The 54,166-nt window shown below is 69.5% G+C and carries 57 protein-coding genes and 6 pseudogenes (2 of these 63 cut by a window edge); 23 read left to right on the forward strand and 40 right to left on the reverse strand.

Annotated features, from left to right (window positions below; translation table 11 throughout):
• Both StrepF001_RS18760 and StrepF001_RS18765 read right to left on the reverse strand, forming a co-directional pair.
• Window positions 1–1,454: the 5' portion of a serine/threonine-protein kinase gene (locus StrepF001_RS18760; RefSeq protein WP_129799393.1), read on the reverse strand. The gene continues 169 nt to the left of window position 1, outside the view; the window shows 1,454 of its 1,623 coding nt (coding positions 1–1,454); it begins with the start codon at window positions 1,452–1,454; the stop codon falls past the left edge of the window.
• Between the two features lie 92 nt (window positions 1,455–1,546).
• Window positions 1,547–2,395 carry a menaquinone biosynthesis protein gene (locus StrepF001_RS18765; protein WP_129799394.1) on the reverse strand — a complete coding sequence of 283 codons (849 nt, stop codon included), beginning with the start codon at window positions 2,393–2,395 and terminating at the stop codon, window positions 1,547–1,549.
• Window positions 2,396–2,703: 308 nt separating this feature from the next.
• Between StrepF001_RS18765 and StrepF001_RS18770 the strand changes: the two genes are divergently transcribed.
• From StrepF001_RS18770 to StrepF001_RS18785, 4 genes are all read left to right on the forward strand, one after another.
• Complete coding sequence (locus StrepF001_RS18770; RefSeq protein WP_003992177.1) at window positions 2,704–2,907, forward strand: cold-shock protein; 204 nt, start codon at window positions 2,704–2,706, stop codon at window positions 2,905–2,907.
• Window positions 2,908–3,127: 220 nt separating this feature from the next.
• The gene (locus StrepF001_RS18775; RefSeq protein ID WP_129799395.1) at window positions 3,128–3,802 is read left to right on the forward strand and encodes a class I SAM-dependent methyltransferase; all 675 of its coding nucleotides are present in this window, start codon (window positions 3,128–3,130) and stop codon (window positions 3,800–3,802) included.
• Window positions 3,803–3,922: 120 nt separating this feature from the next.
• Window positions 3,923–4,273, forward strand: coding sequence for a hypothetical protein (locus tag StrepF001_RS18780; RefSeq protein WP_129799396.1), 351 nt, complete (start codon window positions 3,923–3,925; stop codon window positions 4,271–4,273).
• On the forward strand, window positions 4,270–4,578 hold the full coding sequence (locus tag StrepF001_RS18785; RefSeq protein WP_129799397.1) for a DnaJ C-terminal domain-containing protein: 309 nt from the start codon (window positions 4,270–4,272) through the stop codon (window positions 4,576–4,578). Before StrepF001_RS18780 ends, StrepF001_RS18785 begins: the two co-directional genes overlap by 4 nt.
• Here StrepF001_RS18785 and StrepF001_RS18790 read toward each other — a convergent pair.
• Window positions 4,575–5,114 (reverse strand): DUF6817 domain-containing protein, encoded by a 540-nt coding sequence (locus StrepF001_RS18790; protein WP_129799398.1) that lies wholly within the window; start codon window positions 5,112–5,114, stop codon window positions 4,575–4,577. The two genes, StrepF001_RS18785 and StrepF001_RS18790, sit on opposite strands and share 4 nt — an antisense overlap.
• 188 nt (window positions 5,115–5,302) lie before the next feature.
• Between StrepF001_RS18790 and StrepF001_RS18795 the strand changes: the two genes are divergently transcribed.
• Window positions 5,303–6,196, forward strand: a complete 894-nt coding sequence (locus StrepF001_RS18795) for a LysR family transcriptional regulator (protein WP_129799399.1) — start codon at window positions 5,303–5,305, stop codon at window positions 6,194–6,196.
• Here the strand turns inward: StrepF001_RS18795 and StrepF001_RS48050 are convergent.
• Window positions 6,117–6,398, reverse strand: a pseudogene (locus StrepF001_RS48050) (ATP-binding protein); the annotation flags it as partial. The gene StrepF001_RS18795 and the pseudogene StrepF001_RS48050 overlap by 80 nt on opposite strands.
• Here StrepF001_RS48050 and StrepF001_RS48055 point away from each other — a divergent pair.
• Window positions 6,393–6,518 (forward strand): annotated as a pseudogene (locus tag StrepF001_RS48055) (DUF397 domain-containing protein); the annotation flags it as partial. The pseudogenes StrepF001_RS48050 and StrepF001_RS48055 sit on opposite strands and share 6 nt — an antisense overlap.
• On the opposite strand, the gene StrepF001_RS18810 reads toward StrepF001_RS48055, so the two are convergent.
• On the reverse strand, window positions 6,515–8,476 hold the full coding sequence (locus StrepF001_RS18810; RefSeq protein ID WP_129799400.1) for an AMP-dependent synthetase/ligase: 1,962 nt from the start codon (window positions 8,474–8,476) through the stop codon (window positions 6,515–6,517). The pseudogene StrepF001_RS48055 and the gene StrepF001_RS18810 sit on opposite strands and share 4 nt — an antisense overlap.
• A 275-nt stretch (window positions 8,477–8,751) precedes the next feature.
• Between StrepF001_RS18810 and StrepF001_RS18815 the strand changes: the two genes are divergently transcribed.
• The gene (locus StrepF001_RS18815; RefSeq protein WP_129799401.1) at window positions 8,752–9,609 is read left to right on the forward strand and encodes a MaoC/PaaZ C-terminal domain-containing protein; all 858 of its coding nucleotides are present in this window, start codon (window positions 8,752–8,754) and stop codon (window positions 9,607–9,609) included.
• Here the strand turns inward: StrepF001_RS18815 and StrepF001_RS18820 are convergent.
• Window positions 9,592–10,236: a TetR/AcrR family transcriptional regulator gene (locus StrepF001_RS18820; protein WP_129799402.1), complete on the reverse strand. Its 645-nt coding sequence runs from the start codon at window positions 10,234–10,236 to the stop codon at window positions 9,592–9,594. The genes StrepF001_RS18815 and StrepF001_RS18820 overlap by 18 nt on opposite strands.
• Window positions 10,237–10,436: 200 nt before the next feature.
• On the opposite strand from StrepF001_RS18820, the gene StrepF001_RS18825 reads away from it, so the two are divergent.
• The 6 genes and pseudogenes from StrepF001_RS18825 to StrepF001_RS46445 all read left to right on the forward strand — a co-directional run.
• Window positions 10,437–10,742 (forward strand): transposase, encoded by a 306-nt coding sequence (locus tag StrepF001_RS18825; protein WP_129799403.1) that lies wholly within the window; start codon window positions 10,437–10,439, stop codon window positions 10,740–10,742.
• Window positions 10,739–11,632 (forward strand): IS3 family transposase, encoded by an 894-nt coding sequence (locus StrepF001_RS18830; protein WP_129799404.1) that lies wholly within the window; start codon window positions 10,739–10,741, stop codon window positions 11,630–11,632. Before StrepF001_RS18825 ends, StrepF001_RS18830 begins: the two co-directional genes overlap by 4 nt.
• 155 nt (window positions 11,633–11,787) lie before the next feature.
• Complete coding sequence (locus tag StrepF001_RS18835; protein ID WP_165396301.1) at window positions 11,788–12,660, forward strand: transposase domain-containing protein; 873 nt, start codon at window positions 11,788–11,790, stop codon at window positions 12,658–12,660.
• Window positions 12,657–13,430: a hypothetical protein gene (locus StrepF001_RS18840; RefSeq protein WP_129799406.1), complete on the forward strand. Its 774-nt coding sequence runs from the start codon at window positions 12,657–12,659 to the stop codon at window positions 13,428–13,430. Before StrepF001_RS18835 ends, StrepF001_RS18840 begins: the two co-directional genes overlap by 4 nt.
• Before the next feature lie 21 nt (window positions 13,431–13,451).
• Window positions 13,452–14,717 (forward strand): annotated as a pseudogene (locus tag StrepF001_RS18845) (restriction endonuclease); the annotation flags it as partial.
• 106 nt (window positions 14,718–14,823) lie between these two features.
• Window positions 14,824–14,910 (forward strand): annotated as a pseudogene (locus tag StrepF001_RS46445) (IS5/IS1182 family transposase); the annotation flags it as partial.
• A gap of 242 nt (window positions 14,911–15,152) precedes the next feature.
• On the opposite strand, the gene StrepF001_RS18860 reads toward StrepF001_RS46445, so the two are convergent.
• Complete coding sequence (locus StrepF001_RS18860; RefSeq protein ID WP_129799407.1) at window positions 15,153–15,668, reverse strand: hypothetical protein; 516 nt, start codon at window positions 15,666–15,668, stop codon at window positions 15,153–15,155.
• A 310-nt stretch (window positions 15,669–15,978) separates the two neighbouring features.
• On the reverse strand, window positions 15,979–18,051 hold the full coding sequence (locus StrepF001_RS18865) for a PA14 domain-containing protein (RefSeq protein ID WP_129799408.1): 2,073 nt from the start codon (window positions 18,049–18,051) through the stop codon (window positions 15,979–15,981).
• A gap of 255 nt (window positions 18,052–18,306) precedes the next feature.
• Here StrepF001_RS18865 and StrepF001_RS18870 point away from each other — a divergent pair, with 255 nt between their 5' ends.
• Entirely contained in the window at window positions 18,307–18,510 is a 204-nt protein-coding gene (locus tag StrepF001_RS18870) for a hypothetical protein (protein WP_240797575.1), read from the forward strand.
• A gap of 86 nt (window positions 18,511–18,596) precedes the next feature.
• Here StrepF001_RS18870 and StrepF001_RS18875 read toward each other — a convergent pair whose 3' ends face one another.
• The 10 genes from StrepF001_RS18875 to StrepF001_RS18915 all read right to left on the reverse strand — a co-directional run bounded on the left by StrepF001_RS18875 (window position 18,597) and on the right by StrepF001_RS18915 (window position 26,961).
• Window positions 18,597–19,895 carry a dicarboxylate/amino acid:cation symporter gene (locus StrepF001_RS18875; protein WP_129799409.1) on the reverse strand — a complete coding sequence of 433 codons (1,299 nt, stop codon included), beginning with the start codon at window positions 19,893–19,895 and terminating at the stop codon, window positions 18,597–18,599.
• Between the two features lie 67 nt (window positions 19,896–19,962).
• Entirely contained in the window at window positions 19,963–20,064 is a 102-nt protein-coding gene (locus tag StrepF001_RS50100; protein ID WP_346656957.1) for a putative leader peptide, read from the reverse strand.
• 140 nt (window positions 20,065–20,204) lie between these two features.
• The gene (locus StrepF001_RS18880) at window positions 20,205–20,504 is read right to left on the reverse strand and encodes a DUF4229 domain-containing protein (protein WP_129799410.1); all 300 of its coding nucleotides are present in this window, start codon (window positions 20,502–20,504) and stop codon (window positions 20,205–20,207) included.
• A 91-nt stretch (window positions 20,505–20,595) separates the two neighbouring features.
• The gene (locus tag StrepF001_RS18885) at window positions 20,596–21,120 is read right to left on the reverse strand and encodes a GNAT family N-acetyltransferase (protein ID WP_129799411.1); all 525 of its coding nucleotides are present in this window, start codon (window positions 21,118–21,120) and stop codon (window positions 20,596–20,598) included.
• 16 nt (window positions 21,121–21,136) lie between these two features.
• Entirely contained in the window at window positions 21,137–21,796 is a 660-nt protein-coding gene (locus tag StrepF001_RS18890) for a UdgX family uracil-DNA binding protein (RefSeq protein WP_129799412.1), read from the reverse strand.
• Between the two features lie 232 nt (window positions 21,797–22,028).
• On the reverse strand, window positions 22,029–23,192 hold the full coding sequence (mqnE, locus tag StrepF001_RS18895) for an aminofutalosine synthase MqnE (RefSeq protein ID WP_129799413.1): 1,164 nt from the start codon (window positions 23,190–23,192) through the stop codon (window positions 22,029–22,031).
• 39 nt (window positions 23,193–23,231) lie between these two features.
• Entirely contained in the window at window positions 23,232–23,687 is a 456-nt protein-coding gene (locus StrepF001_RS18900; protein WP_129799414.1) for an Lrp/AsnC family transcriptional regulator, read from the reverse strand.
• A gap of 54 nt (window positions 23,688–23,741) precedes the next feature.
• The gene (locus tag StrepF001_RS18905; protein WP_240797576.1) at window positions 23,742–24,416 is read right to left on the reverse strand and encodes a UbiX family flavin prenyltransferase; all 675 of its coding nucleotides are present in this window, start codon (window positions 24,414–24,416) and stop codon (window positions 23,742–23,744) included.
• 87 nt (window positions 24,417–24,503) lie between these two features.
• The gene (gene mqnP / locus StrepF001_RS18910) at window positions 24,504–25,406 is read right to left on the reverse strand and encodes a menaquinone biosynthesis prenyltransferase MqnP (RefSeq protein WP_129799415.1); all 903 of its coding nucleotides are present in this window, start codon (window positions 25,404–25,406) and stop codon (window positions 24,504–24,506) included.
• A gap of 97 nt (window positions 25,407–25,503) precedes the next feature.
• Entirely contained in the window at window positions 25,504–26,961 is a 1,458-nt protein-coding gene (locus StrepF001_RS18915) for a menaquinone biosynthesis decarboxylase (RefSeq protein WP_129799416.1), read from the reverse strand.
• Window positions 26,962–27,050: 89 nt separating this feature from the next.
• Between StrepF001_RS18915 and StrepF001_RS18920 the strand changes: the two genes are divergently transcribed.
• On the forward strand, window positions 27,051–27,398 hold the full coding sequence (locus tag StrepF001_RS18920) for a PLD nuclease N-terminal domain-containing protein (RefSeq protein ID WP_129799417.1): 348 nt from the start codon (window positions 27,051–27,053) through the stop codon (window positions 27,396–27,398).
• A 9-nt stretch (window positions 27,399–27,407) separates the two neighbouring features.
• Here StrepF001_RS18920 and StrepF001_RS18925 read toward each other — a convergent pair whose 3' ends face one another.
• Together StrepF001_RS18925 and StrepF001_RS18930 are read right to left on the reverse strand one after the other, a co-directional pair.
• The gene (locus StrepF001_RS18925) at window positions 27,408–27,908 is read right to left on the reverse strand and encodes a hypothetical protein (protein WP_240797577.1); all 501 of its coding nucleotides are present in this window, start codon (window positions 27,906–27,908) and stop codon (window positions 27,408–27,410) included.
• A gap of 134 nt (window positions 27,909–28,042) precedes the next feature.
• A complete protein-coding gene (locus StrepF001_RS18930; RefSeq protein ID WP_129799418.1) occupies window positions 28,043–29,839 on the reverse strand; it encodes a serine/threonine protein kinase in 1,797 nt (598 codons plus the stop codon).
• Between the two features lie 170 nt (window positions 29,840–30,009).
• Between StrepF001_RS18930 and StrepF001_RS18935 the strand changes: the two genes are divergently transcribed.
• A complete protein-coding gene (locus StrepF001_RS18935) occupies window positions 30,010–30,609 on the forward strand; it encodes a TetR/AcrR family transcriptional regulator (protein ID WP_129799419.1) in 600 nt (199 codons plus the stop codon).
• Here the strand turns inward: StrepF001_RS18935 and StrepF001_RS18940 are convergent.
• Entirely contained in the window at window positions 30,590–30,790 is a 201-nt protein-coding gene (locus tag StrepF001_RS18940) for a DUF397 domain-containing protein (protein WP_165396313.1), read from the reverse strand. The two genes, StrepF001_RS18935 and StrepF001_RS18940, sit on opposite strands and share 20 nt — an antisense overlap.
• On the opposite strand from StrepF001_RS18940, the gene StrepF001_RS18945 reads away from it, so the two are divergent.
• Complete coding sequence (locus tag StrepF001_RS18945) at window positions 30,789–31,238, forward strand: nucleoside deaminase (protein ID WP_129799420.1); 450 nt, start codon at window positions 30,789–30,791, stop codon at window positions 31,236–31,238. The genes StrepF001_RS18940 and StrepF001_RS18945 overlap by 2 nt on opposite strands.
• 96 nt (window positions 31,239–31,334) lie before the next feature.
• Here StrepF001_RS18945 and StrepF001_RS18950 read toward each other — a convergent pair whose 3' ends face one another.
• The 9 genes from StrepF001_RS18950 to hemL form a co-directional block, all read right to left on the reverse strand.
• The gene (locus StrepF001_RS18950; protein ID WP_129799421.1) at window positions 31,335–31,742 is read right to left on the reverse strand and encodes an SRPBCC domain-containing protein; all 408 of its coding nucleotides are present in this window, start codon (window positions 31,740–31,742) and stop codon (window positions 31,335–31,337) included.
• Entirely contained in the window at window positions 31,739–33,124 is a 1,386-nt protein-coding gene (locus tag StrepF001_RS18955; protein WP_240797578.1) for a transposase, read from the reverse strand. The genes StrepF001_RS18950 and StrepF001_RS18955 overlap by 4 nt, the downstream gene beginning before the upstream one ends.
• 176 nt (window positions 33,125–33,300) lie before the next feature.
• Complete coding sequence (gene ccsB, locus StrepF001_RS18960) at window positions 33,301–34,383, reverse strand: c-type cytochrome biogenesis protein CcsB (RefSeq protein ID WP_129799422.1); 1,083 nt, start codon at window positions 34,381–34,383, stop codon at window positions 33,301–33,303.
• Window positions 34,380–36,110, reverse strand: coding sequence for a cytochrome c biogenesis protein ResB (locus StrepF001_RS18965; protein ID WP_129799423.1), 1,731 nt, complete (start codon window positions 36,108–36,110; stop codon window positions 34,380–34,382). The genes ccsB and StrepF001_RS18965 overlap by 4 nt, the downstream gene beginning before the upstream one ends.
• A 3-nt stretch (window positions 36,111–36,113) precedes the next feature.
• Window positions 36,114–36,884, reverse strand: coding sequence for a cytochrome c biogenesis protein CcdA (locus StrepF001_RS18970; protein WP_165396302.1), 771 nt, complete (start codon window positions 36,882–36,884; stop codon window positions 36,114–36,116).
• A 1-nt stretch (window position 36,885) separates the two neighbouring features.
• Window positions 36,886–37,518, reverse strand: coding sequence for a TlpA disulfide reductase family protein (locus StrepF001_RS18975; RefSeq protein WP_129799424.1), 633 nt, complete (start codon window positions 37,516–37,518; stop codon window positions 36,886–36,888).
• 77 nt (window positions 37,519–37,595) lie between these two features.
• Complete coding sequence (locus StrepF001_RS18980; protein ID WP_129799425.1) at window positions 37,596–38,825, reverse strand: hypothetical protein; 1,230 nt, start codon at window positions 38,823–38,825, stop codon at window positions 37,596–37,598.
• 496 nt (window positions 38,826–39,321) lie between these two features.
• Window positions 39,322–40,005, reverse strand: coding sequence for a histidine phosphatase family protein (locus StrepF001_RS18985; protein ID WP_129799426.1), 684 nt, complete (start codon window positions 40,003–40,005; stop codon window positions 39,322–39,324).
• Window positions 40,002–41,318, reverse strand: coding sequence for a glutamate-1-semialdehyde 2,1-aminomutase (gene hemL, locus StrepF001_RS18990; protein ID WP_129799427.1), 1,317 nt, complete (start codon window positions 41,316–41,318; stop codon window positions 40,002–40,004). The genes StrepF001_RS18985 and hemL overlap by 4 nt, the downstream gene beginning before the upstream one ends.
• 307 nt (window positions 41,319–41,625) lie before the next feature.
• On the opposite strand from hemL, the gene StrepF001_RS19000 reads away from it, so the two are divergent.
• Window positions 41,626–42,282 (forward strand): hypothetical protein, encoded by a 657-nt coding sequence (locus StrepF001_RS19000; protein ID WP_206306890.1) that lies wholly within the window; start codon window positions 41,626–41,628, stop codon window positions 42,280–42,282.
• Between the two features lie 310 nt (window positions 42,283–42,592).
• Here the strand turns inward: StrepF001_RS19000 and StrepF001_RS19005 are convergent, their stop codons facing one another.
• The 9 genes and pseudogenes from StrepF001_RS19005 to StrepF001_RS19045 all read right to left on the reverse strand — a co-directional run bounded on the left by StrepF001_RS19005 (window position 42,593) and on the right by StrepF001_RS19045 (window position 49,960).
• On the reverse strand, window positions 42,593–43,069 hold the full coding sequence (locus StrepF001_RS19005; protein WP_129799429.1) for an NUDIX hydrolase: 477 nt from the start codon (window positions 43,067–43,069) through the stop codon (window positions 42,593–42,595).
• 123 nt (window positions 43,070–43,192) lie between these two features.
• Window positions 43,193–43,345, reverse strand: coding sequence for a hypothetical protein (locus StrepF001_RS45675; RefSeq protein WP_165396294.1), 153 nt, complete (start codon window positions 43,343–43,345; stop codon window positions 43,193–43,195).
• A 960-nt stretch (window positions 43,346–44,305) separates the two neighbouring features.
• The gene (locus StrepF001_RS19010; protein ID WP_129799430.1) at window positions 44,306–44,758 is read right to left on the reverse strand and encodes a pyridoxamine 5'-phosphate oxidase family protein; all 453 of its coding nucleotides are present in this window, start codon (window positions 44,756–44,758) and stop codon (window positions 44,306–44,308) included.
• Window positions 44,755–44,907 (reverse strand): annotated as a pseudogene (locus StrepF001_RS19015) (VOC family protein); the annotation flags it as partial. The pseudogene StrepF001_RS19015 and the gene StrepF001_RS19010, both read right to left, overlap by 4 nt.
• A gap of 357 nt (window positions 44,908–45,264) precedes the next feature.
• A pseudogene (locus tag StrepF001_RS19025) lies at window positions 45,265–46,658 on the reverse strand (HAMP domain-containing sensor histidine kinase); the annotation flags it as partial.
• A 3-nt stretch (window positions 46,659–46,661) separates the two neighbouring features.
• Window positions 46,662–47,360: a response regulator transcription factor gene (locus StrepF001_RS19030; protein ID WP_129799619.1), complete on the reverse strand. Its 699-nt coding sequence runs from the start codon at window positions 47,358–47,360 to the stop codon at window positions 46,662–46,664.
• Window positions 47,361–47,693: 333 nt separating this feature from the next.
• Window positions 47,694–48,293: an FMN reductase gene (locus tag StrepF001_RS19035; protein ID WP_129799431.1), complete on the reverse strand. Its 600-nt coding sequence runs from the start codon at window positions 48,291–48,293 to the stop codon at window positions 47,694–47,696.
• Window positions 48,290–49,381: an LLM class flavin-dependent oxidoreductase gene (locus StrepF001_RS19040; protein WP_129799432.1), complete on the reverse strand. Its 1,092-nt coding sequence runs from the start codon at window positions 49,379–49,381 to the stop codon at window positions 48,290–48,292. Before StrepF001_RS19040 ends, StrepF001_RS19035 begins: the two co-directional genes overlap by 4 nt.
• Window positions 49,382–49,489: 108 nt before the next feature.
• Entirely contained in the window at window positions 49,490–49,960 is a 471-nt protein-coding gene (locus StrepF001_RS19045) for a hypothetical protein (protein ID WP_129799433.1), read from the reverse strand.
• A gap of 164 nt (window positions 49,961–50,124) precedes the next feature.
• On the opposite strand from StrepF001_RS19045, the gene StrepF001_RS19050 reads away from it, so the two are divergent.
• The 3 genes from StrepF001_RS19050 (at window position 50,125) to StrepF001_RS45680 (ending at window position 51,517) form a co-directional block, all read left to right on the forward strand.
• Window positions 50,125–50,460 carry a YnfA family protein gene (locus StrepF001_RS19050; protein ID WP_129799434.1) on the forward strand — a complete coding sequence of 112 codons (336 nt, stop codon included), beginning with the start codon at window positions 50,125–50,127 and terminating at the stop codon, window positions 50,458–50,460.
• Between the two features lie 131 nt (window positions 50,461–50,591).
• Window positions 50,592–51,365 (forward strand): SDR family NAD(P)-dependent oxidoreductase, encoded by a 774-nt coding sequence (locus tag StrepF001_RS19055; protein ID WP_129799435.1) that lies wholly within the window; start codon window positions 50,592–50,594, stop codon window positions 51,363–51,365.
• On the forward strand, window positions 51,362–51,517 hold the full coding sequence (locus StrepF001_RS45680; RefSeq protein WP_165396303.1) for a hypothetical protein: 156 nt from the start codon (window positions 51,362–51,364) through the stop codon (window positions 51,515–51,517). Before StrepF001_RS19055 ends, StrepF001_RS45680 begins: the two co-directional genes overlap by 4 nt.
• A 24-nt stretch (window positions 51,518–51,541) precedes the next feature.
• Here the strand turns inward: StrepF001_RS45680 and StrepF001_RS19060 are convergent, their stop codons facing one another.
• Window positions 51,542–52,735, reverse strand: a complete 1,194-nt coding sequence (locus tag StrepF001_RS19060) for an RtcB family protein (RefSeq protein WP_129799436.1) — start codon at window positions 52,733–52,735, stop codon at window positions 51,542–51,544.
• Window positions 52,736–52,948: 213 nt separating this feature from the next.
• On the opposite strand from StrepF001_RS19060, the gene StrepF001_RS19065 reads away from it, so the two are divergent.
• A complete protein-coding gene (locus tag StrepF001_RS19065) occupies window positions 52,949–53,806 on the forward strand; it encodes a DUF3558 domain-containing protein (RefSeq protein ID WP_129799437.1) in 858 nt (285 codons plus the stop codon).
• A 139-nt stretch (window positions 53,807–53,945) separates the two neighbouring features.
• A protein-coding gene (locus StrepF001_RS19070) for a DUF3558 family protein (protein ID WP_240797579.1) crosses the window boundary here: on the forward strand, window positions 53,946–54,166 show its 5' portion. 634 nt of this gene lie beyond the right edge of the window; 221 of the gene's 855 nt are visible here — the first part of the coding sequence; it begins with the start codon at window positions 53,946–53,948; its stop codon lies beyond the right edge, outside the window.

Consider the following 54,166-nt stretch of genomic DNA (forward strand, 5'->3'; position numbering starts at 1 on the left):
GCCTGCTTCAGGGTCAGTACGTCGACACAGACGCCGCCCAGCTGGTCGGTCTGCCGGAGCCGCCCCAGCTCCTCGCCGACCTCCGCGTCCCGGACGGTGATACGGAACGTGCCCAGGGGCAGGTTGCCGTCGAGGGCGGTGCCCTGACCCTCCCAGGTGCCGAGGTAGCGGGCGGGGACGGCGGAGGCGGTGGCCGGGGCGGAGTCGCCCGGCGTTGCGGACTGGGACGGGGCGGCCCCATCCGCACTGTCCCGACGGTCGTCCGGCAGCAGGTCGAACACGAACACCGACCCCACCGTCACCGCCGCCAGCGCCCCGGCGACCGCGAGCGCGACCGTGCAGCTCAGCCAGCGGCCCCGCCCACCGGCCTCCGGTGCCGCCGTCGCGGCGAACGTGACGGAGAGCTTGCCGGGCCGTCTGCCCGACGTCGGGTCCGGGTCCTCCGGCTCCGCCTGGCGCGGCTCGGGCACGACGCCCGGCATCACAGGAGGCGGCCCGAACTCCCCCACGGCCGGCTCGCTGAATTCCACCGGCCCCGAAGGAGCCGCCTCCGTCGCCGTCTCCAGATTCAGCAGCTCCACGGCAGTACGGCTGACCTGCTCCACCAGCATCCCCGGCAGCCACCCGCCCGCGACCAGCCGCGCCGCCCCCTCGGGCGCCAGCCGCCGGGCCACCTCCGCCGGGGTCGGCCGCCCACTCGGCTCCTTCGCCAGGCATGCCTCGACGATCTCCCGCAACAGCCCGCCCTCCAGGGCGTCGAGCTGCGGCTCCTCGTGGACGACCTTGTAGAGCAGCGCGGCCGAGGAGTCCCCGGGGAAGGGCGGCTCGCCGGTTGCCGCGTACGCCAGTACCGCGCCCAGTGAGAAGACGTCGGCGGCTCCGGTGACCCCTTTGCCCAGGATCTGCTCGGGTGCCATGTAGCCGGGCGAGCCGACCGAGACTCCGGTGGAGGTCAGGGAGGCCGTGCCGTCCGTGGCGCGGGCGATGCCGAAGTCGATCAGCAGGGGGCCGTCCAGCGTCAGCAGGACGTTGGACGGTTTCACGTCCCGGTGCACCAGGCCCAGTTCGTGCACCGCCGCGAGCGCCTCGGCGAGGCCCGCACCCAGTACTCGTACGGAATGCGTGGGCAGCGGACCGCCGTCCGTGACCGCCGCGGTCAACGACGGGCCCACCGCGTACGCCGTGGCGACCCATGGCACCGGCGCCTCCGGGTCCGCGTCGAGCACCGGCGCGGTCCAGGCGCCGCCCACCCGCCGCGCGGCCTCGACCTCGCGGCGGAACCGGGCGCGGAACTCCTCGTCGAGCGCGAAGTGCGGGTGCACGACCTTCACCGCGACGGTACGGCCCCCTGCGCTGCGGCCGAGATACACCCGGCCCATTCCGCCCGCACCGAGCCGGCCGAGCAGCCGGTAGGGCCCGATGCTCGTGGGCTCGTCGACTCCGAGCGGCTGCATGGCGTGCGCCCCCTTCCCCCCGTACGCCTCCACTGTCCCGCAGCGTATAGTCCCGCCGCTCGCGCGAGATCCCTACGGCTGGAGCAGATCCTCTACGGCTGGAGCAGATCGACCTTCACGTCCGCCGGGAAGCCGGTCGTCGGGCCGACCCTCCGCGCGAACTCCGCGACCGCCGCCAGCTGGGGCTCGCCGAGGCGGAAGTCGAGGGTGGTGAAGTACTGCTCCAGGACCTGCTCGTCGAAGGCCTCCCAGCGGGCGGCCTGCTCGGCGACCTTGCCGACCTCCTCCAGGGAGAGGTTGCGGGAGGCGAGGAAGGCCTCGTGCACCTTGCGGGTGATCACGGGCTCGCGTTCCAGGTAGTCGCGGCGGGCCGCCCAGACGGCGAAGACGAACGGCAGTCCGGTCCACTCCTTCCACAACGCACCGAGGTCGTGCACCTCCAGCCCGAAGCGCGGCCCGTCGAGCAGGTTGGCCCGCAGCGCCGCGTCCCCGATCAGCACCGCCGCCTCCGCCTCCTGCATCATCAGGCTGAGGTCGGGCGGACACGTGTAGTAGTCGGGCCGTACGCCGAAACGGTCCGCGAGCAGCAGCTGCGCGAGGCGTACGGAGGTGCGGGAGGTGGAGCCGAGGGCGACCCGGGCTCCGTCCAGCCGCTCCAGCGGGACCTGCGAGACGATCACGCAGGACATCACCGGCCCGTCGCAGCCGACCGCGATGTCGGGGAAGGCGACCAGGTCGTCGGCGTTGCGCAGGAACTCGACGAGGGTGATCGGCCCGATGTCGAGGTCGCCCTGCACCAGCTGCTCGCTGAGCTTCTCCGGGGTGTCCTTGGTCAGCTCGAAGTCGAGGAGCGTGCCCGTTCTCGCGAGCCCCCAGTACAGGGGCAGGCAGTTCAGGAACTGGATGTGGCCGACGCGCGGCCGGGTGCGAGGAATGTCCACATCCGGAGGCTAGCGTCCGCCGGGCGGGCGCTGACCCTGTGGGGTGACGTGCGAGTCTGGGCCCCACCGTCATCTGGAGTAGTGGATGTCAAACGTTCGGGTGACGTGATCTTGACCTCTATTGCTTTCGGCTTCCCGCGTGCTAGGCTCGCCGCAAGTTGCAGTTTGGTTTCCCTTGCAGTACAGAGCCTGCGGAGCATGTGACCGCGGGCTCTCGTCGTTCTCAGACGGGTGCAGTTGTGCAGAATCTCGATCTTCACACTTGCTGGTTCTGGAGCAGGGCAACCCTTTGAGCCCAAGGAGGGCTTATGGCTACCGGAACCGTGAAGTGGTTCAACGCCGAAAAGGGCTTTGGTTTCATCGCCCAGGAAGGCGGCGGCCCCGACGTCTTCGTCCACTACTCCGCGATCAACGCGAGCGGCTTCCGCTCTCTTGAGGAGAACCAGCAGGTGTCCTTCGACGTCACCCAGGGCCCGAAGGGCCCGCAGGCGGAGAACGTCACCCCGGTCTGATCTGATGATCTGATCCTCCGATCCGGATCGAGCGCAGTACCCAAGGAGCCCCGCGCCTTCGGCGATGGGGCTCCTGCCTTTTCCCGAGTAGCCCGAGCCTCCCGAGCAGCCAGAGCATCCCGAGGTGAATTCTCCGAGAATTCCTTCCCCCCTCTCCTTTGACGGCAGTGGCCTCAGGCGCGCGGCCGGTTGTCAGTGGGAGTGGATAAGGTCGCCGACCATGACTGACAGCGACTTCCTGACCACCACCCGGGACTTCTACGACGCCGTTGCCGAGGACTACGCCGACCGGTTCCAGGACGGGCTGGCGGCCAGGCCGATGGACCGGGCCGTGCTGGCCGCGTACGCGGAACTCGTGGGCGATGGCGGTGAGGTGGCCGACCTGGGGTGCGGACCGGGGCAGGTGACGGCGTACCTCGCCTCGCTCGGCCTGTCGGTGTTCGGGCTCGATCTGTCGGCGTCGATGCTCGCCATCGCCCGGCGTGAGAATCCCGGCCTGCGCTTCGAGCAGGGTTCGATGCTGGACCTGGACCTGCCCGACGGTCACCTCGCAGGCGTCGTGTCCTACTACTCCTCCATCCACACCCCTGTGGACCGGCTGCCCGGCCTTTTTGCGGAGTTCGCCCGTGTCCTGGCTCCGGCTGGCCATCTGTTCCTCGCCTTCCAAGTCGGCGACCGCCCACGCCGCCTCGACCGGCCCTTCGGGCACCCCGTCTCCCTGGATTTCGAACGCCGACAGCCGGATCGGATCGCCGAGCTGCTGGTCGGGGCCGGTTTCGAGATGCGGGCGCGGACGGTGCGGGAGGCGGAAGAGGAGCTCGGGGAGTCGACCGCGCAGGCGTATCTCATCGCCCGCAAGCCCGGCCTCCGGGGCACCGGCATGGACGCCTGCTGATCCACAACTTCCCTGATCCCAGGGCTACTTCATCGATACCCTGGTGGTTCGGGTGGAGGGTGACACAGGAGGGGGCCTGACGAGCGAGGATCTGCGTCTGACCGTTTCGGGTGGGCGGATGTGGACGCGGAGGAACTGGACGCCCTGACCGGTCGGCTGCGACAGCTCCTTCTCGAACTCGACGTGGACGACGTACGACCCGTCCGAGACGGCGGTGAGGCGCCGGCCGGTGCCAAGCCGGGCGAACTGCTCGCGGTCGGCGCCCTCGCCGTCGGCCTCGCGCCCGCCCTGCTCCGGCCTGTGCTGCGTCTGGTCGAGACGTGGATGCAGACCCGCCCCGTCCGCACCGTCAAGGTGGAGCTGAACGGGCATTCCGTCGAACTCGGCAACGCCACGCCCGAACAGCAACAGCGCCTGGTCGACGCCTTCCTGGCCGCCGCGGACGACTCCGCCCGAGGGCAGGACGGATGAATGACCCCACGAGAGGTGCGGGCCGACGGGACGCGCTGCTGATCGCCACCGGCGCCTACGAGAACTCGGCACTCGGGACGCTGCGCTCGCCGCGCCAGGACTGCGCCGGACTCGCTGCCGTACTGCTGGACGGCCGAAAGCCCATCCGCGTTCCCGCGGGCATCCGCAGCGGGCAGAGGCTCCGCCTACCGGGACTGGGTGTACCACGCTCCCAAGCCGACGGCCGCGGGGACCTGCTCGTGCACGTCGACGTACACGTCGTACGGCCCCCACGCCCCGGCCGCCGTGCCGACTCCGCCGGCTAGGGCCTGCCCCCGAGCACCGCAACGCAGTCGTCCCAGGCCGCCCCGCTCAGCAGCGGCCGGAAGCGGGTGAAGAGGGCGAGGAGGTCGGCGCCGTAACGGGTGCGGAATTCCGGGTCGTGGGCGGCGAGGTCGAGTTCGTTCGCTGCAGTGAGCTCCGCGAAGTCACGAAGCACGGCGAGCGAAGGGGTACGGGAGGCCTCCGTGAAGCGGTCGTGGAACGGGCCGTCGGGCAGGACCGGGTAAGTGGCCTGCCGATCGCAGCTCGCGTAGAGATACACGAGCCCCTCGGCCTCGGAACCGAGGGCGGCGGCGACCGCGGTACGGCGATGCAGCGGAAGCAGGGCTTGGGGGAAGCCGTCCGTGCCGTAGAGCGCGTGGCAGAACCCGGCGAGTTGGAGGGCGGGTCGGGCCTGCCAGCCGGCGAGCCGGATGCGGACGCGGTCGAGGTGCGTGAGGAGCGTGCCGCCGGGATGGGGCACGGACTCGGCGCCGAGTTGCTGTAGCAGCGCCGTGGCTCGGTCGTGGGAAGACGGCACGGGGGCGTCCTTTCGCGACGAGGGCTGGGGGCGGGTCGGCACCCGCTGCCCCTGCCTCCCCGGATCCGGACGCCGGTGGACGTGGGGAGCGGGTTGCCGCCCTGGGCCCTGATGAAGATCGTCGTACAGCCCGCAGGGCCAGTCAATCCTTGGGATTGCTGCCAAAACCCAAGTGTTAGCTTGGAGTTGTGACCCTTGAAGACCTGCGTGTGTTCGTGGCGGTGTGCCGGGCCGGCAGTCTCAGTGCGGTGGCGCGGGAGCTGGGGTGCACTCAGTCGGCCGTGAGCCAGCACGTGAAGCGGCTGGAGCGGGAGACCGGGGTCGGTCTGCTGGAGCGGCAGCCGCGTGGAGTGACGGTGACGCAGGCCGGGCGGGTGCTCGAAGCCGCGGCCACGGAAGGGCTCGCCGGGCTGGATCTCGCGCTGCGGCGGCTGCGGGAGCTGGCCGACGGTGAGCGCGGCTCGGTCCGGGTGGCCACCGGGGCGACGACCGTACGGCACTTCATGGCCGACGCGGTGGTCGCCTTCCGCCGGCGCCATCCCGAGGTCAACCTGGAGTTCCGTACGGAGAGTTCGAGCCGCGCCTGCTTCGACGCACTCACCGACAGCGAGCTGGACCTCGCCTGGGTGACCCTCGGCCCTCCGGTGCGCGGCATCGAGCAGCGGCCGGTGGTCGACCTGCCGTGGGTGCTGGCGGTACGGGCCGACGACTCGCTGGCCGACCGCCCGTACGCGGACGTCCAGGACCTGACCGGCCTCCGCCTGATCCGCCTCCCCCCGAACTCGACGTCCGCCGCCCACCTGGACGCCTGCTGCGCCGAGCTGGGCATCCGTCTCGGCTTCGACACGAGTGTCGCCGACTGGGACACGGCGTTGCTGCTGGCGGAACTGGGGCTGGGCAGGGCGGTGGTCCCGGCACTGCCCGGCCTGCGGATCAACGGCCCCGGCAGCCCTGCAGCCAACGGTGACTTGCGCCTGATCCCCCTCCCAGCCCTCCGCCCCCTCACCGTCGGCTGGGCAGTCCGCCGCTGGGACGCGCTGAGCTCTCTGGCACGGGCGTTCGCGGAGACCGTGGCTCCTTGAGAGACAGCTCGGCCCAGACCGTCTTGCTGACGTCGCGTTCACTGACGCCCCAGGCGAGCGAGAGCAGGGTTACGAGGACCAGGCCCCGTCCTGACTCGGCGTCCGGATCCGTCACGAACCTCAGTCTGCGGTCACCTCGCGCGTCGCTCACCTCGATCCGCAGGGTGTCCTCGGGGAGGAGCAGAAGGCGGAGTTCGAAGTCGCCTACACCTGACGCAAGTCGAGCTACAGCAGCGGCGAAGGCGTAGAGGTCGCCATCTGCCCCCACGCCATCCACATCCACGACTCCAAGAACCCGGCAGGGCCGAGGCTCGCCCGCTAGCTTTCGTACAGCGCCTCCACCTCCCCGGCGAAGTCCCGCAGGATCGCCTCCCGGCGCAGCTTCATCGACGGGGTCAGATGACCGGCGGCCTCGGTGAAGTCCACGGGGAGGACGGCGAAGCGGCGGATGGACTCCGGGCGCGACACCAGCTTGTTGGCCTCGTCCACCGCACGCTGCAACACCGTGTGCAACTCGTCGTCGGTCACGAGGAGTTCCGGCGGTACGGGGTGCTTGCCGTTCATCTGGCGCCAGTGGGTGATGCCGTCGGTGTCGAGGGTGATCAGGGCGGTGATGTAGGGGCGGCGCTCGCCCAGGACGATGCACTGGGAGATCAGGGGGTGCGAGCGCAGCCAGTTCTCCAGCGGGGCCGGGGCCACGTTCTTGCCGCCTGCCGTGATCAGGATCTCCTTCTTCCGGCCGGTGATGGTGAGGTAGCCCTCGTCGTCCAGCCGGCCGATGTCGCCGGTCGGGAACCAGCCGTCGGGCGTTGCCGGGACGACGCCGCCTGCATACGGGTCCCAGTAGCCGCGGAAGACCTGGCCGCCGGCGAGCAGTATCTCGCCGTCCGCTGCGATGCGGATGCGCGTGCCGGGCAGGGGCCAGCCGACGGTGCCGAGGCGGGGTTTGAGCGGCGGTGTCACGGTCGCCGCGCCGGTCGTCTCGGTGAGGCCGTAGCCGTCGTAGACGTCGATGCCCGCGCCCGCGTAGAACGCGGCCAGGTCGCGGCCCAGGGGCGAGCCTCCGCAGATGACGTAACGGACCCTGCCGCCCAGCGCGTTGCGGATCCGGCGGTAGACGAGGGTGTCGTAGAGGGCGCGGGCCGCCTTGAGAGAGGCGCCGGGGCCGGGGCCGGTGCCGCTCGCCCTGGCCTCCGCCGCCTCGCCGTAGCGGCGTGCCACCTTCGCCGCACGGTCGAAGGCCGCTGCCTTGCCGCCGCGTTCGGCTGTCGCGCGGGCGCTGTTGAAGATCTTCTCCAGCATGTACGGGATGGCGATGAGGAAGGTCGGCCGGAAGCTCGCCAGGTCGGCCACCAGGTCCTCCGACTTCAGGCTGGGCGCGTGGCCGATCCGCACTCGCGCGCGGACGCAGGCCACCGACACCATGCGGCCGAAGACGTGCGAGAGGGGGAGGAAGAGGAGGGTGGAGGGCTCCGCGTCGGTGCGGGCCTTGAAGACGGGGTAGAGGAGTTCGATCGCGTTGTCGACCTCCGCCAGGAAGTTGCCGTGCGTGAGCGCGCAGCCCTTGGGACGGCCGGTGGTGCCCGAGGTGTAGACGAGGGTGGCCAGGGTGTCCGGGCCCAGCATGCCGCGCCGTACGTCCACTTCGGTGTCCGGCACGGACTGGCCGAGCTCCGCCAGGCGGTCCACATGGCCCTTCTCGATGACCCACATGTGCTTCAGATCGGTCAGATGCTCCCGCTCGGGGCCGAGCGCGGCCGCCTGGCCGACCGTCTCCGCGGCCAGCGCCACCGCGCCGGAGTCCTGGAGGATCCAGCGGGTCTGGAAGACCGACGAGGTGGGGTACACCGGGACGGTCACCAGGCCGGCCGCCCAGGCGGCGAAGTCGAGGAGCGTCCACTCGTACGACGTGCGCGCCATGACCGCGATCCGGTCGCCCGGCATCAGCCCCTCGGCGATCATCCCCTTCGCCACGGCCAGCACCTGCGCGGCGAACTGAGCCGCGGTCACGTCCGCCCAACTCCCGTCCTCGGTGCGGCGGCTGAGCACCGGATGTCCGGGCGCCGCGTCCGCGTTCTCGAACGGCAGGTCGGCCAGCGAACCGTGCGACACCGGCGGCACCAGCGGCGGTACGGCCACTTCCCGCACCTCCCCGTCCAGCCGCCGTATCTCAGGCTCCACAAGGACCGGCCCGCCGTCGGGGTCGTACTCGAGCGACGCGGCCGTGTACGGGTCGGACGACTCCGGCGGTAAAGGGGCAGACGAGTACGAGATGGGCATGGGCAGCTCCTGGGGCCTGCAGCGACGACTTCGGCACTGCTCGCTGCATGAGGTACGCGTGGTGCGCACGAAGGCGTTCACCGGCGGCGGCGCGGCTCGTCCGTCGGCCGCCGGTGGGCGGAGATCCTACGGGGCCCGCGTGGGGAGATTGCGCGGGTTCGGGGGTGCTTCCGAGGTGGTCCGGGGACGGGGGTGTGCAGCTCGGGGCCGGACAGGGCTTGGACTTACCTGCGGTAACCTTACTCCAGAGTAAACAGTGAGGACAGGGGGTACCCATGGCCGACCGCCACCTGAGCTGTACCGGCACCGCATCCGGCCAGGTCCGCTCCCTCGCGCGGGGCGCGCTGCTCTCCCCCTTCAAACAGCCCCGCCCGGGCGCCGGCTTCCCCCGTACCCGCCTCGTCCTGTCCGGCGTACGCGTCGACCTGGCCCGGCTCGCCGCCTACGAGCGGGTGTGCGGCTTCCCGACCGGGGAGGACGCCCTGCCCCTCACGTATCCGCACGTCCTGGGCTTCCCGCTCGCCATGCGCCTGATGAGCGACCGGCACTTCCCGCTGCCGCTGCTCGGCCTGGTCCACACCTCGGTGGAGATCAGCCGCCATGCCGCGCTCCCGGCCACCGGGGCGTACGAACTCGCCGTGTGCGTCGACGGACTGGCTCCGCACCGGCGCGGAACGGAGGCGACGGTCGTGACCGAGGCGCGGGCCGGCGGGGAGGTCGTATGGGAGTCGAGGAGCACCTATCTCGCGCGGCACCGCACCGATGCCCGGCCCTCGACCGGGACCGAGCGCGCCCCGCTGCCGGTCCGCGCCGAGTGGCGGCTCGGCAGTGACATCGGGCGGCGGTACGGTGCCGTCTCCGGCGACCGCAACCCGATCCACCTGTATCCGCTCACCGCCCGCCTGTTCGGCTTCCGCCGGCCCCTCGCGCACGGCATGTGGACGGTGGCCCGCTGCCTCGCCGCGCACGGGACGCCCGAGGCGGTGCTGGTGCGGGCGCAGTTCCGGGCGCCGGTGCTGCTGCCGGGGACGGTGACGTACGCGGCGGACGGCGGGCGGTTCGAGCTCCGGAGCGGGGAACGCCGGTGTGTGACCGGCGAGGTGCTCCCGCTCACCTCACGCGGGCGGCGGTGACCAGGCCCGCCCCGCCATCAGGTCGCCCAGCCCCGCCCAGGCGAAGTTCATCAGGGTCGCCGCCGCCTGCCGGGCCGTGACGCCGGGAGTGGCGTTGGCCCAGGTGGCCAGCGACTCGGCGGCGCCGACCAGGGCCTCGGCCAGCCCGGCGACCTCCTTGTCGGGCAGATCCGGGTCCCGGTGGGCCTCGCGGGCGGCGTCGGCGATCAGCTGCGTCACGAACGTGACGATCTCCGTACGCATCGCGGTGACCTCGGCGGCGAAGGTCTCGCCGTGGGTGCGGGCCTGGAGGTGCAGTACCGACCAGCCGTCGGGGTGGCGGGCGGTGTGGGTGAAGAACGCCAGCAGGCCTTCCCAGAGCTGGCGGTCGGCGGGCAGTTCGGGGTGCACGCCGGCCCGGACGGCGGCGGTGAGCGCCTTGGCCTCGCGGCGGATGCAGGCCGTGAAGAGGTCGTCCTTGGAGTTGAGGTAGAGGTACACCAACGGCTTGGACACGCCCGCGAGTTCGGCGATGTCGTCCATCGACGCGGCCATGTACCCCCGCTGTCCGAAGGTCTGCACGGCGGCATCCAGCATCTGCTGCTCACGGACCGCACGCGGCATCCGCTTGGTCTTCACGGCACCCATGGGGATCAGCGTACGGTCCGCGCAGCACCGGCGGCGCCCGGTCAGGCGGCGACCGTCACCTGCTGAGCCTCCTCCACCGGGGAACTCGCCGCCTTGTCATAGGCGTTGCGGTCGAGCAGGCCCTCACGGGCGGTGAAGCTTCCCCTTGATCACGGACACCTGGAGACTGGGACGTGAGGTTCCAGAGGAAGTAGCACCAGGTGGGAAGCAAGAGCAACCGCAGCAGGCGGTACACGGAGGAGTTCAAACGGGACGCGGTCGCGCTCGTGCGCTCCTCCGGGAAGACCGTCACCGAGGTGGCCCGGGAGCTCGGGGTCAGCGCTGAGGGACTGCGGAACTGGGTCAAGCAGGACACGATCGACCGCGGGCAGGGGGCGCCGGGAGAGCTGACGACGGCCGAGCGCGAAGAGCTGCGCCGGCTGCGGAGGTTGGCCGCCGAGCAGGCGGAGACGATCGAGGTGCTGCGAAAAGCGGCGGTCTTCTTCGCGAAGGAGAGCGATCGATGAGCGATGTGTACGCGTTCATCGAGGCGGAGAAGACCATCCATGGCGTCGCTCTTCTGTGCCGGCTGCTGAAGGTGGCCCGCTCCTCCTTCTACGCGTGGCTGGCCGGCGAGAAGACCCGGCGGGCGAAGCAGGCTGCCGACGACGCCCTGGCGCACGAGATCACCGTGCTGCACCTCGCCTCCCGCCGCGCCTACGGGGTGCCGCGGATCCATGCTGAGCTGCGCCGGCTCGGGCACCGGATCAACCGCAAGCGCATCGAGCGCGTCATGCGCGAGCGCGGCATCGCCGGCGTGACCCGCCGCAGGCGCCGGTCGCTGACCCGCCCGGCCAAGAGGGCCGTGCCCGCGGCGGACCTGCTCGGGCGGGACTTCACCGCCCCGGCACCCGGGATGAAGCTCGTCGGCGACATCACCTTCATCGCCACCGAGGAGGGCTGGCTCTACCTGGCGACCTGGCTCGATCTGGCGACCCGCGAGATCGTCGGCTACTCCATGGCCGACCACCACCGCGCCTCGCTGGTCGTCGACGCGCTGGTCATGGCTGCCGCACGCAGCCGGCTCCAGCCCGGCTGCATCGCGCATTCGGACCGCGGCAGCGAATACACCTCCGACGAACTCCGCCGCGAGATATGCCGGTTGGGGCTGCGGCAGAGCATGGGCCGCACCGGCTCGTGCTTCGACAACGCCGCCGCCGAGTCATTCTTCGCACTGCTGAAGGAAGAGATCGGCACCCGCTGCTGGCCGGACCGGGCGAGCGCCCGAGCGGAGGTCTTCGCCTTCATCGAGACCTTCTACAACCGCCGGCGACTGCGGAAGCATCCGGTCTGGGGCTACCTCACCCCGCTGGAGATCCGGCAACGACACGAACAAGGACACGCCCTCGTGGCGTAAGCATCGAGTGTCCAACATCACGGGGAAACTTCCAAGGCCGGGTAGTTAGCGTTTTCGCAGGTCACACAAGGGAGTTGAGAAGGTCCTGCCACGGAGCAACGGAGCTCGTTGGTACAGGCAGTCGTCCAAGACAGCTTGTTGCCGAAGGAGCTCCGTTGCCCGGTCATTGTGTCCTGCCGTCGCCGCTGGCGACCATCACCCGTACGGTCACTGTGGCCGCGGGCCGGTTCGCGCCGGGTCATCTGGGGGAGCTGACGGCGATCGTGCCGTTCGAGCTGGTCGACGCGGTCTTGTCGGAGACGAGGGTCGTGCAGCGGCGGCTGCGGGATCTGCCCTCGCGGGTCGGGGTCTACTTCCTGCTGGCGATGTGCATGTTCCCCGAGGTCGGCTACCGGCTCGTCTGGGCCAAGCTGACGGCCGGCCTGTCGGGGATGCCGGTTGTCCGCCCGAGCACGAAGGCACTCCGTGATCTGCGCCGCCGACTCGGCAGCGCGCCGGTGCGTGCGTTGTTCGAGGTGTTGGCCGGGCCGTTGGCCCGGCCAACCATGCCGGGAGTGCGGTTCGGCCCGTATCGGACAGTGTCGTTCGACGGCTGCAGCTCGATCAAGGTGCCTGACAGCGAACGCAACCGGGGCTGGCTGGGGCGGTGCCCCCACGGCGGGTATCCCCAGGTCGAGCTGATGACGCTGGTCGAGACCGGCACCCGGGCCGTCATCGCAGCGGTTTTCGGTCCCACCCGGGAGGGTGAAACCTCCTACGCCACCAGGCTGTTGCACCATCTGAGCCCCGAGATGCTGGTGCTGTGGGACCGGGGCTTCGACAGCAACGACTTCCTCACCGCCGCGCACGCCACCGGCGCACAGGTCCTGGGCCGCATCCGCCAGCGCCGCCGCCCACCAGTCCTTCAAACTCTCGCCGACTCCTCCTACCTCTCGGTCATCGGCGGCGTCCCGGTGCGCATCATCGAAGCCCAGGTGAGTATCACCTGCACCGATGGCAGCACCTTCGAGGCTCCTACCGTCTGGTGACCACGCTCCTGGACGCCCGCCGCTACCCCGCCGACCGCCTCGTGTGCCTGTATCACGAGCGTTGGGAGCACGAGAGCGCCTACTACGCCTTGCGCCACACCATCCTGCACGGGCGTGTCCTGCGCTCGCACGACCCGGCCGGCGTCGAGCAGGAGGTGTGGGCCGTGCTCGCCCTCTACCAGGTTCTGCGACGCACCATGGTCCAGGCGGCGGAGTCCCAGCCAGGCACCGATCCCGACCGCTGCGGGTTCACCGTCGCCCTCCAGACCGCCCGTGACCTGCTGGTATGCGCGGAAGGAGTCTTCGAGCAGGGCACCGGGGAGATCGGCCGACGCGTCCTGTCGGCGCTATCGCCCGCACGCCGGGGCCGCGTCAGCACCCGCAAGGTGAAGTCCCCCATCTCCCGCTACGCGGAAAGGAAACTGGACGGCCGCCCCGACGCCAGCAAGACCGTGACCTCGACGGTGATCACTCTCCTGCCGCCGCCGGCGCCGGAGCCCGCACTGCCCACGACCACGGTCCCCCAGTACGTCGGCCCCGGCCAGAGCAGCAACCGCATGACACGTGTCCTGGCCATCCTGCAGGCAGAACCCGAACGGCTATGGCGCTCACGGGAGATCGCCGAACTCCTCGGCGACGCCACCCTCGTCGCCACCTATCGACAACTCGCCCGCTGGACCGAGAAGGGAATGATCAAGAGGGTCCGCACCGGGCGCTACGCGGCAGTCACGCGGGAAACGGCCCCCTTGCGTGACCTGCGAAAACGCTAACTACCCGGCCTTGGGGAAACTTCACTGTACAGGGAGGTCCTCGCGCAGTGCATGCTGCTTGTTCTGCATGAACTCTTCGCCGCTGACGAGCTGGGCGCGCTTGAGTCAGTGGCGCTGAACGGGTTCGTCGACGGACATGATCCCACGACGGGCCGACCGGGCCACATCTTCCTGGCCACTGTCATGGCCGCGCGCTCCTCGTTCCGTGACCTACACCTGGCTCAGGTGGACGCGGGTAGTTGCCTGGCTGACGCACTGCGAGGACAGCTCTCGGCTCGGCCGGACCAGCTCACGTCAGTACGGCCGAGTCGGCGGCCGCAGGATGTCGGGAACCGCGTTGTCGCTCACGGCAGCGATGATGAGCCCGACCTGTACGAAATGGACCCGATCGCCTTCGAGAACCTCGTAGCCGAGCTCTTCGAGGCCATGGGTATGCAGGCGGTAACGACCCAACAGTCCAACGATGGTGGTGTGGACGTGAAGGCGCTGGACCCGACGCCGATCCGAGGCGGCGAGATCGTCGTCCAGGTGAAGCGCTACCGCAGCACCGTGCCACCTACCGCCGTGCGTGACCTGTACGGGACCGTGCAGGACGCCGGAGCCAACAAGGGTGTCCTTGTGACCACGTCAGGGTTCGGTCCTGGCTCGCATACTTTCGCCAACGGCAAGCCGCTGGAACTGATCTCGGGTGCTGAACTCGTCGACCTGCTGCATCGTCATGGGCTGCGTGGGCGGCTGGGTGAGGGTGGTCGTCAGGCCGCAGCGCAGCCGGCCCCGTCGCGTCCGGACACCACATTGCCCGACGACTACAACGTTCTGGGCATGTCGTGGACCGGAAGCGTCGCCTTGGATGTGTGTGCTCTCGTCTGCCGTGGCAACCGCGTCCTCAGTGACGATCACTTCGTCTTTTTCAACAACCCGCAGACACCGGACGGCTCCGTGCGTGCTCTACATGCCACCGCACCTGACAAGGCCGCGATCTGTGTCTCCTTCGAGGGGTTGCCGGATGAGGCTGACCGATTCGTACTTGTGGCAGCCATCGACCCAGAGGTCAACCCGGACGCGGACCTCTCCGGTTTTACGGACGCCCGCATCCGCCTGCTCGACCCGGGGCTAGTAGAGCTGGGGCAACTCGACGTCTCCGACGGCCGGCCGCGCGAAACCGCTTTGGTTCTCGGCTCCTTCCGCCGAAGGCCAAACGGGGACTGGGACTTTGTCCTGGGCGGCAAGGGCTACAGGGGCGGCCTGGAGGAACTCGTTCAGGACTTCGGCATCGAAGTGGAGTAGATCCACCTGAGGTCCGGATGCTGCTGCGCTGGACGAGGGCAATGAACGCGGCTTGGTGAGCGGTGGGCTAACAACGGCTAACACAGAGAGGGAAGATCGGTCCTGGCTGCCATGTCTGGCACGGGAGTTGAGCGTTTGTTCCAGTGTGTGGACGTCACCGTGGATCGTGCAGGATGAGCTGTGGGACCGCCTGAGCCGCCGCTACCGCAGCGTGAATCGTACGCCGAGCACGTCCTGACGAAGCGCGCCGCCCCACCACCCTGGGCGAGGGGTGGAGCGACGTCGGACGTTCATTGATGCTGAGTCGAGTGCTACTTCTCCGTTGGCTCCGGAGCGGGCGCGATCCCGGTCGGACAGGACGCCCCCCAGTTCGTCTCGAACGGGTCGCTCAGCTTGACCCCATTCCCGTCGAGCCTGTGTCGTCAGGTGACCAGGCTACGCAGCAGGCTGGATCTCGTATCGCTCTGGTGGCCTGCCCATTTCCCGGCGCCACCACTGCCCGTCCGCGTCCATGAATCTGAAGACGACCACCAGGCCCATGCCCGTGGCCTGGCTGACAGCCTCACCGGAAGCATCGATCAACTCAACCTTCACTGCCAGCGACTCCCGTGGGTGAAGGATGCACGCGGTCCGGCTGGTTGGTATGGGGGTGGAGGCGAGTCGCCAGCCCTCACCGGGGTGAGCAGGATGGCGCCGGACATCTATGACTTCGACGTCCGTGATGGCAGTAGAGCCTCCGTTGGTGATCTGTACATCGATCGTCGTGCTGCTTGACCACGGAGCCGACGCGATCACCAAGGCTGCCCGTCCTTGGGCTGCCCTGGCGTCACGCGCGGTTGCCTCTCGGTCGACCGTGAGCGTTCGCCGGTGCTGGGTCCACCAGGCTGCAAGGGTGACGACCAAAGCTCCGGCACCGCTGAGGGCGCCGATCGCACTCCAGAGTTCGTCCATGCCAGCCCTCCCCCAGAGCCGCGGCCCGAGACTCGATCGAGTGTTTCGCCTACTCCCCAACAGGCGCAATGCCCGTGGGGCAGGATGCCCCCAGTTCGTCTCGAACGGGGTACTTAGAGCGTCCGGCAGTAGGCGTTACTTCAGCCTGCGGGTGGTGGCGCGGCCGCCTTCAAGGTGACGCCGAAGGCGTTCTCGGACTTCGTCGAGGCAGCGGCCCGCGGCTCGCTCTGACGCATACAGCGGCACAAAACAGGGAGGCGCCCGGCCGGGAACTCCGGCCGGGCGCCTCCACTGCTTCCCCTAGCAGGAGCTAGTCCACCGAGGCGATCGCCGTCTCGCGGGCGGCCGTCTCCGTGCCGTCGGCGAGGGTGGCGGTCACGCGGTAGTACGTGGTCGTGCCCTTGGGCATGGTGGTGTCCACGTACGACCAGCTGGTGCTGTCACCGCGCGTCTGGACGTCAACCTTGTCGAAGACGTGGGTCGACCGGTTCCAGCGGTAGACGGTGAAGCTGGTCACCTTGCTGCCGTTGGCGCCGGTGTCGCTGCCGAGCCACCAGTGGATGTAGCCGGTCTGGTCGGCGTTGAGGTGGCCGAGCGGGTTGTCGCCCACGGCGGGGCCAGCGTCGGCGTCGGGGCGCAGGTCGAGTTCGGTGACGTCCGCGACCGGGGCGCCGGTGTCGGGGGCGATCTGGTTCCCGTACTGGTCGACGGCCACGACGCTGTAGCGGACGTGCTCGCCGTCAGCGACCGTACGGTCGAGGTAGCGGGTCTCCGTGACCTCCTGCGGCTTGAGGGTCCAGCCATCAATGAAAGGCTTGTACACCCACTCACCGTCGACGAGGGTGCCCCGCAGAACGCGGTAGTGGTCGAAGCCGGGATCGTCACTGGCGTCCCAGCTCAGCGAGACGCCGTTCTCCTTGGCGGTGGCGGTCAGGCCCGTCACCGGAGGCGGAGGCGTGCTGTTTCCGGCGACGGCGACCGGCATCTCGACGGAGGGGGTGCCCCCGTTGCCCGCGTCGTCCACGGCCACCACCGTGTAGTAGTACGTGGCGCCCGGCGGCGGGGCCGACTCCGTGAAGGACGTGCCCTGGATGCCCTTGGCCACCTGCACGGGCGTGCGCCCGCTCTCCCCGCGCGGCTTGTCGTAGCGGATGACCGTGTACCCGACGAAGTCCTCGCTGGTGGCCGCTGACTTCTCCCAGGTCAGCGTGACCCCGCGCTCGTCCTCGACCGCCGTCGCGCCGTACGCGGTGTCCACGGGACCCGTCTCGTCCCGCGTGTAGAGCTCCGCGATGGCGGAGGCCGCCGACTCGTTGCCGTGCGTGTCGACCGCGGTGACGACGTAGTAGTACGTGTCACCGGTCAGCGGCAGCGGCTCCTCGTACCAGGAGCTGGTGCGCGGCGTGTCGCCGTTCCGCCGGTTCGCCGCGGTGAGCGCGACGGGCAGGCTGGTGGAGCGGTACACGTGGTACCCGGCGAGGTCCGCCTCGGTGTTCCCGTACCAGGAGAGGCTTGCCTTCTCGGAGTAGTCGGGCTTCCAGGCGTCCTCGACACCCTGCGGCGCCGCGGGAGCCGTCACGTCGACGGTCGTCACGGACTTGTCCGCCGTGCCCGCGGACACATTGCCCGCCTTGTCGTACGCGCGCACCTCGTAGTAGTAGACCGCGCCGTTCTTCGGCAGCGTGGTGTCCGTGTACGAGGTCGAGGTCGTCGTCGCCAGCGGCTTGCTGCCGTACGAGGTGCCCGCGAGCCGGCGGTAGACCCGGTAGCCCGCGAGGTCCATCTCCTTGTTGGCCGTCCAGCCGAACTTCGCCTGGTGCGAGGAGTCGTACGTGAGGGTGGTGCCCGTCGGGACGAGGGGCTTGACCGTGTCGACGGTCGCGGACGTGCGCGGCAGGTAGTCCGCCTTGACGTTCGCGTAGCCCGTCCAGTTGACGAAGTCGAAGCGGAGCGTGTGCTTCCCGGCGGGGATGGTGATGTTGACGGTCTTCGTCTGGGTCGTCGAGACGTTCTTCCAGATGTCGACCTTGCGCGTGCCGTCGAGGTAGACGCGCAGTCCGTCGCGGGTCGCCACGGGGATCGAGAACGGGCCGCCGGAACCGAAGTCCCTGGTGACCGTCCAGCGCACGCCGAAGTAGTTGCTGGGCAGCCCGGCGGCGGGGGCGCCGGTGCCCCAGTTCTGATCGATCTTCGAATCGCAGTCGGTCTTCTTCGGCGTACCGGAGAAGGTCGTGTTCGCGTAGAACTGCCGTTTGAAGACGGGCGACTTACAGGTCACGGTCGCCGTGGCGGCACCGGCGGCGGACGTGCACGTGAGCAGGGCTCCGGTCGTCGCGAGGACGGTGGTCGCGGCGAGGGCGGACGCACGAGTGGCTCGGTTCATGCCTTCCTTCGGTCTGGGTGGGCGGTGGGAAGACGGTGTCTTCCCACCGCCCACCCAGACCTTCGGGAAAGGCGGGGGGTTGTGCGGGTTTCGGGTGTGGCGTCCCTCACATATGACGTGGGGGCGGGTGTCGACGCCGGGGTGTACGGGGTGCCTCATCCAGCTCTCTGACCAGCGACGTATTACTGTATGAGCAGGGCTTGATTGAGATCTCACCCATGCGCGCAGCAGAGGCCCGGAGTCGCCGCCGTCGGCATGGGCGAGATCGAAGAGGCCATCGGCATGGGTACCACGGCTCTGGAAGCCGACCGCAAGTCCCTCCCGTCCTTGCTTTTAGTCGCTGACGAGCTGGACAAGGAACTACGCGCCAGGTACCCGCGCGAAACCGCCTCGCGCGACTTCCACGAACAGGTCATGACCATCAAGCGAGGCGCCGCCAGGCCAGAGCTCCCGTTCTGATCCAGCCCATCAAAGATCCGGGCCCCGTTCCGTCGAGGAACGAGGCCCGGATCAATGGCGCGGCGACACTGCCGCGGTGTCCGCGATCAGGCGGCGGCAGCCATCGCCCGAGGTTCGTCCGCGTCAACAGGGGCCGTCGAGACGCCGTTGTACTTGTCGCGGTCAAGGATCTTCTCCCGCGACGCCACAATCAACGGGCATACAACTTGTCCGGCGACGTTGGTGGCGGTCCTCATCATGTCCAGGATCGGGTCGATGGCCAGGAGCAGACCGACACCTTCCATGGGCAGGCCCAGGGTGGACAGGGTGAGGGTCAGCATCACCGTGGCGCCGGTCAGGCCCGCCGTGGCGGCGGAGCCGACCACCGAGACGAACGCGATCAGCAGGTAGTCGCCGATGCCCAGCTGGATGTCGAAGATCTGCGCGACGAAGATCGCGGCGATCGCCGGGTAGATGGCGGCGCAGCCGTCCATCTTGGTCGTCGCCCCGAACGGCACGGCGAAGGACGCGTACTCCTTGGGGACGCCGAGGCGTTCGGTGACCTTCTGGGTCAGCGGCATCGTGCCCACCGACGACCGGGAGACGAAGGCCAGCTGGATGGCCGGCCAGGCGCCCTTGAAGAACTGCAGCGGACTGACCTTGGCGACGGTCGCCAGCAGCACCGGGTAGACCACGAACAGCACGATCGCGCAGCCGACGTAGATGTCGGCGGTGAAGGTGGCGTACTGGCCGATCAGGTCCCAGCCGTAGGTGGCGATGGCGTTGCCGATGAGGCCGACGGTGCCGATCGGGGCGAGGCGGATGACCCACCACAGGGCCTTCTGGAGGAGTTCGAGGACGGACTCGCTCAGGGTGAGGATCGGCTGGGCCTTCTCGCCGAGCTGGAGGGCGGCGATACCGGCGACGGCGGCCATGAAGACGATCTGCAGCACGTTCAGCTCGGTGAACGGGGTGATCACATCGGTCGGCACGATGCCGGTCAGGAAGTCGATCCAGGAGCCGGTGGTCTCGGGCTTCGCGCCGTCCTGCGGGGTGAGGCCGGTGCCGGCACCCGGGTTGGTGACCAGGCCGATGACGATGCCGACGGCCACCGCGATCAGTGACGTGATCATGAACCAGAGGAGGGTGCGCGAGGCCAGCCGGGCCGCGTTGTTCACCTTCCGCAGGTTGGTGATCGACACGAGGATCGCGAAGAAGACGAGCGGGGCGACGGCGAGCTTCAGCAGCCCGATGAAGGTGTCGCCGACCTTCTCGAGGGTGGTGACGAGCCAGGACAGGTCCTGGCTCCTGGCTATCCAGCCGAGCAGGACGCCGAGGACGAGACCGGCGATTATCTGGGCCCAGAAGGGCAGCTTGAAGGACTTCGTGTTCGCGGACACGGACATGCTCCGTTGGGGATGCGCAGGGGCTGACGTGAGGTGACTGGCGTTAAGGCGCGAGGGTCGCAGGACGTCAGAGGCGACAGGTCGCGGACGCGCACCGGCAGAGGTCCACGTGCAGACGCACCACGAGCGGGACGCTTCGGGGCGTGGCGGACACAGCTGCAGACTTCACCTGGAGACCGTAACACCTGAGCTTTGGGAACCTCAAAGCCTGGCTTTGAGAGGCGAGAGGCAACTATGATCCGAACAACGCAAAGTGCCCCGGTTTCCGGGGGTCCGGAAACCGGGGCACCTGCAGGTGTGTGACGGACCTTACGACGCCTGCCCCTGCGCCCGGGCCGAGTCGTCGGCGACGTCCTCCTGGCTGCGGTTGGCCTCCAGGTTGGCCTTCGCCCGGTCCACCTTCTGCACGATCTGGACGGAGGCCCGGTCCCGCTCCTTGCGCAGTACCACGAAGCTGATCGGCGCGGAGAGGACGAGGGCGAGCAGCAGGACCCAGACGCCGTTGGAGGCGCCCAGTCCGCGCGGGGCGAGGCCGGTGTAGACGAGGCCCCAGACGACCACGAAGCAGCCTGCGAAGATTCCGAGGCGCATCAGTGTGTAGCGGAGCATCTCAATCCACTCTTCCGTTCCCGAACGTCACCAAAGGGCACCCCCCAGTGAAGCACGCCACTGCGCCGATCTTGGAGGGGGGTACGCGCGGTCAGCCCAGAGGCAGCAGCATGGTGATGTCGTCCCGGTGGTCCCCCGGCCCCACCCGGATGGCGCCGGGCACGCGGCCGACCTCCTTGTAGCCGCAGGAGCCGTAGAACCGCTCCAGACCCAGCCCGCCCCGGCAGGTGAGCCGTATCGCCTCGATCCCGTCGAACGTACGGGCCGCGTCCGCGGCGGCGGCCAGCAGGTCGCGGCCATAGCCCTTGCCCTGGTGGCGCGGGTGCACCATCACCGTGTACAGCCACAGCCAGTGCGTCATGAGGCGGTGCGTGTTGAAGGTGAGGAACGCGGTCGCGGCCACCCGTCCGTCCTCGTCGTGGCCGGCGAGCAGCCGGGCCCGGCCCTCGCCGAGGGCGACGAGCTGCTTCACCAGCTCCGGCCGGATCGCCTCCCGCGTCACCGGCGGGACGAAGCCGACGGCTCCGCCCGCGTTGGACACGTCGGTCCACAGGTCGAGGATGCCGTCGTGGAGGGCGGGGTCGACGGCGGGGTCGAGTGTGAAAGTAAGGGACACCGCGCCATCGTAGCTATTACGAGAGTGCTCGCGCCGCCACTTTCAGATCGGCAACCAGCCCCTCGTACGCGGCCTTCCGATCCTCGTCCTGGGCCCGCAGCACCGACGACGGATGCACCGTCGCCACCAGCCTCTCCGGCCGGCCGTGGATCTCGCGCTCCAGCAGCGCCCCTCGTACCTCCCCGACCCGGAACGACGAGCCCAGCAGCGCCTTCCCCGCGGTCGCGCCCAGGATCACGATCAGCTCGGGCTCCACGACGGCCAGCTCGGCGGCCAGCCAGGGGCCGCACGCCGTCATCTCCCGGAGGGTCGGCGCCTTGTGGATACGGCGCTTGCGGGGCTCGGCCTGGGTGAACTTGAAGTGCTTCACGGCATTGGTGACGTACGCCTCCGCCGGGTCTATGCCGGCCTCATGCAGCGCGCGGTCCAGTAGGCGGCCGGCGGGGCCGACGAACGGCTTGCCCTGCCGGTCCTCCTGGTCGCCGGGCTGCTCGCCGACGAGCATGACGCGGGCGTGCGCGTTCCCCGCGCCGAAGACTGTCTGCGTGGCGTTGCGGTGCAGGGGGCAGCCCCGGCATTCGGCGGCGGCGCGACGTAGGGCAGGAAGGCCGCGTGCCCCTTCCGGGACGAACGGTTGTGCGGTGTAGGCGTCCTCGGGGGCCTTTGTGCTCACCATGGTGGCCGGGTACCCCTTGTTCGGGGCGGGGAACGGAGGGGTCCGCTGGTCCGTTCCCGGCTGCGGGTCCGCGGGGGCTGGTCGCGCCCACGGTGGGGGTCCCCCCGCTCATGGGGGTCCCCCCGCGCGAGCGAAGCCGAGCGTGGGGGAGAAGCCGAGAGTGAGGGAGGAGCCGCATAGTGATACAGCCCCGCGCCCCTGTAGGTCGGCCCACTTCCCGTCGGCTGAAAAGTCACACCCGCATCGGCTGCGGCGACTCCCGGCGCGCCGGGTCGGCGCTCTCGTACTCGCGGATGATCTCGTACCGCGTGTTCCGCTCGACCGGCCGGAAGCCCGCGTCGCGGATCAGGTCCAGCAGGTCGTCGCGGGTCAGCTTGTTCGGGGTGCCGTAGTTGTCGGCATCGTGGGTGATCTTGTACTCGACGACCGAGCCGTCCATGTCGTCGGCGCCGTGCTGGAGGGCGAGCTGGGCGGTCTGGATGCCGTGCATGACCCAGAAGACCTTGACGTGCGGGACGTTGTCGAACAGCAGCCGGGAGACGGCGAAGGTCTTCAGGGCCTCGGCGGGGGTCGCCATCGCGGTCCTGGCCTGCAGCCGGTTGCGTACCTTCCCGTCCTTCATGTCGACGAAGTCGTGCTGGTAGCGCAGCGGGATGAAGACCTGGAAGCCGCCGGTCTCGTCCTGCAGCTCACGCAGCCGCAGCACGTGGTCGACGCGGTGACGGGGCTCCTCGATGTGGCCGTACAGCATGGTGCAGGGGGTCTTGAGCCCCTTCTCGTGCGCCAGCCGGTGGATACGGGACCAGTCCTCCCAGTGGGTCCGGTGATCCACGATGTGCTGCCTGACCTCCCAGTCGAAGATCTCGGCACCGCCGCCGGTGAGGGACTCCAGGCCGGCGTCGATCAGCTCGTCCAGGATCTCGGAGGCGCTGAGCCCCGAGATGGTCTCGAAGTGGTGGATCTCCGTGGCCGTGAAGGCCTTCAGGGAGACGTCCGGCAGGGCGGCCTTCAGCTCGCGCAGGGAGCGCGGGTAGTAGCGCCACGGCAGGTTGGGGTGCAGCCCGTTGACGATGTGCAGCTCGGTGAGGTTCTCGCCCTCCATCGCCTTGGCGAGCTTGACGGCCTCCTCGATGCGCATCGTGTACGCGTCCTTCTCGCCCGGCTTGCGCTGGAAGGAGCAGTAGGCGCAGGACGCGGTGCACACGTTCGTCATGTTGAGGTGCCGGTTGACGTTGAAGTGCACGACGTCGCCGTTCTTCCGCGTCCGCACCTCGTGGGCGAGTCCGCCGAGCCAGGCGAGGTCGTCCGACTCGTACAGCGCGATGCCGTCCTCGCGGGTCAGGCGGACGCCCGCCCTCACCTTCTCCTCCAGCTCGCGCTTGAGCCCGACGTCCATGCGTTCGCCCTTTCTACGACAGCTCGCCCAACGTTACGCCTAGACCTCCTCCGGCAGCTCACCCACCCGGTTCTCCCACTTGGTGGAGAGCACGATGGTGGTACGGGTCCGGGACACGCCCTTGGTCCCGCTCAGCCGCCGGATGATCCTCTCCAGCCCGTCGACGTCCGTCGCACGCACCTTGAGCATGAACGAGTCGTCGCCGGCGATGAACCAGCAGTCCTCGATCTCCGGCAGGTCCTTCAGCCGGCGTGCCACGTCCTCGTGGTCGGCGGCGTCGGAGAGCGAGATGCCGATCAGGGCGGTGACGCCGAGACCGAGCGAGGCGGCGTTCACGGTGGCGCGGTAGCCGGTGATGACACCGGCCGCCTCCAGCCGGTTGATGCGGTCGGTGACGCTGGGGCCCGACAGGCCGACGAGGCGCCCCAGCTCCGCGTAGGAGGCCCGGCCGTTCTCCCTCAGGGCCTGGATGAGCTGCCTGTCCACGGCGTCCATGCGATCGAAGCCTTCCGCTGAAGTGTCTGACGAGTTCCTGGAGTTGATCAGGCGTTAGGTGGTGCGGGATCCGCCGCCCAGTTCGCCCTTCCAGCGGCGGTAGAGCGTGTGCGGGACGCCCGCCGCGTCGAGGACACGTCCGGCGACGAAGTCGACGAGGTCCTGGATGTGGGTGGCGCCCGCGTAGAAGGCGGGTGAGGCCGGCACGACGGTGGCGCCCGCGTCGTCGAGGCTGACGAGATGCCGGAGCGTCTGCCCGTTCAGCGGGGCCTCCCGCACGGTCACGACCAGCGGGCGACCCTCCTTGAGGGTCACGCTCGCCGCTCGTTGCAGCAGGTCCTTCGAGAGCCCGAGGGCCACCCCGGCGACACACGCGGTCGAGGCCGGCACAATGAGCATCCCCTTCGCGGGGTACGACCCCGAGGACGGCCCCGCCGCCAGGTCCCCGGCACTCCAGTGCCGTACGCCCGAGATGTCCACGGCGAACGCGTCCGGTTTCCCGTCGGCCCCCCGGGCCAGCCATTCCCGCAGGTCGTCCTGCCAGTGCGCGTCCCGGAACGACAGACCGGTCTCGTCGAGCAGCGTGAGCCGGGATGCCCTGCTGACGACCAGGTCGACGCTCTCCCCCGCATCCAGCAGCGCCCGCAGCACGGCGGCGGCATAGGGCGTACCGGACGCCCCGGACACCCCCACGATCCAAGGCACGCGCTGCGTTTCTCCTGCGTTCACACCTTGAGCGTACCGGTGTACGGAAAGGTCTTCAGGACCGGTGGGGTGCCCCCGGGGCCCTGCCCTCGATGGCAGGCCGACCGCTGTTCACACGGTCAGGCCCCGGACCAGGAGATCCAGCAGCGCGCACCCGAACAGGGCAATCCCGATGAACCCGTTGACGCTGAAGAACGCGCGGTTCAGGCGGGACAGGTCGTGCGGGCGGACGATCGTGTGCTCGTACAGGAACGCGCCGGCGACGATCAGCAGACCCAGCCAGAAGAACGTGCCCGCGTCGGTCACCACGGCGTACCAGACGAACAGCGCCGTCGTCACGGCGTGGCAGACCCGCGCCCCCCAGATCGCCGCCGGGATCCCGAAGCGTGCCGGGACCGACATGACGCCGATCTCACGGTCGGTCTCGACGTCCTGGCAGGCGTAGATCAGGTCGAAGCCGCCGATCCAGATGCCGACGGCCAGGCCCAGGATCACCGCCTCCCAGGACCACTCGCCGGTGACGGCCAGCCAGCCGCCGACCGGGCCCATGGCCTGGGCGAGACCGAGGATGGCCTGGGGGAAGTTCGTGAACCGTTTGCCGTACGGGTAGACCACCATCGGGATCACCGCGACGGGGGCCAGGGCCAGGCAGAGCGGGTTCAGCAAGGCCGCCGCGCCCAGGAAGATCACCAGGGCGATCAGGGCGCCGGTCCAGGCGTGCTTCACCGACATCGCGCCGGTGACGAGTTCGCGGTGGGCCGTGCGCGGGTTCCGGGCGTCGATTTCGCGGTCGATGATCCGGTTGACGGCCATCGCGAAGGTGCGCAGGCCCACCATCGCCAGGGTGACCAGGAAGAGGCGGCCCCAGTGGATGTTCCGATCCCACTGGAACATGGCGGTGAGAGCGGCGATGTAGGCGAAGGGGAGCGCAAAGACGGAGTGCTCGATCATCACCAGGCGCAGGAACGCCTTGGTGCGCCCCGGCTGGGGAATCGCGGCGGAGGCGCTGCTCACAGGCCGTACTCCGTCCACCGGCGCTCGACCGGACAACCCCCGCGGTGGCGGGGACAACCCGCGGCGGGGCGACCGCTGACCCTCGTCTCCCGCGACCTCACAGCCCGTACTCCTTCCACCGCTTTGTCACCCGCTCGGCCGTATCCGGATCGGACAGCACCATGTCCGGCCAGCCGCCGTCGCGTGTATAGCCCTCCTCGGGCCACTTCTTCGTCGCGTCGATGCCCGCCTTGCCGCCCCAGAACTGCTGGTAGGAGGCGTGGTCGAGATGATCGACGGGGCCTTCGACGACCGTGAGGTCGCGGGCGTAGTCCGTGTTGCCGAGGGCCCGCCAGGCGACCTCGTGCAGATCGTGGACGTCACAGTCGGCGTCGACGACCACGATCAGTTTGGTCAGGGACATCATGTGCGCACCCCAGACCGCGTGCATCACCTTCTGCGCGTGCTTGGGGTACTTCTTGTCGATCGACACGATCGCGCAGTTGTGGAAACCGCCTGCCTCGGGCAGGTGGTAGTCCACGATGTCCGGGATGATGATCTTCAGCAGGGGGAGGAAGAAACGCTCGGTCGCACGGCCGAGGGGTCCGTCCTCCGTCGGGGGGCGGCCTACGACGATCGACTGCAGGAGGGGCCGCTTCCGCATCGTCACACAGTCGATCTTCAGCGCCGGAAACGGCTCCTGCGGCGTGTAGAAGCCGGTGTGGTCGCCGAACGGGCCCTCGGGCAGCATCTCACCGGGCTCCAGCCAGCCCTCGATGACGACCTCCGCCTGCGCCGGCACCTGGAGCGGCACGGTCTTGCAGTCGACCATCTCGATCCGCTTGCCCGCGATGAACCCGGCGAACAGGTACTCGTCGATGTCGCCGGGGAGCGGGGCGGTGGAGGCGTAGGTGACGGCGGGCGGGCAGCCGAAGGCGATCGCGACCGGGAGCCGCTCGCCGCGCCTCGCGGCGACCTGGTAGTGGTTGCGGCTGTCCTTGTGGATCTGCCAGTGCATGCCGATGGTGCGCTTGTCGTGGCGCTGGAGGCGGTACAGGCCGAGGTTGCGGATCCCGGTCTCGGGGTGCTTGGTGTGGGTCAGCCCCAGGTTGAAGAAGGAGCCGCCGTCCTGCGGCCAGGTGAAGAGGGCGGGCAGCGCGTCGAGGTCGACGTCGTCGCCGCGCAGCACCACTTCCTGGACGGGCGCGTTGTCGGATTTGACCTTCTTCGGCGGTACGTGGGTCATCGCGCCGAGCTTGCCGAAGGCCTCGCGCACACCGACGAACCCGTGCGGCAGCTCCGGCTTCAGCAGCCCGCCGATCTTGTCGCTGATCTCGCCGTACGACTTCAGGCCCAGGGCCTTCAGCAGCCGGCGGTCGGTCCCGAAGACGTTCATGGCGAGGGGCATCGACGACCCCTTCACCTTCTCGAAGAGCAGCGCGGGACCGCCCGCCTTCTGCACCCGGTCGACGATCTCCCCGATCTCCAGATACGGGTCGACCTCCACCTTGATGCGCTTCAGGTCCCCCTCGCGCTCCAGTGCCCTGAGCAGGGAGCGAAGATCGTCGTATGCCATGGGGCCAAGTATCCCCGAGGGGCTACCCTGGCCCCGTCACGGGGGCCGTGCGCGCGGCTCCCGACCACCGTTCCACAAGGGGAGTGCTGATGCTCCGGATCCTGATGTTCGTGGTGCCGCTGGCACTGAGCGTGTATGCGTTCATCGACTGCATCAGCACCGACGAGAAGGACATCCGGCACATGCCCAAGCCGCTGTGGGCGATCCTCGTGCTGCTGTTCCCGCTCGTCGGATCGATCTCCTGGCTGATCGCGGGCAAGAAGCGGCACCCGGCCGGCCCGGGCCGCCCCGGCGGCTGGGCGGCCGGCGGACGCCGGCAGCAGTGGGTCGCGCCGGACGACAACCCGGAGTTCCTGAAGTCCCTTTCCGAGGAGGACCGGGAAGAGCGGGAGGGCCGGGAGGGCCGGGACAAGAAGAAGGACGGCGACGACAGCTGAGGCTGAGCGTCAGGACTGCGCGTACGAGCCGAGGCCGATCAGGCAGTACACGTACTCGTTGATGGTCGCGCCGTTGATGGTGTAGCGGGACGAGAAGGCGTACTCCGTCCTGGGGTTGCTGCTGCAGCGGCTCATGTCCGAGGTGAAGGGGATCGTCTCGATCACCTGGTAGTGGGCGTCGGATGCCGAGCAGGAGACCTCCTCCACGTCGCTGACCTCCTGTGCGGTGGTGGAGTTGGGCAGCGTTCCGTTGAGGCAGGTGCCGGACTCGTACGGGTCGGGGGCCTCGGTCTCGGTGTCGTACGGGTCTTCTGCGTAGGGGTCTTCGGTGTCTTCGGTGTCTTCCGTGTACGGGTCTTCCGTGTACGGGTCTTCCGTGTACGGCTCGTCGGTGTACGGGTCCTCGGTGTACGGGTCTTCGGTGCTGGAGTCGTAGGGCGCGGAGCTGCTCGCGTAGGCCGAGGAGTCGCCGGCGGTGTCCTCGGCGGCGCATCCGCTGGTCAGCGTCACCAAGAGCACGGTCGCTGCGGCGGCTCCCAACGCCCCCAGCCATGGGGAGCCGCGCGACGGAGTGGGGGCGGACGGGAGATGAGGCGAAGACGACACTGGCAGCTCCAAGTCGTGATGACGATGCAGGGACAGGGCTACAACTTCGTCCAGCGCTGCGAGACCTTCCCCGACTCGCAGGTCGCGGCGCTGGGCCAGCCGGCGGACTCGTCGAGGCACAGGCTGTTGTACGTGCTCTGCAGGGTGCCGCCGGAGCCGGTGCGCCAGGACTGCTGGACGCTGCCGTCGCATGTGCCCGTGCTGGTGACGTTGCCGACACTGGCGGTCAGGCACTGACCGCTGTACTCGTTGACCAGCTGGTAGGCGCCGCCAGACCCGTTCTTGTACGCCCACGACATCGCCGGGCTGTCCGAGCAGCCTCCGAACCTCACGCCGTAGGTGCCCTGACTCCCGTCCAGGCAACGGCCGTTGTAGGCGTTCTTGAGCTGGAAGTAGCCGGTGGGGGCTGCTGCGCCCGCGCCCGAGTCGGCGGCGCCGTCGGTGTCTCGGCCGGAGGTGCCCGAGCCTGCGGAACCGTCGTTTCCGCCCGAGCCACTGCCTGCGGCTGCGTCGCCGGAGTCGTCCTGCACGCCTTCCCCTCGGGCTCCGCTGTCCGCGGCCTGCGATGCGGCCGGGGGCGGGGAGTTCGATGGCCTTGCTGTGTTCGAGGGCCTCGGATCCGAGGAGGGCGACGAGGACGGCGTGGAGGTGAGGGAGGCTGGGACGGAGGCGGACGGCTTGGCGCGGGCCCCGTCCGGTGGCGGGGAGGTGCTCGGCAGGAGCTGGATGGCGAGGGTCGTGCCCGTGACGACGACCACGACGGGGACGACGGCGAAAAGAACGCGGGTCCGGCGACGGTCGGGCCGCTCCGGGCGCTCTGGAGGCTCTGGGGACTCCGGGCGGGACGAGGACGGTTTCGGTTCGGCCTCCGGGTCCGGAACGGTGTCCGGAACACTCTCCGGAATCGTGGGAATCGCCGGAATCGTCTCGGAGAACGCGGCCCGCTCAGCCAGCCGCTCGGTGACGGCCTCCGGCCACAGCGGTTCGGTGAACGGCCCGTGCTGTTCGGCGAGTTCGACGAGTTCAGCCGCCGTGGGGCGGCCCTCGGGATTCTTGTCGAGGCAGGCCTCCACGGTCTCGACGAGGTCCGGGCAGCGGTCCCGCAGCGGCCCGAGGTCCGGCTCCTCGTGCACGATCCGGTACAGCACGCCGTGACCCGACTCGTCACCGAAGGGCGGACGGCCGCACGCCGCGTACGCCAGCACCGAGCCGAGCGCGAACACGTCGACGGCCGGAGTCAACCGGCCTCCCCCCGAGGCCTGTTCGGGAGACATGTAGGCGGGCGTGCCCACGACCATGCCGGTCCGGGTGAGCTGACTCTGCTCGGCCGCGCGCGCAACACCGAAGTCGATGAGGGTGAGGCCGTCGAGCGTCAGCATGACGTTGGACGGCTTGACGTCCCGGTGCACCATCTCCAGAGCGTGCACCGCCGCCAGCCCCGCGGCAGCCTCCCGCAACAGCAGCCACAGCGCCTCGGCGGGCAGGGGTCCCCCGTGCACCTCGACGGCCTCACGCAGGGTGAGCCCTGGGACGTATGCGGTGGCGAACCACGGTGGGCGTGCGGTGCGATCGCTGGCGAGCAGCGGGGCGGTGGCGCGCTCGGGCAGCCGCGAGAGGTTGTCCAGCTCGTGCCCGAAGCGGCGCAGGAAGGCCGGGTCCTCGCCGACGACGGAGGGCAGCAGCTGCTTGACGGCGGCGTACCGCCCCTCGTACACGCCGAGAAACACCCGTCCCATGCCGCCGGATCCGAGCCGTCCGGCCAGCGGGATCGGCCCGATCCGCCGCGGATCGTCGTCCTCCAGCGGCTCGGCCCCACTGCCGTTGAGGTTCAACACGCGCCAACGCCCCCCGAGGTCCCCGTTCAGTGGCACCCGAACCCACGTCCATCCCTCCCCCGACGGGCGGACGCAAGTCCGGGCACGGGCACAAGTGTGGGGCAAAGGACAGCAGAGTTGGAGGGTTTTTCTAGAAAATCACTCTAGAAACCTGCCGTACAATTTTCTTCATGAGCCCCAAGCAGCACCGCGGCGAGGTCACCACCGACCTTCTCCTGAACGCCGCGCTGCGCGTGTACGCCGAGTCGGGCGAGCAGGGCCTGACGGTCAGCGCCGTCACCAAGGCCAGCGGGGTCAGCCTGGGCAGCCTCTACCACCACTTCGGCAGCATCGACGGCCTCGTCAACGCCCTGCTGATGTGCTGGCTGGAACGGCTGCTGGGCGAGATGGTCACCGCCGTGAAACGTTCCCGCAGCGCCCGGACCGGTGTCCGCGCCATCGTGAAGGCCTACCTGGACTTCATCCAGGAGCACCCGGAAGCGGGCATGCTGCTGCACTCCTCCCGCGCCGACCGCCTCGGAATGACGCAGGCCAGACAACTCCGCGACGCCCAGGAGGCCAGGCTGTCGCCGCTGTCGGACTGGATCAACCTGTACGTCGAGAAGGGCGAGATCGCGCCCCTGCCGCCAGCACTGATCGAGAGCCTCGTCCTCGGCCCCGTCATCGGCACCGCCCGCCGCTGGCTGGCCGTCGGCGACGTCGACCTCGACGAGGCGGCGCGTGTCCTGCCGGAACGGATCTGGCGGTCGATCAGCGCAGGGTCGCAGTGAATGCGGACCACGCCTCGCGGCGGACGACGAGGACGGGGCCGTCAGGGTTCTTGCTGTCCCGGAGGGGGACGACGGCGGGGGCAGTGGTGCTGGAACGCCAGTAACACCACCGCCGTTGAGGCAGTGACCGTCGGCTCGGGCACGTTGCCCCGGTCCCTGCGCGCCAGCAGAGTGGACGTATGGATCAGGCACAGTCCCGCGCGTGGCTCGCCACCGCCGTCGCCGAGGCCCGTGCCGGGCTGGCGGAGGGCGGCATCCCGATCGGCGCCGCACTGTACGGCTCCGACGGCACCCTGCTCGGCCGCGGCCGCAACCGGCGCGTCCAGGACGACGATCCCTCGATGCACGCGGAGACGGCCGCGTTCCGCAGCGCCGGGCGGCAGCGCTCCTATCGCGGTACGACGATGGTGACGACGCTCTCGCCGTGCTGGTACTGCTCCGGACTGGTCCGGCAGTTCGGCATCTCGCGGGTGGTGATCGGCGAGGCCGTCACCTTTCACGGCGGGCACGACTGGCTGGCGGAGCACGGCGTGGAGATCGTCCTGGTCGACGATCCCGAGTGCGTGGCGATGATGCGTGCCTTCATCGCCACGCACTCGGCTCTGTGGAACGAGGACATCGGTGCGTGAGCCACGTAACCGTTCCTGACCGGACGGAGCGGGAGTGAGCCCGCTCTGCCGCACGCCCCGCGGCGTACGAGCCCGTGGAGGTGAGCCGTAGGCCTGCTACGGGGCGCCGGCCTCCAGGAATGCGATCAGACGTTCGAACCGGGCGCGCCAGCGTGGCTCCGATTCCTGCTCGCCCTCGAACTCGTGGGTGAACCGCAGGGCGCTGCCCTCGTCCCCGTCGCGCTCCAGGTGAAAGCGGATCCGGCCGCCGTCCTGCACCGTGTACTCGGCGACCCGGTCCACGTCCCAGGCGGTCACGTGCCCGGAGCCGACGTCACGCAGGGTGACCGCGCCGCCGAGGCGGGGTTCGAGCACGTCGGCCGGGGTGAACCAGGCCGCGAGCCCGTCTCCGGTGGTCAGGGCGGGCCAGACCGTCTCCATGGGCCGGGGAAGCCGCACCAGGAAGTGCAGGAGGTGCGTGTTCCCGTGGGTCTGGCTGATGCCCTGCTCGATGGAACCGGTCATGGCACCAGCGTGACGCGGGCTCCGGATTCCCGCATCGTGTGCGATTGCGGCAATGAGGAAGCCGGAAGGCGTGGTTTTGGAGTGCTCTCCGATACAGGCATCGAAGATTTCCGTCTGGCTTGCGCCGACGGATTTGACGTGCATGCGCGCCTGACGACTGCCCTCCCGGCAGCCGGGACGAGCGCGTGGCCCATCCGGTACAGGTGCAAGATGTTCCGCGCTGCGTTGTGGTCGGCGTTGCCCACCCAGCCGCAGAGGGGGTTCTTGCACACGAACATGGCCTGGGACTCTCGGCTGCCCGAGGTGGTCAAGCCACACATCGAGCAGCGCCGAGAAGTGCCACGGGAAGGAACCTTGTACAGAGACCCGCCGTAGCGTGCGGACTTGTAGGCCAACATCGTCACGGTCCGGCCCCAAGCCTCCTGTCCAATGCTCCGGTTGAGGCTGGACTTTCGGGCGACGTTCTTCCCTGGGGTTTCCACCGTCCCCTTGGCGCTCTTGACCATGTTCGGGATGGCCAGGTCTTCCACCACGATCACGCCGTACGTGCGAGCAATCTGCGTGGTGGTCTGGTGCTGCCAGTCGAGCGCCCGGCGCTTGGCTCTTGCGCGGATCACTGCGATCTGGTCGTAGGTGGCCCGCAATCGGTTGGAGACGGGCTCGCCCCGTTTACGGAAGCTCTCTTTACACGCGGCGCGCTGCTCTAGAAGGAGCAGCGTCGCCTGCTCCTTGTCAGTCAGCCACTCACGGTGAGTCCTGGTCTCCCCGTCCGAGAGGGCCAGGGGCACTGCGACACCAAGGTCGATGCCCACCTCTGGGCCCGCATGGGGCTCGACCTTGGACTCAACGGTCTGAACGCGGAAGACGATGTGCCAGCCGAGGGAGTCCTTGACCAATCTGGCCCCAGTGATCCGGTTGTCGGCGTGGGCCTGCTTGCCAATGGGAAGGTCTTTGGTCCAGCGGAACCGCACTCGACCGGCCTTCGGGATGTTCACCAGACCCCAGCGACGATGCACGCGCTCGACCTGGAGGTCACGGCCCTGCGGAATGTCGACGGACATCACGGAACGGCAGCGCGCTTTGAATTTTGGCGCGTCCGCTCGCCCCTCCCAGCAGTTCTTCCACGCTTGGACATACGCTTTCAGGACCGTCTGGGCAGCCTGGGCCGGAAGGACCGCAAGCCAGTCGATCTCTTTGCGGGCTAGGCGGATCGCGGCATCTGCCGCTTCGAGGGTCCGCTTGTCCCTCGGCAGCATCTCCCACCATTCATGCAGCAGGTTCCACAGTGCACGCGTGGCGTGAGCCTGGGCGTCAAGCCGGGCTTCCAATCCTGATGACACCGTGAGACGGGCCCGATGCCCGCGGTACTGCCGCTCCGCCATACCCGCCCCTCCAAGCTCCGTTGATCAGATCAACGACATCAGATGGAATGGGTTACGCATTCGATGGACGAACCGGCGAGCCACATTATTTGGCAGGCCCAGCTCATCCCAATACACCGGAGGCCGGTTCCCGTCACCTGGATGATGGGAACCGGCCTCCGCCGGAAGGCAGTTACTTACACGCCGGCGTACGAGTGCTTGCCGGAGACGAAGAGGTTCACGCCGTAGTAGTTGAACAGCCAGCAGCCGAAGGCGATCAGGGCGAGGTAGGCGGCCTTGCGGCCCTTCCAGCCGGCCGTGGCGCGGGCGTGCAGGTAGCAGGCATAGGCGACCCAGGTGATGAACGACCAGGTCTCCTTGGGGTCCCAGCCCCAGTAGCGGCCCCACGCGTCGCCGGCCCAGATGGCGCCCGCGATGATCGTGAACGTCCACAGCGGGAAGACGGCCGCGTTGACGCGGTAGGAGAACTTGTCGAGCGAGGCCGCGGCGGGCATCCGCTCCAGCACGGAGGTCGCGAAGCGGCCGGGCTTGCCGCCGCCGGCGAGCTTGTTCTCGTAGGAGTCGCGGAACAGGTACAGCAGCGTGGAGACGGCGCCGACGTAGAAGACCGCGCCGCAGAAGATCGCCGTGGAGACGTGGATGTACAGCCAGTACGAGTGGAGGGCGGGAACCAACTGGTCGCTGGCGGTGTACAAGACAGTGACGGCCAGGCCGAGATCGAGGAGGACCGTGGTGACCAGGGGAAGGCCGAGCCAGCGGACGTTCTTCTTCAGTGCGAGGAGTGAGAGGTACACGCCTACGGCGACGGTGGAGAAGGTGATGTTGAACTCGTACATGTTGCCCCACGGCGCCCGCTGCACCGAGAGCGCACGGCAGAGCACACCGCCGGCCGCGAGGAGGAAGGCGAGCACGGTGAGGGACACGGCGATACGCCCGTAGAGGTCGCCCTGCGCGTCCCCGCCGTGTGCTCCGGGTCCGTCCGGTACGTCACGGTTGCCGGCCGCGGCCCGGACGACGACCTTCGGCCGCTCCAGAACGGCGGTCCCGCCGGCCTTGCGCACGGTCACGGCCGGGGCGTCGGCCGTGGTGCCGGTCTTGGCGGTGAGCGCGGCGGCGGTGCGGCCGACCTTGCTGCGGCTGCCGAAGAGCCATTCGGCGATGTAGGCGAAGAAGGCCAGGGTGTAGATGGCCATCGCGGAGTAGATCAGCGTGTTGCTGAGGTCCGCGAGATTCTCGTTGGTCGCGGCGGCGAGCGTCACTGCTTCTCAGCCCCTTCGGCAGGAACAGCGGAGTCGGTTGGGTGGGGTTCGTGATCGGGGTCGGGTGCGCCAGGTGCCTTCTCGTACAGGAGCTCGGCGAGGTCGCCCAGTTCCTCCGGTACCTTTGCGGACTCGCTGCGGCCGAGGCCGGCCATCTCCACGACGGTGACTCCGTCGGCTCCCCGCACCGCCCGCACCCACACACGACGGCGCTGGACGAACAGGGAGGCGGCGAGGCCGAGGATCGCGGCGATCGCTCCGGCGAGCGCCCAGCCGCTGCCGGGCTGCCGGGCGACCTGGAAGCCGGCCCACTCCTGGATGCCCTCGAAGGTGACCGAGCCGGCGCCGTTCGGGAGCGTCATGGTCTCGCCGACGGCCAGCCGCTTCTTGAACAGCTCGCCCTTGGAGTCCTTGAACTCCTTCAGGTGGCTCTTGTCCAGCTGGTACACACTCTGCGGGATGCCCGAGTCGACGCCCAGGTCGCCGTGGTACGCCGACAGCGCGAGCCGTGGGTTCAGCACCGCGGGGAACTGGGACAGCATCGTGCCGTGGCCCTCGCCGGCGAAGGTCGGCACGAAGAAGGCGTTGAAGCCGAGCTGTTCCTTCTCGCCCTTGGCGTTGCGGTAGCCGTCCATGACCTTGATCGCACCGGAGGAGGTGACATTGGCGTCGAGCGGCAGCAGCGCCACGGCCTCCTTGTTCATCACGACGTTGCCCTTGGCGTCCCGGACGGTGACGATGGGCGCGTAGCCGTGGCTGACGAGGTAGACCTTCGAGGTGCCGATCTCCAGCGGCTCGTTGACCTTGATGGTGGTCTGTTGCTCCTTGCCGTAGGCGCCGACGCTGTAGGTGACGTTCGCCTGGTAGGTGCGCGGGGTGCCGCGGTTGGGGCCGGAGACCTCGTAGGTGCCCTGGAAGTCCTGCAGGTTGAAGCTGAACGCGTCCAGGTCGTCCTGGGTGAAGAGGCTGCCGGATTTGAAGTCGTCGTACTGGGTGAGGGTGTTGGCGAAGCCGTCGCCCTCGAGGATCAGCTTGTTGCCCTCGGACTTGAACAGCTGGCCCCAGCCGAAGGCGATCAGCATCACGATCAACGCGATGTGGAAGGCGAGGTTGCCGACCTCGCGCAGATAGCCCTTCTCGGCGGCGACCGCTTCACCGGTGGCGTGGGCACGGAAGTGGCGCTTCTTCAGCAGGGCCAGCGCGGCCTCACGGACCTGCTCGGGTTCGGCCTCGCTGCGCCAGGTCGTGTAGGCCGGGAGCCGGGTGAGGCGCTTGGGCGCGGCCGGCGGGCGGCCGCGCAGCTGGCCGACGAACTGCCAGGTGCGCGGGACGATACAACCGATGAGGGAGATGAACAGCAGGATGTAGATCGCGGAGAACCACACCGAGCTGTAGACGTGGAAGAGGCCGAGCTTGTCGTAGATCGGCGCGAGGGTTTCGTGCCGGTCGCGGAAGTCGGCGACCGCGGTGGCGTCGCTACCGGTCTGCGGGATCAGCGAGCCGGGGATCGCGGCCAGCGACAGCAGCAGGAGCAGCAGCAGCGCGACCCGCATGGAGGTGAGCTGCCGCCAGAACCAGCGGGCCCAGCCGATGACACCGAGGGAGGGCAGGTTGGGCGCCTCCTCGCGGGGCGCGGTGGACAGCTGGGAGCCGGCCGCGCTCAGGTCCTGGTCCTCGCCGGGGGCAGGGGTCTGTCCGGTGGGCGCGCTGGTTGTCGTCTTGCTCATCGATCAGATCCCCACAGTGAAGCCGTTGGACCAGGTCTGCATCTCCTGCACCAGGCTGTCCCACGCGCCGGTCAGCAGCAGCACACCGGTCGCGATCATCATGGTCCCGCCGATGCGCATCACCCAGACATAGTGGCGCTTGACCCAGCCGAAGGCACCGAGGGCCTTGCGGAAGGCGACGGCGGCGAGGATGAAGGGGAGGCCGAGACCTAGGCAGTAGGCGATGGTGAGTATTGCGCCGCGGCCCGCGCTGGCCTCGTTGATCGCGAGAGCCTGCACCGAGGCGAGGGTCGGGCCGATGCAAGGCGTCCAGCCGATCCCGAACAGCGCGCCCAGCAGCGGGGCACCGACGAGCCCGGCCGTCGGACGGGTGTGGAACCGGAACTCGCGCTGGGTGAGCCAGGGCATCAGCCCCATGAAGAACACACCCATGAGGATCATGAGCGCACCAAGCACCTTGGACAAGGTGGACTGGTGTTCCTGAAGGGTCTGGCCGAAGAACCCGAACAGCGCACCGCCCGAGACGAACACAGCGGTGAAGCCGAGCACGAACAGCGAGGCACCGATGGCCATCCGGCCACGCCGGGCCTCCGCCAGATCCGTACCGCCGACTCCGGTGACGTAGGACAGATAACCGGGCACGAGCGGCAGGACGCACGGCGAGAAGAAGGAGACGAGGCCGCCGAGCAGAGCGATCGGAATCGCGAGCATCAGAGCACCGCTGAAGACGGTCTCGTTCTGCCCGACGGCGGCGAGCACGGACACTCCGGTCACGTCACTTCTCCGCAAGGACCGGGGCGAGCATGTCGCGCAGCTTGTCCTCGCTGAGCGCCTGGAGCGTGCGGGCGGCGACCTTCCCGTCCCGGTCGATGACGAGCGTGGACGGGATGGCCTGCGGGTTGAGGGTGCCCTTCTCGAAGCGGAGCATCAGCTTGCCCGTCGGGTCGTACAGGCTCGGGTAGGTGACCCCGTACTCCTTCTCGAAGGCGAGCGCCGGACCGGTGCTGGTGTCACGGGTGTTGATGCCGACGAACTCGACGCCCTGGTCCTTGGTGTCCTCGTAGACCGTCTCGAGGTTCTTCGCCTCGGCGCGGCAGGGCGAGCACCACGAGCCCCAGACGTTCAGGACGACGATCTTGCCCTTGTAGTCGGCGATGTCGAGCTGCTTGCCGTCGACGGTCTCGCCGGACAGGTCGGGTACGGCGGTCCGGTCGCCCTTCTCGACGGTGTCGATGCCGTCGGAGCCCGCGACGAAGTTGGTGTCACCGCCGCCCCCGGAGGTGCCTCCGGAGCTGCATGCGGTGAGGGCGAGTGCCGCGGCGGCGGCCCCGGCCGTGAGCAGGGCGGCGCGGCGACGGGTGCGGCGTGCGGTGTTCGAGCGCAGGGGGGCGCGGCTGGCGGCACTCATGTGAAAAGTTTCGCATGTCCGTTCCGGGGATCTTGCGCACCCCCCTTGCGGACGTGAACCCGCATCTCAGGACCACTTCAGAGCCGCTTCCACCCTTCGGCGGGCGCCTGCCCGACCTCGAGGGTCCGCAGCTTGTCGAGCACTTCCGGCTTCTGTACGTCCAGCCAGTCCACGAACTGCCGGAAGGACACCAGTCGTACGTCCCCGCCCTTCTCCTTCTCCCGCGCGATGTGCTTCAGCGCCTCCTCCACGGCGTCCATGTAGATGCCGCCGTTCCACTGCTCGAAGTGGTTGCCGACGAAGAAGGGAGCACGGTTTGTCTGGTATGCCCGCTTGAATCCGGATATGTAAGCCTGCGCCGACTGCTCCCGCCAGCCCGGGTAGTTGTGGGAGGGGGCGTTGGTGGAGTTGACCGACTGGTTGGCGAGCATGTTGTAGTCCATCGAGAGGACCTCGAAACTGCGTCCGGGGAAAGGTATCTGCTGGAGCGGAAGGTCCCATATGCCCTGCTTCTTGCTGGGCCAGACCTGAAGGCCGCCCGGCGCGGAGGCGTCATAACGCCAGCCCAGTTCACGGGCGGTGGGCAGCAGGTTGTCCTGGCCCAGCAGACAGGGCGTGCGGCCGCCGACGAGTTCCTTGTCGTAGTCGAAGGGCAGGGCGGGCAGATCGGTCCACCCCGTGTTGGTCCGCCACTCCTTCACGAAGGACTTCGCCTGATCGATCTCGCTGCGCCACTGCTGGGGCGTCCAGTTGCCGACCGAGCCGGACCCGGCGCAGAAGTGGCCGTTGAAGTGGGTGCCGATCTCATGGCCCTCCAGCCACGCCCGGCGGATGTTCTTCAGCGTGTCCTTGATGTGCGCGTCGGTGAGATAGCCGATGTCGGAGGCGCCGCGCTGGTTGTTCGGCGGGTCGTAGAGCCGCTTCTTCGACTCGGGCAGCAGATACAGCCCGGAGAGGAAGAAGGTCATGTGGGCGCCGTGGTCGCGCGCGAGGTCCAGGAAGCGCGGGAAGAGCCCGTTGCCGACCTCGCCGGCCCCGTCCCAGGAGAAGACGACGAACTGCGGCGGGGTCTGCCCCGGCTCCAACGGTTCGGGCTCGGCGGGCTGGTGGGGCTGCTTGCCGGTGAAGGCGGTGGAGCCGTCACCGAGGGGGCGGTCGGGACGAGGGGTGGGACTGCCCTTGGTGGCGGAACCTCCGGCATGGGCCGGCCCGTCTGAGGAGGTGAGGGTGCCGCACCCCGCGAGTCCGACGGCGGCCGCGGCCCCCGCGCCGAGCCCGATCGCTCCCCGTCGACTGATGTGACGCATGCCGTCCCCGTCCGTTGCGCTCTCTGGTGGTCACCCAGTCAGAGGGCGTGACGGACGGGGAGGTTCCGGCTGATTGCCAGCGTTTCGGAATGAATGCAACAACAGTGCAACAGCGCCCCATAAGGGGCGCGGGGCTGCATCGATATGCGGCTCCTCCCCCACTCTCGGCTTCGCTCGCGCGGGGGGGGGACCCCATGAGCGGGGGGACCCCCATGAGCGGGGGACCCCCATGAGCGGGGGACCCCCATGAGCGGGGGGACCCCCATGAGCGGGGGACCCCATGAGCGGGGGGACCCCCATGAGCGGGGGACCCCCATGAGCGGGGGACCCCCATGAGCGGGGGGACCCCCATGAGCGGGGGACCCCCATGAGCGGGGGGACCCCCATGAGCGGGGGGACCCCCATGAGCGGGGGGACCCCCACCGTGGGCGCGGACAACCCCCACCGGCCGGCAGCCGAAGAACCATCTGGAAAGTCCCACCAACCCGGCGGAGCGCTACGCCCCGAAGGCCTTGTCCTTCCCCTTCACCGGCTTGGCGCCCGCCAGCAGATGGGCGGGCACGAGGTCGCGGGCCGGCTCGGTGTAGCCGATGGACACGATCCGGTCGCCGTCGTAGGTGAAGGACGTCAGGGACGCGAGCGTGCACTGCCGGCGGCGCGGGTCGTGCCACAGCCGGCGCCGCTCGACGTACGACCGCACGATCCAGATCGGCAGCTGATGGCTCACCAGCACCGCCTCGTGCCCGCGCGCCACGTCCTTCGCCGCGTCCAGCGCCCCCATCATGCGGATGACCTGCTCGAGGTACGGCTCACCCCACGACGGCCGGAACGGGTTGACCAGGTGCTTCCAGTTGCCGGGCCGCCGCAGCGCGCCGTCGCCGACGCCGAACGTCTTGCCCTGGAAGACGTTGTCGGCCTCGATCAGCCGTGCGTCGGTCGCCAGGTCCAGGCCGTGCGCCTTGGCGATCGGGGTCGCCGTCTCCTGCGCCCGCTCCAGCGGGGAGGCGGCGACGTAGGTGACGTCGCGGGAGGCGAGGTGCTCGGCGACCCGGTCGGCCATCTGCCGGCCGAGCTCGGACAGGTGGTAGCCGGGCAGCCGGCCGTACAGGATCCCGTCCGGGTTGGCGACCTCGCCGTGCCGCATGACGTGGACGACGGTGATGTCACGGGTCTGGCTCATGCGGTCGCCTCCGCTGCCGCGCGGGCCGCCGCCGGAAGGGCGTCGGCGATCCGCTGGACGGCCTGCTCGTCGTGCGCGGTGGACACGAACCAGGACTCGAAGGACGACGGCGGCAGATAGATCCCGTTCGCCAGCATCGAGTGGAAGAACGCGTTGAAGCGGAACGACTCCTGCGCCCTGGCGTCCTCGTAGTCGCGCACCGGGCGGTCGGTGAAGAAGACGGAGAACATGTTGGAGGCGTTCTGCAGCGTGTGCGCCACGCCCTCCTTGCTCAGCGCCTCCGAGACCAGCGCCTGGATCTGCTGCGACACGGCGTTGATCTTGGCGTACGCGGCGTCGTCGAGCAGCCGCAGCTGGGCGAGCCCGGCGGCGGTGGCGACGGGGTTCCCGGAGAGGGTGCCGGCCTGGTAGACGGGCCCGGCCGGCGCGAGGTGCGCCATGACGTCACCGCGCCCCCCGAAGGCGGCTGCGGGGAACCCACCGCCCATCACCTTGCCGAAGGTCATCAGGTCGGGCACCACACCGTCGACGCCGAACCACCCGGCGCGGCTGGTGCGGAAGCCGGTCATGACCTCGTCGGAGATGAACAGCGCACCGTTGGTCCGGCACGCGTCCTTGAGTCCCTGGTTGAACCCGGGCAGCGGCGGTACGACGCCCATGTTGCCCGGCGAGGCCTCCGTGATGACACAGGCGATCTCGCCCGGGTGGGCGTGGAAGGCGGCGTGCACGGCCTCGAGGTCGTTGTACGGCAGGACGATGGTGTCGCCGGCCTGGGCGCCCGTGACGCCGGGCGTGTCGGGCAGCGCGAAGGTCGCGACACCGGAGCCCGCGGAGGCGAGCAGGGCGTCGACGTGGCCGTGGTAGCACCCGGCGAACTTGATCACCTTGGCCCGCCCGGTGAACCCACGGGCGAGCCGGATGGCGGACATGGTCGCCTCGGTCCCGCTGGACACCAGCCGCACCTGCTCGACCGGCGCGACCCGCTCGACGATCTCCTCGGCGAGCGCGACCTCGCCCTCACCGGGCGTACCGAAGGACGTACCGCGCGCGACCGCCTCCTGCACGGCGGCGATCACCTCGGGGTGGGAGTGCCCGAGGATCATCGGCCCCCACGAACACACCAGGTCGACGTAGTCCCGGCCGTCCGCGTCCGTCAGATACGGGCCCCTGCCGGACACCATGAACCGGGGCGTACCGCCCACCGCGCGGAAGGCCCGCACGGGCGAGTTCACGCCGCCGGGTGTGACGGCGGCCGCACGGTCGAACAGAGCCTGCGACGCAGGCGCTTCGTATGAATAAGGCAGTTCGCTCATGACCTGCGAGTTCTCCGACTTCTCGGACTCCGGTTGCCAGTGACCTCCTCAGGGTAGGCCAGCGGGGCCGGGCGGCAGGGGGCCGCCAAACCGGTGATCGATCCCACTCCCGTCTGCGAAACTGTGAGCCGATACTGGGACCTGTACGTACAGCTCATGCGGAGTATGGCGTTCAGGGGCTGCAAAGATCCTGCGGACAGGTGTTTCAACGCACGTTTCGGCGCGCGACCGTGGGGGAGGTCACTGACACGATGATCGGGTTGCGCAGCGGGCGCCACGCGTCCTAGAAAAGCAGTCGGGTGGAGATATGCATCGCGGTGGCGGACTGGGCGAAGGGACTGATGACCTGGGTCCTCGACGTGCCCGGCGGGGGAGGCACCGGCGCGACGCGGAGGAAGCCGCCGAAGCACGTCAGGCACAAACACAGGGTGTACCGAGTGAGCTCGAACCGATCGACCGGCGGATCGACCGAGGGGTCGACCGCCAGGTGGATCGCCTCCGGGCGGGGAGCAGGAATGGTGGTCGGGTGGGGGTGACGTACAAGTACTTCGGCGCGCCGGACGGTGCGACCGCGGCCCGCGTCCCGATCTCGATGCGCCCCGAGGAACTCGGCGGCGACGAACTCGGCATGAACGGCATGTTCACCAAGATCAAGCCGGAGACGATGGCCGCGATGGTCCTCACCGGCATCGAGGGTGTCCCCCTGCACAAGGTGCCGCCGCTGGAGCTGGTGGTCCTGCATCCCGACTACGCGGTCGTCAAGCTCCCGATGACGGTCGTGGATCCGCTGCGGGGCATCGGCGAGGAGGCGGTGGGCGCAGCGGCCTTCATCTGGTCGACGGTGCCGGACCGGGGTGGGCCGCGGGATGCGTTCAACGTGTACCAGTTGCTCCACGAGTGGCAGGACTTCAGCCATCGGTTGCATGAGGCGGGGCATCAGCCGTATTGCCTGGTGTGGCCCTGAGCTGGGGTTTCGGTGGGTTCGGGCGGGGTTTTCGTATCCCGCCCTTGTTGGTGCCCGGGCCGGGCGTAGGCCCGGGCATTGCGGGGATGCCAGCGCGCGTATTCGATGAGCACGGCCCGCAGCTCTTCGGTGTCGAGTTCACGCGCGTGGGCGCAGAATCGGTGCTGCCCGTGAGTGATCCGGGCTTCACCCGCTGCCGACCGGGCCTGCGTGTCGCCCAGTGCCACTGGGCGTGACAGGCCGAGGGCAGGGGAAGCGGGAGCCTGTCCGGACCCGCTCGTGTCGCGACCTCGCCCCCGACCATGGGCAGCTACATCCGCTCGTAGTCGTCCAGGACCGCCGGCCCGGCGTTCCCCCGGCCGGACCAGGCGGCGATGGCCTGCTTGTAGCCGTCCGGCATGTTCAGCTCCGGCACCTCGTCCGCGGTGAACATGCCCAGCTGCTTGTGTTCGTGGCTGACGACCGGAGGCCGTTCGGGAGTCAGCACGGTGCAGCCGTAGGTCACGATCAGTACGCGCCGTCCCGGGATCGGCTGGTAGATCCACACACCGCCGTCGATGACCGGACCAGCCTGGACATCCCAGCCCGTCTCTTCCTGGATCTCGCGCTCCAGAGCCGCCTCGGGACTGGCGTCCGGCAGTCGTACCCCGTCGTCGGTGCCGATTTCCAGGCGACCTCCGGGCAGCTCCCACTCATCGCGCTCGTTCCGCAGCAGCAGCACACGATCACGCGCGTCGAGCGCAACGCCTTTCACGGAGACGGGCCAGAGCGGCGGCGTGTACGTCATGACGTCTTCGTCCTGCGGTGTGCGAGCCGGGCCTTCGGAACGCAGCACGCTCCCATCAACCCACCACCTCATCGACCGATTTGTCCGACATCGATTGCATCAGGCTGTGCCGGGAATGGCCGATCAGGCGGCCGGGTGCGGTTCCCGTGTCGTCAGTCTGCGGGCGAGCAGGCCGAGCAGTACGGCGTTGAACAGCCCGGACAGAGCCGTACCGGCGGAAAAGAGCAACGGGCTCAGCCAGGCGAGCGAAGAGTCCCACGCGGGTGACACCGCCATCAACCGGATCCGTACCCGTACGTACTTCCACGACGTACCAGTCCGTTCCGGGTCACGCGATGTGACACTTTCCGGGAAAGTGTCACACTCCGCAGACCCAGCACCCTGGCCGCAGCGGATTCCCCCACAGCAGCCGGTCCGGGACGCAGCCCGGGACCGCGGCGACGCCCTTGCACCCGCCCGGCCCGAACCATCGCCGACATCTCAACCGGCGTCTTCCGTCCCTCCTCCGTGCGAGACTCAACAAGAAGCCGAAGCCGACGAGCGGGCAGCCGTCATCCTCGCCTCCCTGCGCATCGTCGATTCCCGGCTGATCCTGTCGCAGCGGGAGGTGGCGGAGCTGGCTTCCGCCGTCACACGCTGGCTCACCTCGGGTGTGAGCCCCGCGCAGATCACCGAAGCACTCACCACCCGGCTACCGGCCCGCCTTCTGTCAGCCCGGTCGGCATCCTGACCTACCGCCTCAACGATCCGCCACCGGCCGCGCCCGCTCCGGCTGCCTCCCCGCCCGACCGCCCGCCCTGCCTTGGCAGACCTGCGACGGCTGCGAACGCGCCTTCCGCGCGGCGGAACCCGCCCTCTGCCGGGACTGCTTACTCGACGCCAACCCGCAGGCCGCATGATGAGCCGCTGCGCCGCATCCCGTCGTGCGTGTCTTCACCGTCCGCGGATGGGAGTCGATATGTGCGACTACGCGGACCGCGCGCGAGGGAGGTGGATCAGGTCGACCGGTTCGCGGCCGGGCTTCTGACGCCCGCCGAAACGTCCGCCCACCCCTTGAGATTCCTTCGTCCACGCTCTCTTTCTGGCTGCCGGCGAGACGGTCGAAGAGATCGCCTACGAGTACGACATGACCCCCGAGCAGGTCGACTCCCTCTGTCACACCGTGGTGCGCCTTGCCGTCTGAGTTCTTCCGGGACGCGGCGCCCGAGATTTCGAGAAACCGTCCTGAATTCCGCGTCAGACCAACCAGCAGCCATCGCGCATCAGCTCACGGTCGGGCATCTCGTTCACCTCACGCCAGGCCTGGATGCGGCGTGGGGTGATACGGAACCAGCGGTACGGCGTGGCCGGCGTACGCGGGTCGAAGCCGGTGCGTGCGGTGAAGCGGTTCCCGCGCTCCTGCGGCACCGCGTCGATCTCGAGGACCTCGACGTCGCCGTCGATCATGGATACGTCGCGGGTGTGGCCGAGCCCCAGCCGAGCGACCCGGGTGGTGGCCAGGTTCCTGCCGGTCGGGCTGTCCGCCGAAGTGGCCACCAGCATCGCCTCGCCGTCCCAGTCGAAGGACAGCGGCACCAGGTACGGTGCGCCGTCCGCCGAGGCACTGGCCACCCAGACATCGACGTCGTGGGTGAGCCGGTGCTCGGTGTCGCGGCGGCGCTGAGCGCGGGAGCGGGGTTCGGCGCTCATCGGTCCTGAAGCAGGCCGAGGACGTTGCCGTCGGGGTCGGTGACGGTGGCCACCAGGCGGCCGCCACCGACGTCGTGCGCGGGCTCCTGCACGGTGGCGCCCGCGGCGGTCACCTCGGCCAGCTTCGCCTCGATGTCCGGCACGTGCCAGGGTCGCCGGAAACCCGGTCGCGACCGCCCAGCTGGACCGGGCGCAGGCTCTGCTCGAGGGCGACCTGCCGCGGCTGCTCGCCGTCGCGGCGGCGTTCGACGCGGCTGGCTGCCGCTACCAGTCGGCGCGCACGCTGCTGCTCGCCGGGGGCGAGCATGCCGCCGTCGGCACAGCCGCCCTCGCCGACCTCGGCTTCGCGCCCATGGCCGTCGGGTAGCCGCGTGCCACCGCGTCCTGCACGGCCCTGAGCTGCGGCGGAACCATGAGCGAGGACGACGGGGGCGCGCGCCGGGTTGACTGCCTGGTGATCCGCACGCCACCAGGTCACCTGACGCCGCCCGCGCCTCATCCCCCACCACCGTGAACCCGATCACCGACCCCCCCCCTTCCCGCCGATGCGCGAACGGTGCTCCCCGTGCGCCAGCGCCACCTCGCGGACGATGGACAGGCCGAGTCCGGAACCCGGCAGGGAGCGGGCGTCGGCAGCGCGGTAGAAACGGTCGAAGACGCGGACGAGGTCGGCGTCCCCGATGCCGGGGCCGCGGTCGAGGACCTCGACGCGGATCGTGCCCGGCCGGGCGGGACCGGCGACGACGATCTCGATGGGCGAGGTACCGTCGCGGTCGAACTTCGCGGCGTTCTCGACGAGGTTGGAGATCGCCCGGGTGAGCATGCCCGGCCGGCCCTCCGTGGTCGTGTCGCCGCACACGCGGACCACGATCCGATGTCCGGTACGGCGCCGGGTCAGGCCCGCGACATCCTCGGCGAGGTCGGCGAGGTCGACCCGCTGCAGGGGCTCGGTGTCCGACTGCCCGGCCGCGAGATCCACCAACTCGTTGACCAGATCGGTCAGTTCACGCGCCTCCTGGCCGAGGTCGGCGACCAGTTCGTCCCGAGAGGCGGGCGGCAGCTCGTCGATGCGGCGCAGCAGGGAGATGTTCGTGCGCAGCGACGTCAGCGGCGTACGGAGTTCATGGCCCGCGTCCTGGACCAGGCGGCGCTGGTCCTCCTCGGACTGGGCGAGGCGGCCGAGCATCCGGTCGAAGGCACGGCCGAGCCGGCCCACCTCGTCGCCGCCCGTGACGGGTACGTCGATACCGAGCCGCCGGGTGCGGGCGACGGCCTCCGCGGCCGAGGTGAGAATCACCAGCCGGCGCGTGATGTGCCGCGCCAGCCACCAGCCGAACAGGCCCGCTCCGGTCACCACCGCCGCCATCAGCAGCAGCGTCCGCTGCTGGAGCGCCCGCAGCAGATCCTCGGTGTCGCTGAACTCCTGCGCCACCTGCACCGCGCCCCGCTCGCCGCCCAGCGCGACGGTGGCGACACGGTAGACGTCGTCGCCGACGTCGACGTCCCGGTGCTCGACCAGCCGCCCGGCGGTGCCGGCGGTGGCGACCTCGCGGTCGGCGTCGGTGACCGGCAGCCCGGGGTCACCCTTGTCGACGACGCTGCCGTCCGGGCCGAGCACCTGAACGTCGGTGCGGGCGGGGCGGACGAAGTCGTGTCCCGGCGCGGAGGAGAAGTCCACCGGATCCATCCGGCGCCGGCTCACCTCGGCCTGAAGGTCCTGCACGACCTCGTCGAACACGGTCTGCTGGTCGACGCGGACAAGCCGGGCGGCGGCGCCGTAGGAGAGGATGCCGACGAGGACGGTGACGGCGGCGGTGATGGCCGCGAACGACACCGCGAACGTGGTCCGCAGCGACGCCAGACGCGGCCACCGCACGGCCGGAGACCACGACGGGCGCACCGCTCAGTCCTCCCGCAGCACGTAACCCACCCCGCGCACCGTGTGGATCAGCGGCGCCGCCCCCGGCTCGTCGAGCTTGCGGCGCAGATAGCCGACGTACACAGCGAGGTTCTTGGAGCCCGGCCCGAAGTCGTAGCCCCAGATACGGTCGTAGATCGTGGAGTGGTCGAGGACGATCCCCTCGTTGCGCACCAGCAGTTCGAGCAGCTCGAACTCGGTGCGGGTCAGCTCCAGTTCGCGCCCGCCACGCCAGGCGCGCCGAGCCTGCGAGTCCATGCGCAGCCCAGCCGCCTCGATCTGCCGGCCGGGCGCGGACGGCTTCTCCCGTACGTCCATGGCGGCACCGTTCGCGGTGCGCCGCAGCAGCGCCCGCAGCCGGGCGAAGACCTCCTCGACGTCGAAGGGCTTCACCACGTAGTCATCGGCGCCGGCGTCCAGCCCGGCGATCCGGTCCGCCGTCTCCACCAGCGCCGTCAGCATCAGGATCGGCGTCCGGTCACCCTCGGCGCGCAGCACCCGGCACACCTGGAGGCCGTCGATCCCCGGCATCATCACATCCAGGACGAGCACGTCGGGCGGGGTGCGATGGGCGTGCGCCAGCGCCTCGACCCCGTCGGCGACCGCCGTCACCGCGTAGCCCTCCAGCGTCAGGGCCCGCTCCAGGGCGTGCCGGATCGCACGATCGTCTTCGGCTAGCAGCAGAGTCGGGGCCACGGGTCCAGTGTGGCAAAGCGGCCGAGTCGTACGACCGTATGAGCAGCCCCCACCCACCCTTCTTACTGGCCTCTCACCCGGCCGGGGTCGCGGGTACAGCCGCGGGCAGTCGCGCCGCTGGGCCGGCGCCCACCCATGCAACCGGCGTAGCTGCGGGCAGTCGTGCCTCCCCCAGTGCCTTAAGGGCCTGGGGGGACCCCCAGGGCGATGGGGGTCCCCCCGCTCGAGCGAAGCCGAGAGTGGGGGAGGGTGGACGCAGCGGAACCCCGCTGACGCCCCCGACCCGCCTCCGCCCTCCCGCAGCCGGCCGCAGGCGCCCCGTCACGCCCCCCGCCGCAACGCCGCCAACTGCTCCTCAAAGGGCACCACCTCGAACTCCCCGACCTTCGCCGGCCCCGGCACCTTCGGCGTGAGCCCGACCATCAGCCCCGCCAGTTCCCCGGCCGCCCGCTCGATGCGCCCGTCCAGCCCCTCGGCACCCCAGTCCTCCGAGGCGGCGTAGACTCCGGTCGGGACGACGACGGCCCGCAGGTAGGCGAAGAGCGGACGCAGGGCGTGCTCCAGGACGAGGGAGTGCCGGGCGGTGCCGCCGGTCGCGGCGATCAGCACCGGCTTCCCGGCGAGCGCCTCCTTGTCGAGCACGTCGAAGAAGGACTTGAACAGCCCGCTGTACGAGGCGGAGAACACCGGCGTGACCACGATCAGCCCGTCCGCCTCGGTCACCGCGTCGAGCGCGGCGCTCAGCTGCCGCCCGGCGAAGCCGTTGGTGAAGTTGTGCGCGATCTCGACGGCGAGCTCGCGCAGCTCGATCACCTGCACCTCCGCCGAGGTCCGGTCGGCGGTGGCCTTGGCAAGCCGGTCGGCCAGCAGCCGGGTGGAGGACGGGACGCTCAGCCCCGCGGACACGACGACGAGCTTCATGCGACGTTCACTCCTTCCGAGGCGGCGGCAAGCAGGGACTGGTGGGTCGGCGCGTCCGGCACCCCGGCCGGCCGCCCCTTGGCGAACTCCTTGCGCAGCACCGGCACGACCTCCTCGCCCAGCATGTCGAGCTGCTCCAGCACGGTCTTCAGCGGCAGCCCGGCGTGGTCCATCAGGAACAGCTGGCGCTGGTAGTCGCCGGCGTACTCGCGGAAGGCCAGCGTCTTCTCGATCACCTGCTGCGGCGAGCCCACGGTCAGCGGGGTCTGGTCGGTGAAGTCCTCCAGGGACGGCCCGTGCCCGTAGACCGGCGCGTTGTCGAAGTACGGCCGGAACTCACGCACCGCGTCCTGCGAGTTCTTCCGCATGAACACCTGCCCGCCGAGCCCGACGATCGCCTGCTCGGGCGTGCCGTGCCCGTAGTGCGCGTACCGCTCCCGGTACAGCTCGACCATCCGCTTGGTGTGGTCGGCCGGCCAGAAGATGTTGTTGTGGAAGAACCCGTCGCCGTAGAACGCCGCCTGCTCGGCGATCTCGGGCGAGCGGATCGACCCGTGCCAGACGAACGGCGGTACGCCGTCCAGCGGCCGGGGCGTGGACGTGAAGCCCTGCAGCGGCGTACGGAACTTGCCCTCCCAGTTCACGACGTCCTCGCGCCACAGCCGGTGCACCAGGGCGTAGTTCTCGATGGCGAGGTTGATGCCCTGCCGGATGTCCTGCCCGAACCAGGGGTACACCGGCCCGGTGTTGCCGCGGCCCATCATCAGGTCCACCCGGCCGTCGGCCAGGTGCTGGAGCATCGCGAAGTCCTCGGCGATCTTCACCGGGTCGTTGGTCGTGATGAGGGTGGTGGACGTGGACAGGATCAGCCGGTCCGTGCGGGCGGCTATGTAGCCGAGCATGGTGGTCGGCGAGGACGGCACGAACGGCGGGTTGTGGTGCTCGCCGGTCGCGAAGACGTCCAGGCCGACCTCCTCGGCCTTCAGCGCGATGGCGACCATGGCCTTGATCCGCTCGCGCTCGGTCGGCGTACGGCCCGTCGTCGGGTCCGGCGTCACGTCGCCGACGCTGAAGATCCCGAACTGCATGGTCGCCTCCAAAGTTGTTGACCGTTGAACTATACCCCTCGAACGGTCGACATCGTGCTCTTATTCCGAGCACTCCTGGAGGCGAGAACGGGAGAACAGAAGCCGAGGTCAGAAGTAGTACGCGTCCCCGGTGTCCAGCACGAGCACCCGCTGCCGGTCGTTGTGCCGGTTACGGTCCACCGCCCCACCGCTCCACACCGTGTCGACCTCCATCAGCACCTCGGTCGGCGCCCCCCGCAGCCGTACCCCCAGCCTGAGATCCGCACCGAGCGTGTCCGCCGGCAGCGCGCCCACCCGGCACAACACCACCCGCGCACCGGAACGCGCACACCCGTCGGGCAGCGTCTGCCGGTTCTCGAGCGGCTGCGACCAGCGCAGCCGTACCGTCGCGTCCGGCACAGCCGACGGCCCGTGATTGCGCGGGGTGATCCGCACCTCGACCCGGCCGGAATCCAGCGTCGCGGCCCCGTGATAGGCCAGATCGGCCTCCTGAGCCGTCTCGGCCCCGGCGAGCGGAGCCACCGCACCGACCGCCATCAGGGCGGCACACCCCACGCCCAGCACCCTCATGCCTCGCATACCGCCACACTCCTCACTCCGCCATGGGCTTCGTACGGGATGTATCCCACGCGGAGCCGACCCCAGGCACCGTCCATCAGGTGACGCGAAGCCCGGGAAACGGCGGTCCCGCCCCAGGAAACGGCGACCCCGGCCCCGGAACCCCGGCATGCGAAGCTGCCCGCATGCTCATCCTCCGCTCCGCCGCCCTCTTCGTCGTCGCCGCCCTCTTCGAGATCGGCGGCGCCTGGCTGGTCTGGCAGGGGTACCGGGAGCAACGCGGCTGGCTGTGGATCAGCGGCGGCATCCTCGCCCTCGGCGCCTACGGCTTCGTCGCCACCTTCCAGCCGGACGCCCACTTCGGCCGCGTCCTCGCCGCGTACGGCGGAGTCTTCGTCGCCGGCTCGATCGCCTGGGGCGTCATCGCGGACGGCTACCGGCCCGACCGCTGGGACATCACCGGCGCACTGATCTGCCTGGCCGGCATGGCCGTGATCATGTGGACACCGCGCGGCGGCTGAACGTCACGAGATGATCACCCACCTCGATTCCCCACCTCACCCCCCGCCTATCCTGGCGAAGGAGCACACCGACCAGCGGCCCCACACCGGCGTGGCGCCACCGCACCACCCCGCGCACGAGGAGCAGCCGTATGACGACCCCCGCCGCCGCGTCCCGTATCGCCGTCGTCACCGGTGCCAGCAGCGGAATCGGCGCCGCCACCGCGCGGCAGCTCGCCGCGGCCGGCTACCGCGTCGTCCTCACCGCACGCCGCAAGGACCGCATCGAGGCCCTCGCCGAGGAGATCGACGCGGCCGGCCACTCGGCGACGGCGTACCAGCTGGACGTCACCGACCGCACGGCGGTCGACGAGTTCGCCACGGCGTTCCGGACGATCGGCGTGCTCGTCAACAACGCCGGCGGCGCGCTCGGCCTGGACCCGGTGGCGACCGGCGACCCGGCGGACTGGCGCCAGATGTACGAGACGAACGTCATCGGCACCCTCAACCTCACCCAGGCCCTGCTCCCCGCCCTCGTCGCGAGCGGCGACGGCACGGTCGTGGTCGTCTCGTCGACCGCGGGCCACGGCACCTACGAGGGCGGCGCCGGCTACGTCGCCGCCAAGCACGGCGCCCACGTCCTCGCCGAGACGCTCCGCCTGGAGATCGTCGGACAGCCGGTCCGGGTGATCGAGGTCGCCCCGGGCATGGTCAAGACCGACGAGTTCGCCCTGACCCGCTTCGGCGGTGACGAGGACCGCGCCGCCAAGGTCTACGAGGGCGTCGCCGAACCCCTCACCGCCGACGACGTCGCCGACACCATCACCTGGGCGGTCACCCGCCCCGCCCACGTCAACATCGACCTCCTCGTGGTCCGCCCACGCGCCCAGGCCTCCAACACCAAGGTCCACCGAGAGTCCCGGTGACCGACCCCGAGCCGGAACACCGACGCCTGGCCCGCCAGGCCGAGGAAAAGCGCGGCGAACGCCACATGTGGACATGGCTCGCCTACTTCCTCTTCGGCATCCACATCATCGCGTTCGTCATGATCTACGCGGTACTGCACGCCCCCAAATAGAGACGCGCACGGAGCCGTAGCGGGTCAGCCCTTCACACAGACGACCTGCTTCAGCTTGGCCACGACCTCCACGAGGTCCCGCTGCTGGTCGATGACCTGCTCGATCGGCTTGTACGCACCCGGTATCTCGTCCACAACGCCGGAGTCCTTACGGCACTCCACGCCCCGTGTCTGCTCCTCCAGGTCCTTCGTCGAGAACCGCCGCTTCGCCGCGTTACGGCTCATGCGCCGACCCGCGCCGTGCGAAGCCGAGTTGAAGGACATCGGGTTCCCGAGGCCCTTCACGATGTACGAACCCGTGCCCATCGAGCCCGGGATGATCCCGTACTCACCGGAGCCGGCCCGGATCGCTCCCTTGCGGGTCACGAGCAGGTCCATGCCGTCGTACCGCTCCTCGGCGACGTAGTTGTGGTGCGCGCTGATCTCGGGCTCGAAGGTCGGCTTCGCCTTCTTGAACTCCTTACGGACCACGTCCTTCAGGAGCGCCATCATGATCGAGCGGTTGTACTTCGCGTACTCCTGCGCCCAGAACAGGTCGTTGCGGTACGCCGCCATCTGCGGGGTGTCCGCCACGAAGACGGCGAGATCGCGGTCGACCAGGCCCTGGTTGTGCGGGAGCTTCTGGGCGACGCCGATGTGGTGCTCGGCGAGCTCCTTGCCGATGTTGCGGGAACCGGAGTGCAGCATCAGCCAGACAGAACCGGTCGTGTCCGTGCACACCTCGACAAAGTGGTTGCCCCCGCCAAGCGTCCCCATTTGTACAGTCGCCCGCTCCTGCCGAAACTTCACCGCCTCGGCAACCCCGTCAAACCGCTCCCAAAAATCATCCCACCCGGCAGTCGGCAGCCCATGGAACCGCCCCGGCTCAACGGGACTGTCATGCATCCCCCGCCCCACCGGAATAGCCTGCTCGATCTTCGACCGCAGCCGCGAAAGATCCCCCGGCAGATCATTCGCCGTCAGGGACGTCTTCACCGCCGACATCCCGCACCCGATATCGACACCCACCGCCGCAGGACACACAGCCCCCCGCATCGCGATGACCGACCCGACCGTCGCACCCTTCCCGTAGTGCACGTCCGGCATGACCGCCAGCCCCTTGATCCACGGCAGCGTCGCGACGTTCCGCAGCTGCTGGAGCGCCACCTCCTCGACCGTCGCCGGGTCGGTCCACATCCGGATCGGTACCTTCGCGCCCGGCATCTCGACGTACGACATATCGCCTCATCCCCCGTAAAACAGGTGAAAACAAACAGAAGTTCTGAACAGCAAAACCGGCGCCAAGGTCGACGTATCGGACAACGGACCGGCGTTCACGGCAGCGCGTGCGATACACATTGTCTCCAGGCGGCACCCCCGTGCGGCAACCGAATAACCAGCGGGGACACTGACAGACCAGGCAAGCGCACCATCATGGAGAGGAGCCTGACCGTGCAGCGGAAGGCGTACGTATCCGGCGTCGCCGCGCTCCTCGCGGCCCTGCTGGCCGGCTGCACCGGCAGCTCGGACGACGGTGGCGCCACGGACGATTCAAACCCCGGCGGCTCCGGTACGGCGACGGCGGCGGCCGAGCCGGGCCGTTACCGCACCCTCCCCGAACCGTGCAGCGCGGTCGGTCAGGACACCCTCGACTCCCTCCTGCCCGGTATCCAGCAGATCGCCGACGAGGAGCAGCGCGAGACGGCCTACGCGGGCGAGCCCACCCTCACCTACGACAACGACCGCAAGGTCGGCTGCCGCTGGAAGGTGGAGTCCACGTCCGCCACGGACCATCTGTACGTCGACTTCGAGCGCGTGGTGTCCTACGACAACGCCGTCAGCGACGACAGCCAGGCCGAGCAGCTCTTCGCCACCCGGCAGACGGCGGCCGACCTGCCGGAGCCCATCGCCTCCGAGTCCTCCTCGCCGTCCGCCCCGTCGTCGACGCCCTCCTCGTCCTCGACACCGTCGGAGTCCGCCGACTCCCCTGCCTCGCCCGGCTCTTCCGGTAGCCCCGAGGGCAGCTCCTCCATCAGCCCGAGCTCGACGGCGAGCGCCACCCCGGCCGAGCTCCAGCCCCGCGTCCTGGACGACCTCGGCGACGAGGCCTTCCTGGACGACGCGCTGAGCAGCTCCGGTTCGACGGCCAAACAGCGCACGGTGACTGTGGCGTTCCGCACGTCCAACGTCATCGTGACCATCGAGTACGAGGAGCAGCCGGCCACGGTCGGCGTCGTGCCGGACAGCAAGGAAATGCAGGACAGGGCCCGGAAGCTGGCGTCCCGGCTGGCCGACTCGCTGGCGGAATGACGCCCCTTCAGGCCGGGATGCAAAGCAGCTGAAGCGGGTCCGCACAGTTCCTTCACCGCGTACCGTGGCCCCTCGGACCCGATCCGGACGCCGGCGCCACCGGCGACACCGGGACCCATCCGGCCTCAGGAACCAGAGCGTGAGTGAAGGAACCATGCAGCGACGAGCACAGCGAGACGACCAGGCTGACCAGCGTGCCGAGCGGGTGAAGCGCCTGAACCGCATCCTTGTCTGCGCGGCGGCCGTTCCCGCGATGCTGATCGCCGCCGGCTGCTCCTCGGACTCCGGCTCGAGTGATGACGCCAAGAAGGCGTCCGGGAGCGCGTCGAGCGCGTCCGCGAGCCCCTCGCCCACCGTGCA

This window comes from Streptomyces sp. F001 (assembly GCF_004187715.1).
Lineage (GTDB): Bacteria > Actinomycetota > Actinomycetes > Streptomycetales > Streptomycetaceae > Streptomyces > Streptomyces flavusporus.

What these genes read in the sequence shown, in the direction of transcription:
- StrepF001_RS19035 (WP_129799431.1), bottom strand. Translation starts at nt 48,293, where the DNA reads ATGAAGCTCGTCGTCGTGTCCGCGGGGCTGAGCGTCCCGTCCTCCACC.
- StrepF001_RS18945 (WP_129799420.1), top strand. Translation starts at nt 30,789, where the DNA reads ATGGATCAGGCACAGTCCCGCGCGTGGCTCGCCACCGCCGTCGCCGAG.
- StrepF001_RS19050 (WP_129799434.1), top strand. Translation starts at nt 50,125, where the DNA reads ATGCTCATCCTCCGCTCCGCCGCCCTCTTCGTCGTCGCCGCCCTCTTC.
- StrepF001_RS18955 (WP_240797578.1), bottom strand. Translation starts at nt 33,124, where the DNA reads ATGGCGGAGCGGCAGTACCGCGGGCATCGGGCCCGTCTCACGGTGTCA.
- StrepF001_RS18975 (WP_129799424.1), bottom strand. Translation starts at nt 37,518, where the DNA reads ATGAGTGCCGCCAGCCGCGCCCCCCTGCGCTCGAACACCGCACGCCGC.
- StrepF001_RS18870 (WP_240797575.1), top strand. Translation starts at nt 18,307, where the DNA reads ATGGGCGAGATCGAAGAGGCCATCGGCATGGGTACCACGGCTCTGGAA.
- StrepF001_RS19000 (WP_206306890.1), top strand. Translation starts at nt 41,626, where the DNA reads ATGCATCGCGGTGGCGGACTGGGCGAAGGGACTGATGACCTGGGTCCT.
- StrepF001_RS18880 (WP_129799410.1), bottom strand. Translation starts at nt 20,504, where the DNA reads ATGCTCCGCTACACACTGATGCGCCTCGGAATCTTCGCAGGCTGCTTC.
- hemL (WP_129799427.1), bottom strand. Translation starts at nt 41,318, where the DNA reads ATGAGCGAACTGCCTTATTCATACGAAGCGCCTGCGTCGCAGGCTCTG.
- StrepF001_RS19005 (WP_129799429.1), bottom strand. Translation starts at nt 43,069, where the DNA reads ATGACGTACACGCCGCCGCTCTGGCCCGTCTCCGTGAAAGGCGTTGCG.
- StrepF001_RS18935 (WP_129799419.1), top strand. Translation starts at nt 30,010, where the DNA reads ATGAGCCCCAAGCAGCACCGCGGCGAGGTCACCACCGACCTTCTCCTG.
- StrepF001_RS18860 (WP_129799407.1), bottom strand. Translation starts at nt 15,668, where the DNA reads ATGGACGAACTCTGGAGTGCGATCGGCGCCCTCAGCGGTGCCGGAGCT.
- StrepF001_RS45675 (WP_165396294.1), bottom strand. Translation starts at nt 43,345, where the DNA reads ATGGCGGTGTCACCCGCGTGGGACTCTTCGCTCGCCTGGCTGAGCCCG.
- StrepF001_RS18920 (WP_129799417.1), top strand. Translation starts at nt 27,051, where the DNA reads ATGCTCCGGATCCTGATGTTCGTGGTGCCGCTGGCACTGAGCGTGTAT.
- StrepF001_RS19010 (WP_129799430.1), bottom strand. Translation starts at nt 44,758, where the DNA reads ATGAGCGCCGAACCCCGCTCCCGCGCTCAGCGCCGCCGCGACACCGAG.
- StrepF001_RS19055 (WP_129799435.1), top strand. Translation starts at nt 50,592, where the DNA reads ATGACGACCCCCGCCGCCGCGTCCCGTATCGCCGTCGTCACCGGTGCC.
- StrepF001_RS19060 (WP_129799436.1), bottom strand. Translation starts at nt 52,735, where the DNA reads ATGTCGTACGTCGAGATGCCGGGCGCGAAGGTACCGATCCGGATGTGG.
- StrepF001_RS18770 (WP_003992177.1), top strand. Translation starts at nt 2,704, where the DNA reads ATGGCTACCGGAACCGTGAAGTGGTTCAACGCCGAAAAGGGCTTTGGT.
- StrepF001_RS18985 (WP_129799426.1), bottom strand. Translation starts at nt 40,005, where the DNA reads ATGAGCCAGACCCGTGACATCACCGTCGTCCACGTCATGCGGCACGGC.
- StrepF001_RS18865 (WP_129799408.1), bottom strand. Translation starts at nt 18,051, where the DNA reads ATGAACCGAGCCACTCGTGCGTCCGCCCTCGCCGCGACCACCGTCCTC.
- StrepF001_RS18980 (WP_129799425.1), bottom strand. Translation starts at nt 38,825, where the DNA reads ATGCGTCACATCAGTCGACGGGGAGCGATCGGGCTCGGCGCGGGGGCC.
- StrepF001_RS18950 (WP_129799421.1), bottom strand. Translation starts at nt 31,742, where the DNA reads ATGACCGGTTCCATCGAGCAGGGCATCAGCCAGACCCACGGGAACACG.
- StrepF001_RS18875 (WP_129799409.1), bottom strand. Translation starts at nt 19,895, where the DNA reads ATGTCCGTGTCCGCGAACACGAAGTCCTTCAAGCTGCCCTTCTGGGCC.
- StrepF001_RS18890 (WP_129799412.1), bottom strand. Translation starts at nt 21,796, where the DNA reads ATGGTGAGCACAAAGGCCCCCGAGGACGCCTACACCGCACAACCGTTC.
- StrepF001_RS18965 (WP_129799423.1), bottom strand. Translation starts at nt 36,110, where the DNA reads ATGAGCAAGACGACAACCAGCGCGCCCACCGGACAGACCCCTGCCCCC.
- StrepF001_RS18915 (WP_129799416.1), bottom strand. Translation starts at nt 26,961, where the DNA reads ATGGCATACGACGATCTTCGCTCCCTGCTCAGGGCACTGGAGCGCGAG.
- StrepF001_RS18820 (WP_129799402.1), bottom strand. Translation starts at nt 10,236, where the DNA reads ATGGGTGCCGTGAAGACCAAGCGGATGCCGCGTGCGGTCCGTGAGCAG.
- StrepF001_RS18785 (WP_129799397.1), top strand. Translation starts at nt 4,270, where the DNA reads ATGAATGACCCCACGAGAGGTGCGGGCCGACGGGACGCGCTGCTGATC.
- StrepF001_RS18815 (WP_129799401.1), top strand. Translation starts at nt 8,752, where the DNA reads ATGGCCGACCGCCACCTGAGCTGTACCGGCACCGCATCCGGCCAGGTC.
- StrepF001_RS18810 (WP_129799400.1), bottom strand. Translation starts at nt 8,476, where the DNA reads ATGCCCATCTCGTACTCGTCTGCCCCTTTACCGCCGGAGTCGTCCGAC.
- StrepF001_RS18775 (WP_129799395.1), top strand. Translation starts at nt 3,128, where the DNA reads ATGACTGACAGCGACTTCCTGACCACCACCCGGGACTTCTACGACGCC.
- StrepF001_RS18900 (WP_129799414.1), bottom strand. Translation starts at nt 23,687, where the DNA reads ATGGACGCCGTGGACAGGCAGCTCATCCAGGCCCTGAGGGAGAACGGC.
- StrepF001_RS18830 (WP_129799404.1), top strand. Translation starts at nt 10,739, where the DNA reads ATGAGCGATGTGTACGCGTTCATCGAGGCGGAGAAGACCATCCATGGC.
- StrepF001_RS19040 (WP_129799432.1), bottom strand. Translation starts at nt 49,381, where the DNA reads ATGCAGTTCGGGATCTTCAGCGTCGGCGACGTGACGCCGGACCCGACG.
- mqnE (WP_129799413.1), bottom strand. Translation starts at nt 23,192, where the DNA reads ATGGACGTCGGGCTCAAGCGCGAGCTGGAGGAGAAGGTGAGGGCGGGC.
- StrepF001_RS19045 (WP_129799433.1), bottom strand. Translation starts at nt 49,960, where the DNA reads ATGCGAGGCATGAGGGTGCTGGGCGTGGGGTGTGCCGCCCTGATGGCG.